Annotated in this window: 39 protein-coding genes and 1 tRNA gene (2 of these 40 cut by a window edge); 9 read left to right on the top strand and 31 right to left on the bottom strand. The window is 45.2% G+C overall.

Features of this window, described 5'->3' with window-relative positions; all coding sequences use genetic code 11:
• Both FYJ57_RS02270 and FYJ57_RS02265 read right to left on the bottom strand, forming a co-directional pair.
• Positions 1 to 1,209: the 5' portion of a DUF5716 family protein gene (locus FYJ57_RS02270; RefSeq protein WP_118617556.1), read on the bottom strand. It extends 54 nt beyond the left edge of the window; 1,209 of the gene's 1,263 nt are visible here — the first part of the coding sequence; the start codon lies at positions 1,207 to 1,209; its stop codon lies off the left edge, out of view.
• 21 nt (positions 1,210 to 1,230) lie between these two features.
• Positions 1,231 to 4,779, bottom strand: coding sequence for a DUF5717 family protein (locus tag FYJ57_RS02265; RefSeq protein ID WP_154431373.1), 3,549 nt, complete (start codon positions 4,777 to 4,779; stop codon positions 1,231 to 1,233).
• Between the two features lie 212 nt (positions 4,780 to 4,991).
• Here FYJ57_RS02265 and FYJ57_RS02260 point away from each other — a divergent pair, with 212 nt between their 5' ends.
• The gene (locus tag FYJ57_RS02260; protein ID WP_154431372.1) at positions 4,992 to 6,089 is read left to right on the top strand and encodes a pyridoxal phosphate-dependent aminotransferase; all 1,098 of its coding nucleotides are present in this window, start codon (positions 4,992 to 4,994) and stop codon (positions 6,087 to 6,089) included.
• Positions 6,090 to 6,139: 50 nt separating this feature from the next.
• Here the strand turns inward: FYJ57_RS02260 and FYJ57_RS02255 are convergent, their stop codons facing one another.
• From FYJ57_RS02255 to malQ, 12 genes are all read right to left on the bottom strand, one after another.
• Positions 6,140 to 6,520, bottom strand: a complete 381-nt coding sequence (locus FYJ57_RS02255) for an IS5 family transposase (RefSeq protein ID WP_277663536.1) — start codon at positions 6,518 to 6,520, stop codon at positions 6,140 to 6,142.
• Positions 6,505 to 7,521, bottom strand: a complete 1,017-nt coding sequence (locus tag FYJ57_RS15270) for a prepilin-type N-terminal cleavage/methylation domain-containing protein (protein ID WP_235904344.1) — start codon at positions 7,519 to 7,521, stop codon at positions 6,505 to 6,507. Before FYJ57_RS15270 ends, FYJ57_RS02255 begins: the two co-directional genes overlap by 16 nt.
• 307 nt (positions 7,522 to 7,828) lie before the next feature.
• Complete coding sequence (locus tag FYJ57_RS02245) at positions 7,829 to 12,490, bottom strand: PolC-type DNA polymerase III (protein WP_235904342.1); 4,662 nt, start codon at positions 12,488 to 12,490, stop codon at positions 7,829 to 7,831.
• 14 nt (positions 12,491 to 12,504) lie between these two features.
• Positions 12,505 to 13,614 (bottom strand): flavodoxin-dependent (E)-4-hydroxy-3-methylbut-2-enyl-diphosphate synthase, encoded by a 1,110-nt coding sequence (gene ispG / locus FYJ57_RS02240; RefSeq protein ID WP_268878793.1) that lies wholly within the window; start codon positions 13,612 to 13,614, stop codon positions 12,505 to 12,507.
• Positions 13,615 to 13,672: 58 nt separating this feature from the next.
• The gene (locus FYJ57_RS02235; protein ID WP_154431371.1) at positions 13,673 to 14,806 is read right to left on the bottom strand and encodes a toxic anion resistance protein; all 1,134 of its coding nucleotides are present in this window, start codon (positions 14,804 to 14,806) and stop codon (positions 13,673 to 13,675) included.
• 13 nt (positions 14,807 to 14,819) lie between these two features.
• The gene (locus FYJ57_RS02230; protein WP_154431370.1) at positions 14,820 to 16,157 is read right to left on the bottom strand and encodes a 5-bromo-4-chloroindolyl phosphate hydrolysis family protein; all 1,338 of its coding nucleotides are present in this window, start codon (positions 16,155 to 16,157) and stop codon (positions 14,820 to 14,822) included.
• Positions 16,158 to 16,241: 84 nt separating this feature from the next.
• Positions 16,242 to 16,730 (bottom strand): dihydrofolate reductase, encoded by a 489-nt coding sequence (locus tag FYJ57_RS02225; protein ID WP_154431369.1) that lies wholly within the window; start codon positions 16,728 to 16,730, stop codon positions 16,242 to 16,244.
• 114 nt (positions 16,731 to 16,844) lie between these two features.
• Entirely contained in the window at positions 16,845 to 17,696 is an 852-nt protein-coding gene (thyA, locus tag FYJ57_RS02220) for a thymidylate synthase (protein ID WP_154431368.1), read from the bottom strand.
• Between the two features lie 155 nt (positions 17,697 to 17,851).
• A complete protein-coding gene (locus FYJ57_RS02215; protein ID WP_154431367.1) occupies positions 17,852 to 18,400 on the bottom strand; it encodes a VanZ family protein in 549 nt (182 codons plus the stop codon).
• Between the two features lie 713 nt (positions 18,401 to 19,113).
• A complete protein-coding gene (locus tag FYJ57_RS02210; protein ID WP_154431366.1) occupies positions 19,114 to 20,853 on the bottom strand; it encodes an ABC transporter ATP-binding protein in 1,740 nt (579 codons plus the stop codon).
• Entirely contained in the window at positions 20,850 to 22,586 is a 1,737-nt protein-coding gene (locus FYJ57_RS02205; RefSeq protein WP_154431365.1) for an ABC transporter ATP-binding protein, read from the bottom strand. Before FYJ57_RS02205 ends, FYJ57_RS02210 begins: the two co-directional genes overlap by 4 nt.
• The gene (malQ, locus tag FYJ57_RS02200) at positions 22,552 to 24,102 is read right to left on the bottom strand and encodes a 4-alpha-glucanotransferase (protein WP_154431364.1); all 1,551 of its coding nucleotides are present in this window, start codon (positions 24,100 to 24,102) and stop codon (positions 22,552 to 22,554) included. Before malQ ends, FYJ57_RS02205 begins: the two co-directional genes overlap by 35 nt.
• Before the next feature lie 196 nt (positions 24,103 to 24,298).
• Here malQ and FYJ57_RS02195 point away from each other — a divergent pair.
• Positions 24,299 to 24,372, top strand: a tRNA-Arg gene (locus FYJ57_RS02195).
• Positions 24,373 to 24,746: 374 nt separating this feature from the next.
• The gene (locus tag FYJ57_RS02190; RefSeq protein WP_154431363.1) at positions 24,747 to 25,124 is read left to right on the top strand and encodes a BlaI/MecI/CopY family transcriptional regulator; all 378 of its coding nucleotides are present in this window, start codon (positions 24,747 to 24,749) and stop codon (positions 25,122 to 25,124) included.
• Positions 25,125 to 25,465: 341 nt separating this feature from the next.
• On the opposite strand, the gene FYJ57_RS02185 is transcribed toward FYJ57_RS02190, so the two are convergent.
• Positions 25,466 to 27,880 (bottom strand): L,D-transpeptidase family protein, encoded by a 2,415-nt coding sequence (locus FYJ57_RS02185; RefSeq protein ID WP_205839892.1) that lies wholly within the window; start codon positions 27,878 to 27,880, stop codon positions 25,466 to 25,468.
• Between the two features lie 329 nt (positions 27,881 to 28,209).
• A complete protein-coding gene (locus FYJ57_RS15760) occupies positions 28,210 to 30,777 on the bottom strand; it encodes a L,D-transpeptidase family protein (RefSeq protein ID WP_154431361.1) in 2,568 nt (855 codons plus the stop codon).
• 237 nt (positions 30,778 to 31,014) lie between these two features.
• Here FYJ57_RS15760 and FYJ57_RS02175 point away from each other — a divergent pair, with 237 nt between their 5' ends.
• Entirely contained in the window at positions 31,015 to 31,791 is a 777-nt protein-coding gene (locus tag FYJ57_RS02175; RefSeq protein ID WP_022171642.1) for an NTP transferase domain-containing protein, read from the top strand.
• 87 nt (positions 31,792 to 31,878) lie between these two features.
• On the opposite strand, the gene FYJ57_RS02170 is transcribed toward FYJ57_RS02175, so the two are convergent.
• Entirely contained in the window at positions 31,879 to 32,553 is a 675-nt protein-coding gene (locus FYJ57_RS02170) for a YkgJ family cysteine cluster protein (protein ID WP_154431360.1), read from the bottom strand.
• Positions 32,554 to 32,658: 105 nt separating this feature from the next.
• Here FYJ57_RS02170 and FYJ57_RS02165 point away from each other — a divergent pair, with 105 nt between their 5' ends.
• Positions 32,659 to 33,177 (top strand): peptidylprolyl isomerase, encoded by a 519-nt coding sequence (locus FYJ57_RS02165; protein ID WP_022171644.1) that lies wholly within the window; start codon positions 32,659 to 32,661, stop codon positions 33,175 to 33,177.
• Positions 33,178 to 33,251: 74 nt separating this feature from the next.
• Here FYJ57_RS02165 and FYJ57_RS02160 read toward each other — a convergent pair whose 3' ends face one another.
• Complete coding sequence (locus FYJ57_RS02160; protein WP_118315841.1) at positions 33,252 to 33,917, bottom strand: YigZ family protein; 666 nt, start codon at positions 33,915 to 33,917, stop codon at positions 33,252 to 33,254.
• A 147-nt stretch (positions 33,918 to 34,064) separates the two neighbouring features.
• Between FYJ57_RS02160 and FYJ57_RS02155 the strand changes: the two genes are divergently transcribed.
• Positions 34,065 to 36,689, top strand: coding sequence for a transglycosylase domain-containing protein (locus tag FYJ57_RS02155; RefSeq protein WP_205839891.1), 2,625 nt, complete (start codon positions 34,065 to 34,067; stop codon positions 36,687 to 36,689).
• A gap of 213 nt (positions 36,690 to 36,902) precedes the next feature.
• Here the strand turns inward: FYJ57_RS02155 and FYJ57_RS02150 are convergent, their stop codons facing one another.
• The 4 genes from FYJ57_RS02150 to ftsH (FYJ57_RS02135) form a co-directional block, all read right to left on the bottom strand.
• A complete protein-coding gene (locus FYJ57_RS02150) occupies positions 36,903 to 37,838 on the bottom strand; it encodes an ROK family glucokinase (protein WP_118315839.1) in 936 nt (311 codons plus the stop codon).
• A 4-nt stretch (positions 37,839 to 37,842) separates the two neighbouring features.
• Positions 37,843 to 38,775 carry an HPr(Ser) kinase/phosphatase gene (gene hprK / locus FYJ57_RS02145; RefSeq protein ID WP_022171648.1) on the bottom strand — a complete coding sequence of 311 codons (933 nt, stop codon included), beginning with the start codon at positions 38,773 to 38,775 and terminating at the stop codon, positions 37,843 to 37,845.
• A gap of 72 nt (positions 38,776 to 38,847) precedes the next feature.
• Positions 38,848 to 40,695, bottom strand: coding sequence for an excinuclease ABC subunit UvrC (gene uvrC, locus FYJ57_RS02140; RefSeq protein ID WP_154431359.1), 1,848 nt, complete (start codon positions 40,693 to 40,695; stop codon positions 38,848 to 38,850).
• A gap of 120 nt (positions 40,696 to 40,815) precedes the next feature.
• Entirely contained in the window at positions 40,816 to 42,915 is a 2,100-nt protein-coding gene (gene ftsH / locus FYJ57_RS02135) for an ATP-dependent zinc metalloprotease FtsH (RefSeq protein WP_154431358.1), read from the bottom strand.
• A gap of 237 nt (positions 42,916 to 43,152) precedes the next feature.
• Here ftsH (FYJ57_RS02135) and FYJ57_RS02130 point away from each other — a divergent pair, with 237 nt between their 5' ends.
• Entirely contained in the window at positions 43,153 to 44,637 is a 1,485-nt protein-coding gene (locus FYJ57_RS02130) for a DUF1846 domain-containing protein (RefSeq protein ID WP_154431357.1), read from the top strand.
• 182 nt (positions 44,638 to 44,819) lie between these two features.
• On the opposite strand, the gene galE is transcribed toward FYJ57_RS02130, so the two are convergent.
• The 4 genes from galE to FYJ57_RS02110 all read right to left on the bottom strand — a co-directional run bounded on the left by galE (position 44,820) and on the right by FYJ57_RS02110 (position 47,668).
• A complete protein-coding gene (galE, locus tag FYJ57_RS02125; protein ID WP_106491098.1) occupies positions 44,820 to 45,842 on the bottom strand; it encodes a UDP-glucose 4-epimerase GalE in 1,023 nt (340 codons plus the stop codon).
• Between the two features lie 187 nt (positions 45,843 to 46,029).
• Positions 46,030 to 46,527: a VanZ family protein gene (locus tag FYJ57_RS02120; protein WP_154431356.1), complete on the bottom strand. Its 498-nt coding sequence runs from the start codon at positions 46,525 to 46,527 to the stop codon at positions 46,030 to 46,032.
• A gap of 225 nt (positions 46,528 to 46,752) precedes the next feature.
• On the bottom strand, positions 46,753 to 47,010 hold the full coding sequence (locus FYJ57_RS02115; RefSeq protein ID WP_022171655.1) for a hypothetical protein: 258 nt from the start codon (positions 47,008 to 47,010) through the stop codon (positions 46,753 to 46,755).
• A 1-nt stretch (position 47,011) separates the two neighbouring features.
• Positions 47,012 to 47,668 carry an HAD family hydrolase gene (locus tag FYJ57_RS02110; RefSeq protein WP_154431355.1) on the bottom strand — a complete coding sequence of 219 codons (657 nt, stop codon included), beginning with the start codon at positions 47,666 to 47,668 and terminating at the stop codon, positions 47,012 to 47,014.
• Positions 47,669 to 47,902: 234 nt separating this feature from the next.
• On the opposite strand from FYJ57_RS02110, the gene FYJ57_RS02105 reads away from it, so the two are divergent.
• Complete coding sequence (locus FYJ57_RS02105; protein ID WP_117525089.1) at positions 47,903 to 48,196, top strand: hypothetical protein; 294 nt, start codon at positions 47,903 to 47,905, stop codon at positions 48,194 to 48,196.
• Positions 48,197 to 48,272: 76 nt separating this feature from the next.
• On the opposite strand, the gene FYJ57_RS02100 is transcribed toward FYJ57_RS02105, so the two are convergent.
• Together FYJ57_RS02100 and ftsH (FYJ57_RS02095) are read right to left on the bottom strand one after the other, a co-directional pair.
• On the bottom strand, positions 48,273 to 49,940 hold the full coding sequence (locus tag FYJ57_RS02100; RefSeq protein WP_022171658.1) for a glutamine--tRNA ligase/YqeY domain fusion protein: 1,668 nt from the start codon (positions 49,938 to 49,940) through the stop codon (positions 48,273 to 48,275).
• Positions 49,941 to 50,091: 151 nt separating this feature from the next.
• A complete protein-coding gene (gene ftsH, locus FYJ57_RS02095; protein WP_154431354.1) occupies positions 50,092 to 51,921 on the bottom strand; it encodes an ATP-dependent zinc metalloprotease FtsH in 1,830 nt (609 codons plus the stop codon).
• Positions 51,922 to 52,167: 246 nt separating this feature from the next.
• Between ftsH (FYJ57_RS02095) and FYJ57_RS02090 the strand changes: the two genes are divergently transcribed.
• Positions 52,168 to 52,674 (top strand): transcription repressor NadR, encoded by a 507-nt coding sequence (locus FYJ57_RS02090; RefSeq protein ID WP_154431353.1) that lies wholly within the window; start codon positions 52,168 to 52,170, stop codon positions 52,672 to 52,674.
• A gap of 50 nt (positions 52,675 to 52,724) precedes the next feature.
• Here the strand turns inward: FYJ57_RS02090 and FYJ57_RS02085 are convergent, their stop codons facing one another.
• The 3 genes from FYJ57_RS02085 to FYJ57_RS02075 form a co-directional block, all read right to left on the bottom strand.
• Complete coding sequence (locus FYJ57_RS02085; protein WP_154431352.1) at positions 52,725 to 54,776, bottom strand: HelD family protein; 2,052 nt, start codon at positions 54,774 to 54,776, stop codon at positions 52,725 to 52,727.
• A gap of 216 nt (positions 54,777 to 54,992) precedes the next feature.
• Positions 54,993 to 56,363, bottom strand: coding sequence for an aminopeptidase (locus FYJ57_RS02080; protein WP_118574840.1), 1,371 nt, complete (start codon positions 56,361 to 56,363; stop codon positions 54,993 to 54,995).
• Between the two features lie 131 nt (positions 56,364 to 56,494).
• A protein-coding gene (locus FYJ57_RS02075; RefSeq protein ID WP_154431351.1) for an AAA family ATPase crosses the window boundary here: on the bottom strand, positions 56,495 to 57,671 show its 3' portion. The gene runs 1,535 nt beyond the window's last position; only the last 1,177 of its 2,712 coding nucleotides appear in the window; its start codon lies off the right edge, out of view; it ends in the stop codon at positions 56,495 to 56,497.

Below are 57,671 nucleotides of genomic sequence, written 5' to 3'. Positions count from 1 at the left end.
CGGATAAAGATCTCCAAATCCCATATCCGTCACATCAATCCTGCACTCGTCTGCCGCAGTAAATTCCAGATGTATATGCAGTCTAGTCGCTTTTGCCGGACGGTCCGGAAGACCGGGCAAAGGCATACTGTAGCGCACTTTACCGGTATTTTCCATATCAGACACAACAAATTCCAGTTCCCTGGTATCATCCAGAATAATTTCACAGTCTCCCATTGCTTCGTACCAGTTGACACCGGATACAATCAGTGGATGATAGGCCGGTGTTCCGAACACAGTCATCTCCATGCCCACATTTTCCCGTACCAGATCATTGCCCACATACAGATACCCCTTCAGATTCCGTTCCTCTGTCTTTTCTTTCGCAGCATAGCAGGCACCCTTGGAAAACAGATTATTTCCGTAAAATACCCGGCGCTGGTGTTTACAAAGCTCAGCCACAGATTTTTCTGCCCAGTCTCGCTCGAACCCTTCCCCCACCAGGTAAATACTTGAATAAACCTCACTTCCCACTGATTCTGTCACAAACTGGCAAAAATCCACATCACGCTGCATATATTCCGTGTGTAGTGTGATATGACCACCCCGTCTGACTCCGACATGTACCGGACGGGTACTGCGGTTCATCTCAAGTTTTGCATAAGAAACTTCATCCTTGTCAAATACAAACAAGCCTACACTTCTGCTCCAGATCTCCGGTTTCTGATATAACGTATGATAATAAAAGCTTTCTTCATAATCCTGCAGAAAACAACGGTTTCTCGGAAATCCCATCTCCCGGCATGCCACCCGAATGTTCTCCACCATCGGGCGTGTCAGTACCGGCGTAGTGATCATCAGTCCGTTGATACTCTTCACCAGATCCGGCACACCAAGGATACGAAGTGCATTACCGATAAATTTTCCGAGAAGTTCTCCAACCTTCCATGTAGCCCCGTCCACTTCCACTGTCTCCTGTTTCAGACACAGTGTATACAGGTTTTCCACAGGAATCTCATCCTGTTGTTCCACAAAGTACTCTACTTCCAGGCCGAAGTGCCATTCCTCTTCTCCCGGTTTCTTGCTGAGCACATTGGGAAAGGTATACTGACCGGTTCCCACCTTCACCGGCAGAGAAACGGGTTCTCCCTCACGCCGGTCATAATAACACAGCTGTGAGACCTTCTCCCCAAAATCAAATCCTACCAATATATTTCTGACTTCGTTCATTTTTCTGCCTCCATCTGTGTATTACGCATGGAGTACCGGAAACATTTTTCTTGCAAAATGTTCTCTCTGTAGGTACTGTTCCATGGCTTTTTCTGTCTGCTCTCTCCGTCCCAGTTTCCGGCCTGCCAACATCTGATTGATCAGCTGATATTTTGTGTTTCCTTCCTGTAAAGACTCTTCCATCGTCAGAAGTTTCTTTTCCGTCTGTCGGGTATCATCCGGCAGTTCCACTGTCAGGTAATACTCCAGTATCTCATCATAAAACAGCAGGAATTCCTTTACAAAAATGCCCTGGTACATATTTTTCATCGGTTCACTTTTAAAGTTTTCACCGGTATCTTTGTCACGGATCAGTCGATAATGAATTGTCACCCGCGCTCCGGCCGGGTACTGAACCTGAATAAACTGTTTGTCATCCATCTGGTATGGTTTTGTGAATCTTGCCGGGAACTTCCGGTAAAATGCAAACCGCAGGCTGTTTTCCGTACATTCTTCGAGAATCTCATCGATCAGTTTTTCCTGCTCTTCTGTATAAGTATCCAGTTCTGCATAATATTTCAGGAGTGCCAGGTGACAGATCCGGTCTACCTCCTGCTTTCTCCTGCAACATTGTTCCAGGCACTGGAAAATATATGGATCTGTTTCTTTTTTGCCCAGAAAATATCCGTATGCCCAGAAAGAAATGTATGCCAGGATCACAGGTTCTTTTCCCTTCTGTGCCACATACTGTTCCAGCATCGCAGCTCCCTGCCTCAGATAGACACGTCCGAACATGGAGAGTAGAAGAATCTCTTCCTCCAGCGCATACGTATCCAGCTGGAATCCGCGCATCCGTTCCCATAAAAGTGCCATCTGTTCCACAGATCCAAGCAGATTATCGCTCAGGTAAATCAGAATCACTTCATTGTAGAGTCCCTGTTCAAATACATACTGCGCCAGATACACCAGTTCTTCCTGTTCCACAAAATCATAATCCAGAATCAGATAGCTGGTCAGTTTCATCAGACTTTCCGTTTTTATGCCTTCATAGCCATAACGGCTGATCATGTCCAATGCCGTGGCATACATCCCTTTTTCAATCAGGATCTCGCAGAGTAATACCTTATCTACTTTTGCAAATGTCACCAGATCCATTTTTTTCAGATAACTATCCAGCGTATCATCGCCTGCGTGTTCTGCATAATATTCCAGAATTTTTCTGCATACCATATGGCGGTATGGCTCCTGGAATTCTGACATTTCCACCACATGCTGGTAACAGCCAAGGGTGGAAAGCCCGATCTGTCTGCGGCTGTCATTGCCACATACGGCAAGTAACAATCCGGGTGTTGCGATATCCAGATTCATGCACGACTGCAGATATGGTTTTTCATCCATCAGTTTCTGTATATTGTAATCTACCGTTGTCGCATAACGCCTCCGTTTCTCATCCTCAAAAAGGATTCTCGCATCCGGTGTATACAGCTGAATATAGGCAGCACCGTCTGTGCACGGATAGCTTTGTTCTTCTTTCAGTTCTCCATGACACACGATGACGCTGCGAATCTTCGGATCATCACAGTACACCCGATAAGAAAACATAACTTTCGCCATCGCTTCTCCAAGAGCCGGCGTTGCAATGTCTTCGATGCATTCCTGATAGATGGTAGCATAATCTTCACTGATTCTTCCCTCCATCAATGCTTCCTGCGCGAATGCTTCCATCGCCTTACGATAGTTCTGATATGTTGTCTTATCTGCCTCTTTATTGCGTATCACATTGGCATACACAGATGCCCGTTTTCTGCTGCTCAGTGTATTGTTATATACAAAATACATACGGATCACCTGCGGCAGTACACTCTGGAAGCCCTGAGGCATAGTTTCAATATAATATTCATATAAGCGGGTGATCCGGATATCTGCCTCCACTGCCAGCTGATACCAACGGAAATACTCGCTCTTCGCCGGCTGTCCCTTCATAATGTATTTGCAGATATGATCCACCAGATCATTGCCAGGATAAGCCTCGTAACATTTTACCAGCAGACGGTAGATCACCGGCTGGAAATTCTTCACATATTCTGAGAGATGCCCGATCCGCATGGTCAGTTCTTCATTCAGTTTTCCATAACGTGCTGCATAGTGAAGAACCTGTACCATAAACGGTGACAGTTTTTTCAGATAGCCTGCTTCTGTTTCCATTTTCTCATAGGCTGCCAGATACAGAAACGGGCTTCTGCATCCCAGATCAAACAGTTCTTCCAACATATACATCTGTCTGCCCGGTGCCTGCTTATATTCTTCCGAAGTTTCCATCAGCACTTTCAGGATTGGATAACTGCCCGGATTCATACGATAAAGATTTTCGATCCTGGCCTGTGCTGTCATCTTCTGTTCTTCAGTAGCCACAGAGGTCTTCACTGCCAGCGCCAGATACCAGGCTTCTTCCTCCATCTGTTCCCTGGTAAATTTCAGTTCCCTGAGAGGCCACAGCACAGACATGGCATTTGCCACATCTCCGGTCTGTTCATAGATGTATGCCTCTGTCAGCTGTTGTTTCGGATAATAACATCCGAGATTCCGGAGATTTTCCAGTTCTTTCAAGGATGCTTCTTTCCATTCCTGCTGTTTTATCTCGCCCAGCAGATATTTTTCATACAGTGTTGCCAGTGCCGCCTGTCCTTTTTTCTCATAAGTTCTTGTGCTCAGTTCATAGGAAGCATTGCCCGAAGCCTTCACCTCATAGATATACGTTCCATATACGGTTTTGATCCGGATCTGTCCGTATTTTCTTCCGCTTCCCAGTTTTTCTTTGCGGATCAGATATTCCAGCCCATAAACACTTCCGATGAAATCCTCACTGGTGATCACTTTCTTTTCCACTTCCAGGAAATCTCCGGTAACCTCCACTTCCATCCGGGTATACCCCCAGGTGCTCTTATACAGATTCAGACAGTCTTTGACTGTAGTATCCAGATGATCCCAGGTCTGTTCTGTCTTTTCCAGACGCAGAGTCACCGGCTCTTTTTTTCCGGTTCCGATCAGAAACTCTTCCATATGCTGATAGGTCACCGGGTTTCTGGACATCCCCCGGTACAGGCTTTCGTATCCCGGATCTTCTCCCTGCAGCACTTTCAGAAAGCTCTCGCTTGTATAAAGACGAAATGCCTCCCGATAATCACTCTCCGCCAGTTTGATAAATGCTTCCAGATTATCCACTGCTCCGCGGGATGTCTGAATCCAGTCGTCTTTGATCTCTGCGTGTACCGGCACCTGGTATTCTCCCAGGTTACTGTTGATCGTAATCACTGCATCTACCGTCTCACCTGCGGACAGTCCCTTCACATCCAGCCCGTAAAGAATACATACGGTTGTTCCCGAAAATTTTTCTTTTGCCAGCAGTACCCGGCGATTGGATGACATGGTCATTCCCTTGATCCTGCGGTTATCTTCTGCCGCCACATATAATTCTCCCCGAACATTCTCCCCTTCATTGGTCGTAAGGTTAATCTGTGTATCGGAAAGAGTCAGCTTTGGTACTTCATATTCAAATCTTCCGTTTAGTAACTGTTCCATTCTTCTTTTCAAAGTATCCACCTGCGCTTCTTCTTTTATCGACCTTGACTATTTTTTTCTTATCATTATAATGAAACTAACATGATTGCTCATTTCATATGGTGTTGGGACAAAAGGCATTTTGCCCACTTTCTTATCATTTTGCAAAGCAATCTGCAAAAATACTCATAATTATTTTTATTATACACTACGCAAAAGTTTGTTGCAAGAAAAGAGGAGACATTATGATTAAACACAAGGATCATTTCCACGGCAGTGACCTGGAAGCTATTGAGAAATGTTATCATATTAAGAAGGAGGATATCATCAGTTTCAGTGCAAATGTCAATCCGCTGGGAATTTCTTATCAGCTACGTTCCACACTGGCCGATAATCTGGATGCGATCACTACGTATCCTGACCGGGAGTATACAGCTCTTCGCACCTGTATTGCCACGTATGCGGGAACGCAGCCGGAAAATGTGATTGTCGGAAATGGTTCCACAGAACTGATTTCTCTGTTTATTCAGACGAAGCACCCGAAAAAAGCACTGGTACTTGGTCCTACGTATTCGGAGTATGAACGGGAAATCGCACTGGGCGGCGGTACAACACTGTATTATCCTTTGAAAGAAGAACATGGGTTTCATATGGATGTGGAAGATTTCTGCAGCCATCTTTCCGATCAGCTGGAGCTTCTGGTACTCTGTAATCCGAATAATCCTACTTCTACCGCAATCACCTGCAGTCAGATGCGCCGGATCCTGGATGCCTGCCTGCAGTATGGAATTTTCGTGATGGTGGATGAAACATATGTGGAATTTGCACCGGAAGAGAAAGATGTGACCAGTATTCCTCTGACAAATTATTATACAAATCTGATCATTCTGCGTGGCACTTCAAAGTTTTTCGCAGCTCCGGGACTGCGGCTTGGCTATGCGGTGACAGGAAATCAGGATCTGATCAAGGCAATCAATACAAGAAAAAATCCCTGGACGATCAATTCGCTGGCAGAGATTGCCGGACGGCTGATGTTTCCGGATGAGGAATATATTCGTCATACGAGAAAACTGATCTGCAGGGAGAGAGACCGTTTGTATAACGAGTTGTCGACCTGGGACTGTGTGACGGTGTATGAAGCTTCGGCGAATTTTATCCTGATGAAGATCCGGAAACCCGGAATTACTTCCCAGGATCTGTTCGATCATTGTATCCGGAAGGGACTGATGATCCGGGATTGTTCCACGTTTCCGTTTTTGGATGATCATTTTGTGAGATTTTGTGTGATGCTGCCGGAGCAGAATGATCGGCTTTTGGAAGCGTTCAGAGAAATTTTACTGTAAAACTTTCCTTTTATACTCCTAGAGCGTGTCTGAAAAACATTTTAAATTGTTTATTTTAACCAAATTAATATTGAGGCGATACAAATAAATCCCAAGTAGGTTGCAGCTAATTTGTCATAACGTGTAGCGATTCGTCGGAATGCTTTTAATTTCAGAAAATACTTTTCTACTAAATGGCGTTCTTTGTATAACCACCAATCACAATGACATTCAAATTTAGGTCCCTTTCGGGATGGAATGTTTGGCTCTCCACCGCGGGCGTACACATAATCAAGTAATTTATTACTGTCATATCCTCGGTCAGCTAACACATTGCTTCCGTTTATTTCAATTTGATCAAGTAAAGGGATTGCATAATTGATATCATTACGCTGTCCCTCACTGATCATTAAATAAACTGGATATCCATAGGCATCTACTGCCGCATGGATTTTGGTGCTGGCTTCTCCACGGCTATACCCGATTTCATTTGAAGGCCCCCTTTTTTTGCACCGGCACTATGCTGGTGCGCCTGGATAATAGAAGCATCAATGGATAATTCTTCCAATTCTGCTTCAAGAAAAGTAACCGGAAAATACCAGGTACCCGCACTTTTTCCCTCCGCATCTTTCAATTCCAACGGAACCATATTTCTGGCTTTTGAACTGTCCGTATCCCATCCTGCGCTTCGAAGCTGTGCCGGTGCTACCACCATGGAAAACAGCAGACTGTCTTCCTTATCTTTTCCATTTTTCTGATAAAACTGGATATCATATTCCACATCCAGACGGTTTCCTACATTACTTGACCAGTTCAAAGAAAGGACTTCACCGTTCAGCAGAGAAATCGTATTCATCTTCAGCCTCGTCGGTTTCAATGCCACAACATTGACTGTATCTTCCACGGAATAATATCCGAGTACCCTGTCTTTGCGGCTCTTGTATTCACGGTCTGCCATAGTCAGATAACCGTTGCCATCCTGACTTGCATAGTTCAGTCCCTTGCATCGGGTTCCATAAAACGCAGAGTAAACCTCTCCCGACTCAATATCCATCTCAATGGCAATCGATGCATCCAGCATGCTTTTGTCATAGGTGTATCCGTCGAGAAGACCCAGAACTGCATTATTTGACGCCGATGCCCCGTCATGTTCTTTGTCCAACGTGATTCCATAGATTTTTCCCTTCCGTTTACTATCTGTAAACGGTGCTTCTTTTCCCTGGCTCATCACTTCTTTTTTGAACTCTTCCCACTGTCCGGAACTGCGATAATAAGTCAGCTTCGACTCTGCAGCCAGATACACCGTCTTCGCATTCTCCTCATTTTTTCGGAATTCTGCCATTTTCATATAGTGCAAAACCGATGGAATTGCGATACCAAGGATAACCGTCATGATCACCAGTACCACCACAAGTTCTACAAGAGTAAATCCTTTTTTCTTTTGTCTGCTCATTTTCTGTCACCTTTTACTGTTTCTTTGTAACTGTTCGGCACCTCGCAGTATATTGTCTACGGAATATTTATTATATGCAGATTTTTCTCATAAAACGATGATACTTTGCACTCTGCATATGCGATAAAAGCACTCCCATACAGCTATATTTCTGTGCCATATAAAAGTGCTTTTCTATTTTATATTATTATAATAATAAAATATTTTTGTAAGTCAATTGATTTTATTAATATTTGTACATATTGTTCCGATTTTTGCTATTCTTCCTTTTATTTCTGAAAGTTATCTTCAACCTGTACAACATTTTTTATTGAAAATCAAACAACGAAATCTGATTCGACTCCGGTATATCCCCGAAGATATGCAGATCATCCATAAAATCAATCACACTCTTGCTGACCTTCGTCCGCTGTCTGAAATCATCTTTTGACAGAAACTGGCCGTCTCTCGCCGCAAGCACCACCGCATCAGCCGCTTTATCTCCCAGTCCTTCGATACTGTCCAGCGCCGGCATCAACTTACCGTCGACAACCTGGAAGCGGTGCGCCTGTGCCTTATAAAGATCCACCTCCGTAAACGAGAACCCTCTCGCATACATCTCCTGTACGATTTTCATATCTTTTACGGTATCCTGCTCTTTTTTCGTCAGCGTATCACTTCGTTTCTTATAATCCGCCATATAATACTCCAGCCGTTCCCGTCCCATACACATCAGTTCATAGGAAAATGCAGAAGCACGGATACTGAAGTAAGCCGCATAGTAAGCCAGGGGATAGAAGATCTTATAATACGCGATCCGGTACGCCATCATAACATAGGCTGCCGCATGAGCCTTCGGAAACATGTACTTGATCTTCTTACATGACCAGATGTACCAGTCCGGCACATCGTGGGCTTTCATCTCCTCTTCCCACTCCGGTTTCAATCCCTTACCTTTACGAACGCTCTCCATGATGGTAAACGAAAGCTCACTCTCCAGTCCCTTATTGATCAGGTAGATCATGATATCATCACGGGTACAGATGGCCGTGGAAATGGTCGCTTTTCCTTCCTCTATTAATGTCTGTGCATTACCCAGCCACACATCGGTACCATGGGACAGACCGGAGATACGGATCAGATCTGAAAAAGATTCCGGTTTGGTATCCAGAAGCATCTGGATAACGAAATCCGTACCAAACTCCGGAATCCCAAGACAGCCCAGTGGACAGCCGCCAATATCATCCGGTGTGATTCCCAGTGCCTCCGTACTCTTGAACAGGGACATGACACTCTGATCATCCAACGGCACCTGCTGAGCATCAAAATGGGTGATATCTTCCAGCATACGGATCATGGTCGGATCATCGTGTCCCAGAATATCCAGCTTCAGCAGGTTCGCATCGATAGAATGGTAATCAAAATGGGTGGTGATAATATCGGTATTCACATCATTTGCCGGATGCTGTACCGGAGTGAAGGAGTTGATATCTTCACCAAAAGGAAGAACGATGATACCGCCCGGATGCTGTCCGGTGGTACGACGGATACCTGTGCATCCCTGCACGATCCGGTCGATCTCGCAGTTTCTCTTGTGCACACCACGCTCTTCGTAATAATTTTTCACATAACCGAACGCTGTCTTATCCGCCAGCGTACCGATCGTTCCGGCACGGAAAGTCTGTCCCGCACCAAAGATTACTTCTGTATATTTATGTGCCTTACTCTGATACTCACCGGAGAAGTTCAGGTCGATATCCGGCTCTTTGTTTCCCTTGAATCCCAGGAAAGTCTCAAACGGAATATCAAACCCCATTTTCTTCAATGGTTTTCCACACCGCGGGCATATCTTATCCGGCATGTCACAACCGGCACGGCCGGAATATGTTTTCACTTCGTCGGAATCAAAATCCACATAATAGCACTCTCCACACAGATAGTGAGGACTTAACGGATTGACTTCCGTGATTCCCGCCATCGTGGCAACAAAGGATGATCCTACGGATCCACGGGAACCTACCAGATACCCGTCCTCGTTGGACTTCCAAACCAGTTTCTGTGCAATGATGTACATTACGGCATATCCATTGGAGATGATGGAGTTCAGTTCCCGCTCCAGCCGTGCCGATACGATCTCCGGAAGATCCGGTCCATAGATCGCATGAGCCTCATTATAGCAGATATCACGAAGCATCTGATCCGAGTTTTCAATAACCGGAGGAAATTTACCGTCACGGATCGGGCAGACCCGGTCACACATATCCGCGATTTTATTCGGGTTTGTGATAACAATCTCTTCCGCTTTCTCCGCACCCAGATATTCAAATTCCTTCAACATCTCTTCTGTGGTCCGCAGATACAGCGGTGCCTGATCATCCGCATCGCTGAATCCCTTTCCGGTCATGATGATTCTCCGGTAGACTTCATCCTCGGGATCAATAAAATGTACATCACAGGTGGCAACCACAGGTTTTTTAAACTGTTCTCCCAGTTTCACGATCCGTCGGTTCAGATCCCGAAGATCTTCCTCGGAGGTTACATTATCCCGGTTTTCATCCCGCACCATAAACATGTTGTTGCCGATTGGCTGGATCTCCAGATAATCATAGAATTCCACCAGACGGGCGATCTCTGATTCCGGTTCATCCCTTAAAATCGCCTGGAAAAGTTCTCCCGCCTCACAGGCAGATCCGATCATCAGTCCTTCGTTATACTGCAGATACACACTCTTTGGGATCCTGGGCCGCCGATTGTAAAACTCCAGGTGTGATTTTGACACCAGACGATACAGATTAACCCGGCCAATCTCGCTGGTGGCCAGAATAATCGCATGATAGGTCGGCAGTTTTTTGATGGTATGCTCGGAGAGTTTTCCGGCCTCATTTAATACATTCAGATCAAAGATGTCTCGTTCCTTACACATTTTAATGAATTTTACAAAAATTTCCGCCGTACAGGCCGCATCGTCCACTGCCCGGTGATGATTCAACAGAGAAATATTCAGTGCTTTCGCCACTGTATCCAGCTTGAACCGGTTCAGTCCCGGCAGAAGCATCCGGGCAAGACCTACCGTATCCACATAAGTAAAATCCTGTTCGATTCCAAGGCGTTTGCAGTTTTCGATGATAAAACTCATGTCAAATCCGGCATTGTGTGCCACCATGACCGCACCCTTGGAAAATTCCAGGAATTTTGGCAGAACTTCTTCTATGGTCTCTGCATCCACAACCATGCTGTCATTGATGCCGGTCAGCTGTTCGATTTTAAATGGAATCGGCACCTGCGGATTGACAAAGACGGAAAAGCGATCCACGATGGAACCCTCTTCCACTCGAACCGCACCAATCTCGATGATCCGGTTAGCCACCGGACTGAAACCGGTGGTTTCGATATCAAACACCACATAAGGATCATCCAGACTCTGTCCCCTGCTTCCGGTAACCATGCCTTTCACATCATCCACCAGATAGGCTTCCACACCATAAATTACCTTAAACGGCGGATACACCTGTTTCATCTCATCCTTTGTCGCTTCCGGGTGATCTTTCTGGTACTGTTTTCGGTAATCGCTGACAATATCGTCATAGGCATGATTGGCTTCCGGGAAGGACTGTACTACTCCATGGTCTGTGATCGCGATGGCCGGATGTCCCCATTTGTAGGCGCGTTTTACCAGAACGCTTGCATCCGTAACCCCATCCATATCACTCATTTTCGTATGACAGTGCAGCTCTACTCGCTTTTCCGGACTGTTATCCATCCGACTGGTGGTAAAATCACTGATTTTCCTGATACCTGCAAGGGAACCGATGGTGATCTCATGATCGAACTTATCGATGGTGGTCACACCTTTTAGCTTCAGGAAGGCACCCTTTTTGATGGCTCCACTGATTTCCGGCACCTGTTCGTTGTGCAGAAACATTTTTACGGTAATCGTATCTGTAAAGTCCGTGATGTTGAACATATAGATAGTCTTCTCGTTTCGGATTTCTCTGGCTTCCACGGAAGTTACCTGTCCGCGGATCGTAATCTCTCCCATCTCTCCGGCAATAGAATCAATGGTGATGGCATCGTCATCAAAATCCCTTCCATAGATCACATCCGGGTTGTCGGATCGTTTCAAAGGACGTGGTCCATCGCCGTAACGACCTTTCTGAAAATTCCCACGGCCACCATTTTTTCCACCGTTTCGATCCCGGAAACCGCCTTTGTTCCCCTCTTTTCCTTTTTCCTGTGCAGCTGCCGGCTGTTTTCCACCGTCTGTGTCCTGATTCTGTTGATTTTTCCCCTGTGGTCTCTGTTCTTTTCCGTCTGCCCCGATCATCCGGTCTTCATCAAATGGTGCTTCCATGCCCTGACCGGACAGGTCTTCCCCTGCTTCACGGTCACTGTTTTTATTCCCGACTTTAGAATGTAACAGAATCTGTCTGGCTTCCTCCAGAATTCTCAGCTCACTGTTCTTTCTTCCTTTACTTTCCACTGGTTTCCGATAAGCCGGATGTACTTTCAGGTTGAAACCACACCGCTCGCAGAAGATTTTTTCCAGCACCCGCACCAGTTCATGTTCCCGGTCTCTCGCGACCACCGAATCAGTCATCACCAGCTCCATCGTCTCCGGATCACTGAACGTAATCTCTGCTGTATAGAACATATTGTACTCCAGTGCGCTGTACTGCTTTAATTCCAGCAGAATGCTCTGACGATATACATCCAGAAAATTTTCCGGTGTATACTGACTGGAAAGCTGGAATTTTTCGATGATTTTCACCCGCAGAGGTGCATTGGCAAAAAACTGTTCTTTAATTGTCTCTTCCAGATGATAAATATGCTTTTTATGAATCCACTGTCTACTCAGAACATAAACCCGCAGACAGTCCTTCTGCGGGTTTATGGATACTTTCATTACTTTTACTTCCCCAAGAAGGCTTTCCAGTTCCGGATTCACCTTCAACTGGGGAAATACATCTAAAAAATCTTTTTCTGTCATCATGTCTTATTCACCACTTACGCATTCCAGTGAAGTAACTCATCCCGGAGTGTCTCTAAGAGCTGATCCTCCGGTACTTTTTTGATAATCTCTCCTTTTTTGATCAGCAGTCCCACACCTTTACCTCCGGCAATTCCGATGTCTGCTTCTTTTGCTTCTCCCGGTCCATTTACCACACAACCCATAACAGCCACTTTGATATCCAGTGGAATATCCTGTACCATATCTTCTACTTTATTGGCAAGACCTATCAGATCTATCTGCGTTCTTCCGCAGGTCGGACAGGATACGACTTCGATGCCGCCGTTTCGAAGTCCCAGTGTTTTCAGGATCCGTTTGGCTGATTTGACTTCTTCTGACGGATCTCCGGTCAGGGATACACGGATTGTATCGCCGATGCCCTGGTAGAGAATGATACCAAGTCCTACTGCAGACTTGATATTTCCGGAAAACAGAGTTCCCGCCTCAGTGATTCCCACATGGAGCGGATAATCCGTTTTTTGAGCAATTAATTCATGGGCTTTTGCACACATCAAAACATCCGAGGATTTGATACTGATCACCAGTTGATCATATCCCATATCCTCGATGATCTTTACTTTATCCAGAGCACTCTCCACCAGACCTTCTGCCGTCACTCCGTGGTACTTTTCCACCAGTTCTTTTTCCAGCGAACCGCTGTTTACACCGACACGGATCGGAATCTGGCGTTCTTTCGCCACATCAACCACAGCCTGGATGCGTTCCCGGCTTCCGATATTTCCCGGATTGATACGTATCTTGTCCGCACCGTTTTCCATCGCTGCGATTGCCAGTTTATAATCAAAATGAATGTCTGCTACCAGAGGAATATGAATTTGCTTTTTGATCTCTCCCAGTGCTCTTGCAGCCTCCATCGTCGGCACAGCACAGCGGATGATCTGACATCCTGCTTTTTCCAATGTCAGAATCTGCGCAACCGTCGCCGCTACATCTTCTGTTTTGGTATTCGTCATCGACTGAATCAGCACCGGATGTCCGCCACCGATCACCTGATTTCCGATTTTAATTGTTTTTGTATGTTCCCGATACATCACTGCACCTTCCTTTTTCTTTTCTCTTCTGCATAAACCATCCTTTTTATGCATCTGATATGATTCCGTCTTTGTCACTGTTTACTTTCTTCTGATTTCCCTTATTTTACAACTATCGAATCTCCAGCAGCTTATTCTTCAGTTCATCTTCCATCTTCCGAAGTTCCACTTCTGCTGCCTGTCGTTTCATTCTGCCGTCTGCCTGGATCTGCATCACTTCGTCCAGGGTAGAGATCAGAGATGCGTTGGTATTCTGCAGGGTTTCCAGATCTACGATACCACGCTCAGACTCTTTCGCTGCTTCCACAGATGCCACTTTCAGCACTTCCGCATTCTTTCTGAGCAAATCGTTGGTCATATCCGTAACCTGACGCTGCGCCTGTGCTGCCTGAGAGGCATGTTCCACGCCAAGAGCCAGTACCATCTGACTCTTCCACAGCGGAATCGTATTCACTACCGTAGTCTGGATCTTTTCCACCATCATGGTATCACTGTTCTGTACCAGACGGATCTGGGGTGCTGTCTGAATCGAGATCATACGTGTCAGCTCCAGATCATGGATCTTCTTTTCAAACCGGTCACACAGCCCTGTCAGATCTTTGACTGCCTGTGCATCTTCCGGTTGTCCGCTTGCCTGTGCTTTTGCCATCAGCTGTGTCAGTTCGGTCGTTTTTACTTCTTCCAGTTTCTTCTTTCCTGCCAGAATATACATGGAAAGTTCTTTAAAATACAGCAGATTCTGCTCATACATCCGATCCAGCATCGCCACATCTTTCATCAGCTGTGTCTGATGATCTTCCAGGGCTGTACAGATTTTTTCCACATTTGTCTCTACTTTGTCATACTTTGTCTTCATACTGGTGATTTTGTCCACCGGCTTCTTCAGAAAAGAGAAAAATCCTTTTTCTTCTTCCTGCGCATCAAAGCTCTTCAGTTCAGTCACCACATTCGTCAACATATCTCCCACAGATCCAAGATCTTTGGTTTTTACATTTTCCAGTGCTTTCTCAGAAAAATCGGCCATTTTTTTCTGGGTTCCCGCACCGTACTGCAGAATGCCGTAGGTGTTATGAAGGTCGATCTGTTTTGCGAAACTCTCCACCATCTGACGTTCTTTATCATTTAACATGCTGTCATCCAGTTTTGCTTTTTCTTCCTGTACCGGAACTACCGGTGCCTTTTCTTCCGGTTCCGGAGCCGGATCAAAGGTCAGCGTTGGCATCTCCATCTCATCCAGTGTACTCATATCGTTCTCCTTCTCATGTTTGGTCTTTATATCCCGTTTTCTGCTCAAATGCCCCCTGAGTCAGTCCCTCCTGCGCAAGCATGGAATGCAGCACGGAAATATCCGAAGAAATATCCATGGCACGTTCCTCAAAGAAACTGTTTAACAGTTTTTCGAATGCCTGATTGATCGTATCCAGGGTATCTTCAATCTCTTTTTTCGTCTTTTCATTTTGTTCTGTCCTGAAGCTGTCCAGTTCAATCTCGCGATAAGCATCCACCAGTTTTCTTGTGGTTGGCAGATAATAATTCATAAATCTGCGCAGATCTGAAGCCAGTTCCGGCTGTTTTTCCACTTCCTGAAAGATACGGGTGATGATAGTTTCAAGACGGCTCAGTTTTCTGGTAATTTCTTCTCCCGGAAGATCGTCATTACACTTATGAATATAAGTAATGTATTCCTGTCCTTCTTCCAGGATCTTTCTGCACTCTTCCGGCATCCGGGAGCGTTGTTCTTTCTGTTGCTGTTGTTGCATCTGTACGATTTTCGCCTGTTTTTCCGTCTCCAGATACTGCTGATACATCGCGTCCGTAACGATCAGACAGGTTTCTTTCTGATCCAGATGCCCCTGCAGAAACATTCTTTTCTCAATCATCAGTTTCAGATCCTTACGAACCTTAGTTTCTGTCTTTCCGGTCTTATCGGCTAGTTCTTTGATATTGCAGTATGCCCGGTCTCCGATCTGCTGTACGTACTGGCGGAATCTCTTCACTCTGCCACGGATCACAGTTCCGGTGATTCCCATTCCGAGACTTGCCGCTGTAATGCCTCCCACGGTGGCGGTTGCAATGATTGACGGTACACCGGGATAAATGGCTGTCACGATTCCTGTCACAATAGTACTAAGTGCAAATACACCGGTCAGAGAGTATCCTGTGATGGCAAGAATCGTTCCTGTGATTTTTCCCGGCGGATTCGGTGCATAGATGGCCGGCAGCTGTTTCCCCTGCTGTGTCCGCTTCCAGGCACCCGACTGATATGCCGGTGTATGATCTTTGCCGTAATTCGTACGGTATGTCACTTCTGTTTTTTTCCAGCCTGTATTTGCTGACTCTCTCCACTCCCGCTGTGCACTGTTCATGCCCTCTTTCAGACCTTCCTGCAGTCCGTTTCCTGCCTGTCGCATCCCCTCCATAATACCATTTTGCAGTTTTCCACCCATATTGTACACTTCCTGTACGGAAGCACTGACTGTCTTTCGCACCTGCTCGTTTAATTGCTGATAGTCCCCGCTGTTGATGGCATCCTGGACAACTTTCATAAAATCGCTTCCATTATTATTTTTCTGATCCTGCCAATCGTTTTTTTCCATGTTGACCCAATGTCCTCCCGGTCTTTCCTGTTGCTTTCTTTTTTTGCAACTTTTCAGTACCCTCACAGTTACCTTTTTTTCTTATTACTTTCTCTCGTATTTTACAAATGTATATTCCAGATCAAAATACGTCTGTTCATCGCTGGTTGCAGTGATTTCCCACTCCGGATCCTCGTCCAGATTCGGAAAATGAGTATCCGCCTCAAAAGCGAAATCAATCTTGGTCACATGCGCCACATCACAGTATGGAAGCAGTTCTTCATAAACTTTTCCTCCACCGATGACGTAGATCTCATCATCATCATATTTCTTCAGTTCTTCTAGAACTTCATCGATGCTGTGTACGATCACTGCATCTTTCACCTGATAATTTTTATCGCTGGTCAGTACCACGTTGGTTCTGTTTTTTAACGGCAGACCGTTAGGAAAGCTTTCAAGAGTCTTTCTTCCCATAACTACTACTTTTCCCATGGTTTCCTGACGGAAAAATTTCATATCGGAAGGGATGCTCACCAGAAGTTTGTTGTCTTTTCCGATGCCCCAGTTTTTATCTGCTGCTACAATAAGATTCATTATTATTCTCCTGTCTGATACGTTTTTATTTTTCTGTTTTCCCGGCTCATTGTCTGCTTGTAACTGCTCACTACCTTCACCGTTGCGAGCCAAAATGCATTAAAAATCATCTTCTTACACAGCAATCGGAATATTTTTAATCTGTGGTCCTGTCACATAATCTTCCACATGAAGATCCTCCACAGTAAATGCATAGAAATCCTTGACTTCCGGATTCAGCCATACCTTTGGTGCCGGATGAGTTTCTCTGCTGATCAGCTCTTTTACCAGTGGGATATGGCGATCGTATATATGAGCATCCGCAATCACATGAAGCAGTTCGCCCGCTTTCATATCGCATACCTGTGCGATCATCATCAGAAGCAGCGCATACTGGCAGACATTCCAGTTATTCGCTGCCAGCACATCATTAGAACGTTGGTTCAACACACCGTTCAGTGTCAGTCTGTCGCTGTCTTTTTCTTTTGTCACGTTAAATGTCATCGAATACGCACAGGGATACAGATTCATCTCGTGCAGATCCTGATGCACGTAGATGTTCGTCATGATTCTTCTGCTGTATGGATTGTTTTTCAGATCATACAGTACACGGTCGACCTGATCCATCATGCCCTCTTTATACTGGTGCTTCACTCCCAGCTGATACCCGTAGGCCTTTCCGATGGATCCGTCTTCATCTGCCCAGCTATCCCAGATATGGCTGTTCAGATCGTGAATATTATTCGATTTTTTCTGCCAGATCCACAGGATCTCATCAAAAGCACTTTTCAGTGCTGTTCTCCGAAGTGTCAGTGCCGGAAATTCTTTTGAAAGATCATAGCGGTTGACCACACCGAACCTCTTGATCGTGTAAGCGCTCTCCCCGGTATCTTCCCACACCGGACGCACTTTTTCTCCCTCCGTACTTAATCCGTTATCTATAATATCCTGACACATGCGGATAAATAAATCATCTGCGTAACTCATTGCTTTCCTCCTTTTTCGAACCGGCTCTTCGCCAGATCAAAATCACTGATTTAATTATAATATAGCGATACACCTAATTCAATCTTATTCTGACACTTCCGCCCATCTGTTTTACTGTTCACTCCGTTCCCAGTAACACGGTTCTTCTTTTCCGATCAGCGTTTCTGCCTTCTTCTTTTCTGCTTTCTTTTGCGTTTCCGCTCTCTTTCCAGTTCTTTCGTGCTCTTTACGGCTGCCCAGCCGACAATCTGTGTTCCTGTGATGCCGATCATGGCTCCAAACGTATCGATGCAGACATCCCGCGCCGACGGCCCACGTCCGGCCACAAACGACTGATGGTATTCATCCGTTGCCGCAAATCCGGCACAGATCAATCCCGCCAGCAGATACAGCCAGATGCCCCGCACACCGTACGCATACAACGGCACACAAAGCGTGATCGCCAATACACAGTATTCGGTCATATGGCCGAGTTTTCTTACATAATGATGGTATTTGTTCGCATACATCTGAATCTCGCTGTCCGTCAGTTTCATATCCAGCACTTCTGATCCGACTTCCACCAGTTTTACACTCACTTTGAAACTCAGATCACCCGACTCCGTACCGTTCTGCGCCGAAAAAGAAAATATCATATACATAACCAGAAGAGCCGGGAGGAAGGATAAGGGTTTCAGAAGGGTGATGATGACTTTATGAAACATGGGTTTGCCCCCTTTTTGATTTTTGGATTCGTTGGTTTTGGGTGAAATAGATTTGGTCTATACTATAGCATTTTTAGGCGGTTATGTCAAAGTTTGTTAGGAGAGTGTATTCAGGAGGGACGCAGAGGGAGAGTAGCACAGGGGCGGGGACGTGGGCAGGGCAACTTTAAGCTAGCCGCTAACTTCGGCTATGGTTCACGAGGGTCAGCTGACCCTCGCGAAAGCCTGCGTAAGCGTCGGATCTCAAAGCTTGCCCTAACCGCCCACAAAGTGTCCCCGCCCCTGTGCTACTCTCCCTCTGCTGACTTTTCCTGTAACTAATCTGGCTTATATTATATACTTTAATCTCTAGACTACACACACAATTTTATCGACCTAAACACCCTATTTTCCCATCTACTAATAATTTTCTGATAGATAGATAACCAATTCACTTGTTCGTATTTTGGGCTATCAGCCACAACCTCCCGCCTGCGACCTTCACACCCTCCCCTTTGCAAACAAACAGCGCCAGATCCCGGATGGAACGTTCAGGCAACACTTTATGGGCGGTTAGGGGAGGCTTTGAAATCCGACGCTTACGTAGACTTTCACGCGGGTCAGCTGACCCGCGTGAATTTAGTCGAAGTTAGCGGCTAGTTCAAAGTTCCCCTGCCCATGTTGCCTGAATGTTCCATCCGGGATCTAGCGCGTCCCTTTTTTGCATATCCTATCTACACGTTACAAAACTGACTCTGATACAGCTGTGCATAGAACCCTTTCTTCTCCAACAGTTCTTCATGCTTGCCGGTCTCCAGAATATGTCCGTCCTTCATAACCAGAATCACATCCGATTCCTTAATGGTAGACAGCCGGTGTGCCACCACAAAACTCGTCCGTCCCTCCATCAGTTTCTGGAATGCTTTCTGGATACGGATCTCTGTCATCGTATCGATGGAAGATGTCGCCTCGTCCAGAATCAGTACCGGCGGTTTTAGTAACATCAGTCTGGCGATACAAAGCAGCTGTTTCTGTCCCTGGGACAGGCTTCCGCCGTCCTCACCCATCACCGTGTCATATCCTTTCGGAAGACGTTTGATAAAACTGTGGGCATGAGCCTGTTTTGCTGCTTCGATCACTTCCTCCCTTGTGGCATCCGGTTTTCCGTAAGAGATATTATCCCGGATCGTACCCGTTTTCAGCCAGGTTTCCTGAAGCACCATTCCGTAACTGGAACGGAGACTTTCCCAGGTCAGATTCTGAATCGGTACACCATCCAGTGTGATCTTTCCTTTATTTATATCATAAAAACGCATCAGCAGATTGATTACTGTCGTCTTACCACATCCGGTCGGACCTACAATTGCCACCCGCTGTCCCGGTTTTACTTCCAGATTCATATGTTCGATCAGTGGCACCTCACTGGTGTACGAAAAGCTTACATCCTCAAATCTCACGCGGCCCTCCACCTGATCCAGCGTCTTAGCATCTGCCGCATTCTCCGGTACCGGTTCTTCGTCCAGAAAATGAAAGATTCTTCCCGCACATGCCAGCGCGTTCTGAAGTTCTGTCACCACACCGGAGATCTCGTTAAACGGCTTGGTATACTGATTGGCATAATTCAGAAAACTACTCAGCTGACCAACGGTAATTCTTCCCTGGATCGCGGAAAATGCACCGAAAATACCAACGCCCGTATACACCAGTCCGTTGACAAAGCGGGTGGAAGGATTAGTAATGGAAGAGAAGAAGGTCGCTTTCAGGCTGCAGGACTGCAGTCTCTGGTTAATATCATCAAACTGTTCCTCCGCCTCTTTTTCATAGGCAAATGCTTTAACCACTTTCTGGTTTCCCACCATTTCTTCTACCAGAGAAGTCATCTCTGCTCTCGTCTCAGACTGCAGACGGAACATGGTAAATGTACGTTTTGCGATAAAGTTTGCCACGAAAAAAGATAACGGCGTGATCAATACCACGATCAGCGTGATTCTTCCATCGATGGATATCATAAATCCCAGTGTTCCGAGAATCGTCATCACACCGGAAAACAGCTGGGTAAATCCCATTAAAAGACCGTCGGAAAACTGATCCACATCTGTGGAAATTCTGCTGATCGCATCACCCGGCTGGTGCGCGTCCATATAACGGAGCGGAAGAATTTCCATATGGGCAAATACCCGTCTGCGGATATCATCTACGATCTTGTATGTCATTTTATTGGTCAGAAGACTCATCACCCACTGAGATATCGCAGAGATTGCAGTCACCACTGCCAGCTGGAGCAGCACCAGTTTCAGATCCGGGAAGCTTACCAGCCCCTTCTCTATCATACAGTCCACACCTTTGCCAATCAGGATGGGCGAATACAGGGTAGCTGCTACTGTGACTGCCGCCAGTACCAGAATACTGACCACCAGATACGTGTACGGGCGAATCAGTTTCAGGACACGGTTTATGGTCTTTTTGTTTTTCATAACTGTGCTACCTCCTGACTGGAAAACTGTGACATACAGATCTCCTTATATACGTTACAATTCTTCAATAATTCCTCATGCGTTCCTTTCCCCACAAGTTTTCCGTCATCCAGCACCAGAATCTGATCTGCATTTTTTACGGTTGCCGCACGCTGGGATACCAGGAATACCGTTGCATTTCCGGTACTTTCTTTAATGGATCTTCGCAGAGCCGCATCTGTTGCAAAGTCCAGTGCGGAAGCACTGTCGTCAAGAATCAGAATCTCCGGTTCCCCGACCAGTGCCCGTGCAATGGTCAGCCGCTGTCTTTGTCCTCCGGAAAAGTTTCTTCCACCGGTCTCTACTTTTTCATCCAGCCCTTTCTGTTTCTTCTTCACCACTTCTTCCACCTGCGCGATCTGCAGGGCTTTCCACAGTTCTCTCTCTTTCGCATCTTTTTTACGCCACTGAAGATTACTTCGGATGGTTCCCAGGAACAGAACTGCTTTCTGGGGAACCACACCAATCTTCTCACGCAGATGCCGGAAAGTATAAGCTTTCACATCCTGACCGTCTACAGTAACCGAACCTTTTGTAGCGTCGTAGAACCGTGGAATCAGATTAACCAGTGTGGACTTTCCGGATCCGGTACCGCCGATGATTCCAACCGTTTCTCCCGGCATTGCCGAAAAACTGATATCTGTCAGAGAAGCTTCCTGCGCCCCACCATAAGTAAAAGTCACATGGTCAAACACGACTCTCGGTTTCCCGCTTTCCTGCGTATTTTTTTCTTCAGCGCCCTCTTTCATGGAACTGTTTACCCGGAAAACTTCATTAATACGTATCGCACAAACCAGTGCTCTTGTTACAGCAACAATCAGGTTCGCCAGTGCAACCAGCGCCAGCAGAATCTGATTCATATAATTGACCAGCGCCACAATCTGTCCCTGGGATACGCTGCCGATCTGTACCTGCCAGCCGCCAAACCACAGGATACACAGGATCGCGATATTGACCATCACATAGGTGATCGGGTTCATCAGTGCAGAAATCTTACCGGCATACAGCTGTGTATTTTTCAGGTTGCCGCTGATTTCATCAAACTGTTCCGTCTCATCTTTTTCCCTGGAAAATGCACGTACCACTCTGGCACCTACATAATTTTCTCTCGTATGAAGCACGATCTGATCCAGAATACTCTGTACTTTTTTATAGATCGGTACAGTGATACGCATGATCAGATAAATTGCCAGTCCGATTAACGGTACTGCAATCAGGAAAATGATCGTCAGTTTTGCGCTGATAGTAAAAGCCATCACAACTGCTCCGATGACGATGAACGGAGAACGCAGGAACAGACGGAGCATCATATTGACACCGGTCTGCGCCTGGTTGATATCACTGGTCATACGGGTGATCAGTGTCGGCGTTCCGATCTGATCCAGTTCGTTATAGCTCAGGCTGTTGATGTGTCCAAACAGTGCCTTTCTCAGTGCCGTTCCAAATCCCATCGCCGCCTTTGCAGCAAAATACTGCGCCGTCAGGGAACACACCAGTCCCAGCACGCCCAGTGCGATCATCAGCGCGCACATTCTCCAGATATACGGCTTGTCGCCATTCTGGATACCGACATCGATGATATTTGCCATAACGATCGGAACCAGCAATTCAAAACTGGCTTCCAGCATTTTAAACAGCGGTGCAATAATCGACTCTTTTTTATACGCTTTCAGATACTGAAGCATCTGTTTCATCTTCGTTTTCCTCCTGCTCTTCTTCGATTTTCGGAGGAACAAGCATTCTCTGGAAAGTATCTGTCAGCCAGCGCAGTCGTCCGATGATATCCTCACGGAACTCGCCCGGAAGCATCCTCCATTTCCAGTTTTCCCCCAGTGTGGATGGATGATTCATTCTTCCTTCGCTGCCACAGCACAACAGATCCCACATCGGAATCACTGCCAGATCGGCAACGCTGGCTTCTGCCGCCCGGATAAAATCCCACGGGATGTCTTCCCACGGGCGGTCATAATTATTCAGATATGCTTTGGAGTACTCTCTCGCCCAGTCGTTCATGCCATAATACCATGCCTTTGTCGTATCGTTGTCGTGAGTTCCTGTATATACGACGCAGTTTTTCTTATAGCGATGCGGCAGATAAAAGTTTGTATTACCGGAATCAAAAGCAAATTGCAGGACTTTCATCCCCGGATATCCTGTCTTGTCCATCAGATCAAAAACTTTCTCATCCAAAGTTCCAAGATCTTCCGCGATCACATCCATATCTCCCAGTGCTTTTTCCATCGCCCGGAACAGATCGATGCCAGGACCTTCCTTCCATTCTCCTTCCAATGCATTTTCTGCGTCCGCCGGAATCGCATAATACTCTGCAAATCCACGAAAATGATCGATGCGCACGGTATCGTATAATACAAGACTTCTCTTCATACGCTGAATCCACCATTTGTATCCGGTTTTTTTCTGTGTTTTCCAGTCATACAACGGATTGCCCCACATCTGGCCGTCCGCTGAAAATGCATCCGGGGGACAGCCTGCAATAGCACTTGGCACACCATTCTCGTCCATCTGGAACATCATCGGATTCGCCCATGCATCCGCACTGTCAATAGCCACATAGATTGGAAGATCTCCGATAATGGTGATTCCCTTCTTATTAGCATATGTTTTCAGTTTGTTCCACTGACAGTCAAATTCATATTCCAGAAACTGGTAGTATTCCATCTCTTTTTTCAGCTCTTTTTTCTTATTCTGCACTTCTTTGGAATCACTTTTTCGCAGTTCTTCCGGCCAGGTTGTCCACAGTGCACCGTTCTGGCTGTCCTTGATAGCACGGAACAGACAGTACGGTTCCAGCCATTCCTGCTCTTTTTTACAGAAAGCATAAAATTTATCATCTGCATCAAAACGCCCGTACGCTTTTCTCAAAATCTCATTTTTTGAAAAGTAGATTCTTTCATAATCTACAAATCTCGGATCCCATCCCCACTGCAGCTGTTCACATTCTTCTTTAAAAAGGAGACCTTCTTCCACCAGCATATCCAGATCGATAAAGTACGGATTACCTGCGAATGTGGAAAACGGCTGATACGGAGAATCTCCATATCCGGTAGGTCCTAATGGAAGGACCTGCCATTTTGACTGGCCTGCACGCTCCAGGCAGTCCACAAATTCATATGCCTCTTTCGAAAAGCAACCGATCCCATATCTGGACGGCAAAGAAGAAACAGGCATCAACACACCACTTGCTCTCATTTGTATACCCTCCCTGTGTATTCTCTTACTAACATTAGCACATCATTTCTTTCTTTTCAAGCAATCCCATAATTTTGCCTGTTTTTCTAACAATTAAAAAAATTTAATTTTTTTCAAAAAAAGTGTTGACATTTGACTAACTCTCCCTTATAATAGGCTTTGTTGTGAGGGACAACCGAACAACACAAACAAAAATGTGCGTTTAGCTCAGCTGGATAGAGCGTTTGGCTACGGACCAAAAGGCCGGGGGTTCGAATCCTCTAACGCACGCTTAACCGTCAGAATTTGATTCTGGCGGTTTTTGTTTTATCATTTCAAAAAAGCAGTTCCTCGGATTATTTATAGGATCCCATGTCAAAAAGTCAATAAATCGTTTGATTTTTTTACAATTCTATTGATTTTTTTCATCCCTTTCTTTATACTAGGATGTGTTGGAGATGGGGTTTTCTGTATGAAACTACGTAACTGTTCAGTACCTTCACAGTTACGACCCAAAATGCATAAAAAATCACCTTCGGTAATGGCATTTTGGCTTGTATGTCTCGGGATTTTGACATATTCATGTCAAAACACCTCGTGGGACAGTGGCTACTGAATAGTTACGAAACTACTATAGAATATGTAATTTTACGGAGGATAGAAATATGTATGGATTGACACCCAGGGAAGAACAGATTATGAATACCATATGGAACATGGATCATCCTTGTCTGATTTCGGAAATTTTAAAAGCATCGCCTGCTTTAAAAAGAAATACGGTAGCTCCCGCACTGGTTGTCCTTGAAAATAAAGGTTATCTGAAAGTTGATTCGATTGGGAAATCTTATACAAGAACCGGTAAAGCATATGTTGCTGCTATTTCAAAAGAAGCATACAAAGAACAGCAGGCATTCTTAAATGCCATTTCTCAAAGCCGTGATACTGAAACAGGAGTTCTTGATTTTCTTGCCGCTTATGTAAAATCAGAAAATATGAGTGCTGAATTTCCACAGCGAATCCGGGAAATTCTTGAACATTACTAATACCCTGTTGTTGTTTCACCGCGTATCAGACCACATGATCTGCTTTTCAAAAATAAAATATGAATTTTCATGTACACCAGGTAATCTCTCGTTACCTGGTGTTTTATGTTTTCCGTAAAATCAAAATTGGTCCACCGGGCCAGTTATTGATATGCAACGTAAGAACAAAGAATGTGCCAAGGCACATTCTCGCGTCTGCGGCGGTCGCTTGCAGCATCTACCTTATACACCGAAGTGCGCATCCTCGCGGAGCGTTTTTTGCTTTACAGGAACACAATTTCCTGTAAAACAAAAAACTGTCCGTAAACATTTCAGTCTACGGACAGTTTTCTATTATATAATTATACGTTTGGGTCTGTTGGATCCCAATCCTGACCTGCCGGAATCTTAATTGTTGCCGGTTTATCAAACAACATTGCTGCTGTGTCAGAAATTGTTACTGTGGTTCCAAGTGCACAATTATCATAGATCCATTTTGCATCTCTTACGCAGAGGCGCACACATCCATGAGATGCCGGCTGACCAAGCATATTATAGTTACCGGCACTCAGATTGTGACTGGTCATGTTAGAACCAGCTACAGAGTGGAATAATACACCACCTACGATTCTTGTACAATACTGACCATAAGATGGTCCCATCAGGGTATGCCAACGATATTTTGCAGGTGTTGTAAACGTACCTGTCGGTGTTGGTGTGCCTGGCAGACCAACAGAACATGTAAATGTTTTTACCGGAATATCGTATTTTCCTGTTTCACTCTTTGCATATACCATTACCTGACATGCTACACGGTTTACAGTGATATAGTAGGAAGACTGACGTCCGATGACGCTGTCAAGATCCTGTACCATTGCTCCGGAAGCATTGAAATAATATTTGTAACCATTGATACGTCTCCAACCGGTTACCATTGCTCCGTTCGATTCAAAATAATACCAGCTGCCTTTGATTCTCAGCCATCTGTTTGCAACTCTGTTTCCATTACTGTCTGCATAATACCAAGTATTTCCTACCTGCTGCCAGCCGGCTCCACCAGTACCTGCTGTCGTCCCAGCACTGCTGCCATATCCAGGAACCCATTTTCCATCAGCACCTACCCAATAAGAACCGATCCATGTATTGGTTGCCATTGCTCCGCTTCCTGTCACATAATAGTTGCCGATCCAGCGATTTGCTGCCATTGCTCCGCTTCCATCCATATAATACCAGTTGTTTCCTACTTTTACCCAACCAGTCTGCATTGTTCCGTCAGAATTACTGTAGTACCAGTTTCCACCAACTACATACCAACCGGTCGCCATTGCTCCACTTCCTGTCAGATAATACCAACCACTGGCTGTTTTAACCCAACCGGTCTGCATCGCTCCGCTTCCATTCATATAATACCAGGTATTTCCTACTTTTGCCCAGCCAGTTACCATAACACCATCAGAGTTACTGTAATACCAGGTTCCTCCAACCATATACCAGCCGGTTGCCATCGCTCCGCTTCCTGTCAAATAATACCAAGTGCCTCCACGGTTCAGCCAACCGGTCTGCATCGCTCCGCTTCCATTCATATAATACCAGGTATTTCCTACTTTTGCCCAACCGGTTGCCATAGAACCATCGGCATTCAGATAATACCAGCCGCTCGGACGATTCAGCCAGCCACTGTAAATAGAACCATTGGAATTCATCCAGTACCACTTACCGCCGATAACATTCCATCCCGGATTGCCTACCATAGCTCCGCTTCCATCGCTGTAGTACAGACCGCCGTTTGCATCACGGAAAAATCCGGTCTTCATAACACCGGTACTAGTTTCCATATAGTACCATTTGCCATTGATTACTCTCCAGCCTTTTACCGGTGCTTCGTTTTCGTACCAGTACCAATTGCCATCAATCTTCTGCCAGCCATTGCCAAGCACCTGTGTTGCAGTTCCATTTGCCGCATCGAACATATACTCTTTTCCATTGACTGCCTGCTTTCCGGACTGTGCAACACCGTCTTTCAGGAAATATACTTTGCCATTGATGTTCTGCATACCGTTCTTTGTTTTGTCGGCAGTACCGTCATCTTTCAGATAAAGCCAGGTTTTATCTGCCACATTCTGCCAGCCGGTTTTAATTGTTCCCACACCTTTTGTGCTGTTGAACCATATATCGCCGACATTTTCCCAACCATTCACAGACTCGTCTACCGTACCGTCTGTTTTCAGAGCATACCAGGTTTTCTGGATATTCTGCCAGCCAGCTTTTTCTGTTGTATCCACTGCCCGACCATTTTCATCCAGATATCTCCACGCAGTATTCTGTTCAGTATTCTGTTTTACCCAGCTGCTCTTCTGGATATTTCCCAGTCCTTTTTCCGGTGTATCTCCATCTTCTGATGCATAGTATGTACCTGCTTCTGTGGTTTTGCCAGATGGATATATCTTTACTTTTCCTGTTGTTTCATTCGCTGATGCATCCACAAATCCAGTACAGATATAACCATCTGCATCTACATAATAGCAATATTCGCCCATTATATAAAAACCATTCTGTCCGGTCACGGCTGTTCCATCCTGCTTCTGCAACTGCCACCGACCATTCTCTGTTTTTCCAGATATTTTATAACTACTGGTTTCTGTTCCTTCTTCATTCTGCTGTACTTCCTGCGTCTGTGGAATACTCTGTGTGTTATCCGTAGCCGCATAGGTTGGAACAGACATCGATAAAGAAACTAAAACTCCCAGTCCAAATAAAAGACTTGCTCTCCTTTTCATTATCATTCTCCTCTCAAATGGGATCTTTTTCCTTATACCTGTCTTATTCTAGTACAATTATCTGGGCTTTTCAAGCATAAAAAGCAGATATTCAGCAAATCGTAAGAAACAGATCACCTGCTTTCTTTATTAAGTCACTTATACTTATAAACTATAAGCAACACGCTACGCGAATTTCACAAGTTATCGCGGCAGTCGCTAAGGACTCGTGCAAGCACGGACTTTGGCTCGTTGCTCGCGTAAGTCAAAATTAATTCACTGGATCAATTATTGATATGTAATATAACAAAAAACAGATCAGAAGACTTCTTCTGATCTGTTCGATGTATTTATCTTTTTGCGTCTGCATCCGTAGGATCCCAGTTCTGACTTGCCGGAATCTTAATAGTCGGTGCTTTGTCAAACGGTGTGTACTCGGTATCCGAAATATCAACTCTTGTGTACAGACCACAATTATCATAGATCCATTTTGCATCTCGTACACAAAGACGTACACATCCATGGGATGCCGGCTGACCTAACATATTATAATTTCCAGCTGCCAGCGCATAAGTTGGATCCGGATTACTGCAGGCTACCGAATGGAACCAGTCACCATAATTATTAATCTGTGTTCCATATTTACCCCAAGACGGTCCCATCAACTCTACTGGATTCTGTTTCTTCAGGGTTGCATAGGTTCCTGCATGTGTTGGTGTTTCTGCTTTACCTACCGAGCAGGTAAACGTTTTTACCGGAATACAATAATTACCGGTTTCATTTGCCGCATATACAGTAACCTGACACTTAACTCTGTTTACTGTAATTCTGTAGCTGGACTGTTTCCCAATCAGCTTGTCTACATCCTGTACCATTTTCCCATCTGTGCCAAAGTAGAATTTATAACCATCTACATATTTCCAGCCGGTTGTCATGGCACCGTCTGCGCCAAAGTAATACCAGCTTCCATTAATTCTCTTCCAGGAATTTGTCAGTTTGCTTCCATCCGGTCTCTGATAGTACCAGGTATTTCCGGATTTCACCCAGTTGGCATTAGCATCCGGGTCATAATTAGGAATCCATTTTCCATCTGCTCCAACCCAGTAAGAACCAACCCAGGTGTTCGTCAGCATCTCACCGTTTCCACCGACATAATAGTTACCGATCCAGCGATTGCTGTACATAGCACCACTTCCGCCAAAGTAATACCATTTGTTGTTGATCAGATGCCAGCCGGCACCCATCATATCACCATTGCCCGGATTCAGGTAATACCAGGTTCCTCCCAGATTGATCCAACCGGTTGCCATCGCTCCGCTTCCCGTCAGATAATACCAGGTTCCTCCACGATTCAGCCAGCCGGTCTGCATCGCTCCGCTTCCATTGGAATAATACCATGCACCATTCACCTGATACCAGCCAATTTTCATATCACCATTGCCCGGGTTCAGGTAATACCAGGTTCCTCCCAGATTGATCCAACCGGTTGCCATCGCTCCGCTTCCCGTCAGATAATACCAGGTTCCTCCACGGTTCAGCCAGCCGGTCTGCATCGCTCCGCTTCCATTGGAATAATACCACACACCTTTCACCTGATACCAGCCGGTTTTCATAGCACCGTTTTCCCCCATGTAGTACCAGGTTCCGCCAACATTGATCCAGCCGGTTGCCAGAGATCCGTTTCCATTTACCCAGTACCAGGTTCCGTTCAGCAGATACCAGCCGGTAGTACTTAACATTGCGCCGCTTCCATCACTGTAGAACAACTGTCCGGTTGCATCCTTATAGAATCCGGTGAGCATTCTTCCGTCTGCCGGATTCAGATAATACCACTTACCATTGATTACTCTCCAGCCGGTTGCCACCCTTCCGTTTTCGATCCAGTACCAGGCACCATTCATCTGCTGCCAATTATTTCCCAGCTGTCTTGCTGTTCCTGCCTGCACATCAAAATAATAGGCAACGCCGTTTACTGTCTGGAATCCGTTCTGTGGTACTCCTTCTGCATTCAGAAAATAGGTTTTTCCATTTATTCCTGTCTGCATACCGGTTTTCGAAGTATCTCTGCTTCCGTCAGCTTTCAGGAAATACCAGCTTCCGTTGATCTGCTGCCAGTTCACTTTAGAAGTGTCTCTGGTTCCATCGTTTTTCAGCATATACCATCTGTTTTCAATCTGATACCAGCCCGCATTCTGAATAGCCGCCACACCTTTGTCGGCTTTCATCCATACATTTTCAATCTGCACCCAGCCTGTTTTAGAAGTATCAATGGTTCCATCCTCTTTCAGATAATACCAGTCTTCTTCCGGCTGCTGCCATCCTGTTTTTTCTCCGGTATTTACCGCTTTTCCATCTAGTCCCAGATAATACCATGCACCGTTTTCATCTGCTTCCTGTGCCCAGCAATCTTTCAACATACTTCCAAAAGTATCTATGGAAGGATCGTTTCCTTCTTTGGAAAAATAGTACAATCCCGGATCGAGTTTAACTGCTGACGGATCTGTTGCTGACGGATCTGTTGCTGAAGCATCCACTTTGACGTATCCGGTCGTCATATCACCGTCTTTATTAATATAGTATGTTTTTCCATCATTGGTATAGAATGTGTCATGTGCATAGCTATTCTCACCCAGTTTTAACCGCCAGGCCTCTCCACCATCAGTTTTATGTTTTTCCCATGTCGGTGCAACTTCTTTTTCTGCCCCGGCAGCATCTGCAGATTTTTCTTCATCCTGTATCTGTGGAATCTGAGCTGCATCTGTCTCATTTTCTTTCGATGCTTCCTGCTCTTGTTCATTCTCGACAGAATCCTGTGTAACAGTAGTACCTGTTACATTTTCTGCTGCTACCGCCGGAACAGCCACCGATAATGACAGTACAATTCCCAAAGCGAATAATATGCCTCTTCTCTTTTTCATCTGTTCCCCTCCTGTATTTTTCCGTACATACAAACGTACACTTTTTATTTTATTGTATTATACTTATATTAATATTCTAATCATATTTCGTTACAGATTTCTTACATTTCCGTCTCTTTATGTGTTTTTTGGTTGCAGCCTTTTCTCCCCCACACCATTTTTCTTGACATTCCCTGAAAACTGCACTACAATCGTAACGTTATTATTGTGTTTTATTCACAGGAGGATTCTTTCGTTATGGTAAAGTCTGAGTTCGATGACTGCTTTCAAAACGGAAATTATGATGCGCTCCGTCCTTATCATGTAGACAATGCCATCATCCTTGCCGCCGGTATGTGTTCCCGGTTCAAACCTCTGTCTGATACGAAGCCTAAAGCTTTTCTGAAAGTCAAGGGAGAGATTCTTATTGAAAGGATGATCCGTCAGCTGATCGAGGCTGAGATTCCGGAAATCTATATCGTGGTTGGTCATCAAAAAGAAGCATTTTCTTATCTGGCAGAAAAATATGGTGTGTATCTGATTGAAAATACAGAGTATGCAGTCCGAAATAATCTTTCATCTATTTATGCCGCACGAAAAGTGCTGAAGAATTCATACATCTGTTGTTCTGATCTGTACTGTATGGAAAATATTTTTGATTCTTATGTATATGAATCTTATTACGCCGGTACTTTTTCTTCAGAAAAAACAGACAAGTTATGTGTTACTACCGGTTTTAACGGAAAAATTTCCCGTATTCGAAAAGGTGGCAGCAATTGCTGGTATATGACCGGTCCCGCTTACTGGGATAATCAGTTTTCTGCCCGTTTCTGTGAACTGATGCAGAAAGAATACGATGACCCTGGCTCAAAAGACCTCAGTTGGGAAGCTTTTTACAGTAATCATCTGGACGAACTTTCCCTGACTCTTCGAAAATATCCAGAAGGTATTGTCCGGGAGTTTAACAGTCTCGATGAACTCTGTCTTTTCGATACTTCCTATATCCCCTACAGGGATTCGCTGAAAGCAACCTGATCGTTCCCTGATCATTTATCGCCTTTTATACGGGCAGGAACTCTCTCCGTATCTGTGTACACCGGAACGAGTATTGTCTGATTTTGTTTATCCTGCAATACCAATCTGCTGTTTTGCTTCCTGAAGTCGTTGCTCAAACTGACGGTAAAAATCCCGTTTTCCATCATAGGGTTTCTGATAAAACAGTGTCAGCAGATACAGATGAAGTTTCTTTACCAGTGCTTCCTGTGAAATCCCCTCCAACACCTTCCGGGCATCTTTCTGAAAATAGTGCCACTGTGCCACAAAGTTCTCATATCTTCCGATCTCTTCCACGCCCAGCCAGTTTTTGATCTTTACTTTGGACTTCGGCTCTTTTTTGCACTCATATATCTGAAGAAAATACTGAAATCCACCTTCACCGTCATAGCATCTTCCCAGTGGAAATAACCGACAGATCCCCGGGCGGATCGCATGGATGTTACAGCGGCCTTTTTCATTTAAAAACGGACACTGTTCTTCTTTTCCGGTCATCTTCATATTCGGCTGGATAAATCCGTCCACCACCTGAAGTTCCACACAGGTACTTAAAAGATCTTCAAACGTACATTCCAATCCTGTTGTCAGCCGGTAAATATCCATTGGATCCAGAAAAATCGAGTTTCCCATCCCCCGACAGCAGTCAGAACACCCCTGACATTCACCGCATCCTGCCTTTACCATATCTTTATTTGTATATAATTTTCCATCAGATATTTTCTTTAAATCAATTTCTCTTTCCATAATTTCCTCATCTATTCTTTTTCTTGCGCCTTTGTTCTTTCCATATTATAATGAGTTCTGACAGCTGTAACAGCTGAAAAATGAAAAGAAAAAGGAGCGTTTATCATGTCAAATCCTGTTATTACGATCACAATGGAAAACGGTGATGTGATGAAGGGCGAACTCTATCCTGAAATCGCACCAAATACCGTCAACAACTTTATCAGCCTGGCAAACAAACATTTCTACGATGGAAAAATCTTTCATCGTGTCATTCCCGGTTTCATGATCCAGGGCGGATGCCCGGAGGGAACCGGTATGGGTGGTCCCGGATACTCCATCAAAGGAGAATTTGCACAGAATGGTTTTGCCAACGATCTGAAGCACACCCCTGGTGTTCTGTCCATGGCACGTGCCATGCATCCGGATTCTGCGGGAAGTCAGTTCTTCATCATGCATGAGACCTCCCCTCATCTGGATGGTGCTTATGCAGCCTTCGGTAAGATCACAGAAGGTCTTGATGTCATTGACAAAATCGCCAAAGTGCCAACTGATTTCCGTGACAGACCACTGGAAGATCAGGTGATTGCAACTATTGTAATCGACACACTGGGCGAGACTTATCCGGAACCGGTGACTGTTTAATCTGGAAATTTCAAAACAATTGATCTGTCAAAACGCAGGGAAAACGTCGGTGTCATTTTCGGCACCGGCGTTTCTCACCCTCTCAGTTCATCCCCCATCAGTATCTTCCCGTTCCACACCGCATAATAGCAGCTATCCACAATCTCCTGACTGGCCCGTGCATTTGTTGCCTCTGTCAGCAATTTTTGAAAGTGTTCTGTCTCACTCATTGGAAGAAGTACCTGAAACCGTACTTTATCCGTATACTCAGACTCAAGCACCGGAATTTTATTTTCTCCGATCAGATACTGGATCTTTCCCACCCCGTTGTAATCCGTTCCGATCTCCAGGATATTTCCATACTGTTTTTCGATCAGATCACTCTGTGCCAGACCTTCCTGTACCGCCTTCGAATACGCACGTACAAGTCCTCCGGTTCCCAGAAGCGTTCCACCAAAGTATCTTGTTACCACAACCGCTGTGTTATACAGCTCTTCTCCGAGTAACACATCCAGCATGGGTTTTCCTGCTGTTCCACTTGGTTCTCCATCATCACTGCATCGCACACATTCTCTCCGCTCTCCGATCACATAGGCAAAACAGTTATGGGTGGCATTCCAGTACTTTTTCTTCATCTCTTCAATAAATGCCAGCGCTTCTTCTTCTGTCTCCACAAGACGTACCGTAGCAATAAAGCGGGATTTCTTTTCAATAATTTCCCCTTCTTTTCCACGATAGACTGTTTTATATCGCTCCAACATGGTAATTCTCCTTATAAGTATCATTCATTGTTTTTTTATTATAGGGGATTTTCCTTTCTGGATGCAAGGAAAATGTGAACTTTTTAATTCAGTCTTTTATTGAATTTTGAAATTTGCTATAATAAGCAGGATAAAGGAGGTACACAAATGAATTTTGGAAAAAATTCCACCCAGAAAAAGCGAAAACAACTGTCTTCCGCCTCCTCGAAAAGAGGAAAACGGGCGGGTGTCACTTTTCTGCGCATTCTGTTTCTGAGTTTTGCTGCAGTATGTGTGATCTTCTGTTGCATGGGGATTGGCGCTTTCCGTGCTATTCTCGATACTGCTCCGGATATCTCTGATGTAAACATCATGCCCAGTGGAAATGCCACCTTCGTGTATGATGCAGATGGTAATCAGCTTCAGAAACTGTCCGCTCCCAATGCCAACCGTATGTCGGTATCGATCAGCAAGATTCCGCTGAATATGCAGCATGCAATCGTTGCCATCGAGGATGAACGTTTTTACGAACATAATGGAATTGATATCCAGGGAATTTTACGTGCTTTTGTAAACGGTGTCTCCCATGGATTTCATTTTAATGAGGGCGCCAGTACTCTGACACAGCAGCTTCTGAAAAATAATGTATTTACCAACTGGACCAACGAAGGTAAGATCGAACGTTTCAAGCGTAAGATCCAGGAACAGTATCTGGCACTCCAGCTGGAAGCTTCCCTGACTGCCGAAGGAATGGATACCAAAAGTGTAATTCTGGAAAATTATCTGAATACCATCAATCTGTCTGCGGGAACTTATGGTGTTCAGGCCGCGGCTCAGCGCTATTTTGGGAAAAACAGCGAAGATCTGACACTTTCCGAATGTGCCGTACTTGCTGCAATCCCCCAGAATCCTTATGCATATAATCCGATTCGTTTTCCGGAAGAAAATGCAAAACGTCGCAAAAAGGTACTGACCAATATGCGGAATCAGGGATATATTTCCGAAGCAGAATATCAGGAAGCGCTTGCTGACAACGTCTATGAACGGATCCAGGAAACAGATTCTTCCCAGGAAACCGCTACCCCGTACTCTTATTTCATTGATGAACTGACCTCGCAGATCATTACCGATCTGCAGGAACAGAAAGGCTATACAAAAGTACAGGCACAAAATGCACTTTACAGTGGTGGTCTTCGGATCTATACCACACAGGATCCGGCAATTCAGTCTATCCTGGATGAAGAATATCAAAATGAAGAAAACTTCCCGGCTCATATACAGCTCGGTATCGACTGGGCCCTGACAGTGCAGAAAGCAGACGGAACCATCCAGAACTATAGTAAAGAAATGATGAAACTATATTTCAAAGATCATGGAGAAGATAATTTTGATCTTTTATTTGACTCCGAAGAAGAAGCACAACACTATGTGGATGAATATAAAGCAGCCGTCGTTGGTGAAGGTGAAACTATTCTTGCCGAACGAATCAGCTTTGCTCCTCAGCCACAATCTTCTATGGTTATCATTGACCAGCACACCGGATATGTCAAAGCTCTGGTCGGAGGACGTGGTGAAAAGACTGCCAGTCTTACTCTGAACCGGGCAACCGATACCTACCGCCAGCCTGGTTCTACTTTCAAACCGCTGGCTGTTTACGGACCTGCTATCAATGATCTTGGACTTACTCTGGCAGACACTTATGTGGATCAGGCCATCACTTATGAGAATACAAACCGCCCGGTTAAAAATGCCTACAGCGGTTATCGCGGTACCATGACGATCCGTGATGCTCTCAAGTATTCCTGTAATACCATTGCCGTACAGTGCTTCCGTGATGTGACCCCACGACTTGGATATACGTATCTGAAAGATCTAGGGTTCGAAAAAGTTACCGATCACGAAGTAATCAACGGTCAGGTTTTCGATGACGCCAGAGAACCTACTGCCCTGGGCGGTATCACCAACGGTGTTTCCACATTGGAACTGACTGCTGCCTACGCTGCAATCGCTAACGGTGGTACTTACACCAAACCGGTATTTTATACCAAGATTCTGGATCAGAACGGGGATGTGGTACTGGAAAACAAACCAAAAACAACCGAAGTCTTCCGTGAAAGCACCGCTTATCTGCTCACAAGTGCTCTCGAAAGTGTTGTCAACGATGAGGGTGGTACCGGTAACGGTCTGAAACTGGATAATATGCCGGTAGCAGGTAAGACAGGTACAACTTCTGCAACTCGTGACGTGTGGTTTGCAGGTTTTACACCATATTACACCTGTGCCGTATGGGCAGGTTATGACACCAACGAATTTCTGGAAGATGACTGCAAATCTTTCCATAAAAACTTGTGGAAAAAGGTTATGGGCCGGATTCATGCGGATCTTCCTTATGTGGATTTCGAGATTCCTTCCACTGTAAAGCAGGCTACGATCTGTACCTCCAGCGGACTGCTGGCAGGTTCCGGATGCCCAACCCGTACAGAATATTTTGAAACTTCTACAATTCCTACTGTGCGGTGTACCCGCCATTATGTGGCTCCTACACCACCTCCATTGCCCTCACCGGAAGCAAGTCCTTCCGACTCTGAGATCAATACAGATGGTGATACCACTACCGGAGAAACCACAGATTCTGCGACCGGAGATGGCACAACAACGGATGCCGGTGCTGGCGCAACACCGTCGGATACCGGTGGCACCGATGCTGCACCACCGGATGCTTCTGCTCCGGCTGCAGGCGGTGATCCTGCCACTCCGGATACCGGCGGACAGGATGCAGCTCCGGCCGCCTGACAGATCCACATAACAGATGGAATCATAATTAGTCCACCGGACCGGTTATCGCGATACAATGCAACAAAAAGAACGGATACAATACCATGTTTTTCATGGATTTGTATCCGTTCTTTTTGTTATTCAGACGTAACTGTTCAGTACCTTCACAGTGACTACTGAATAGTTACATTCAGACAACGATTTCATCTCATTGTTTGTTCTTATTTTCATCTAAGCGACTACCAGTTTTGCAGCTCCGTAGATTCCGGCATCGTTGTCCAGTTTTGCCAGAACGATCGGAGTGTCTTTACAGCTGATGAAAGCGTGTTCTTTGTAGTAGCCTGCCACTGCATCTATCAGAGGCTGACCTGCTTTGGATACACCACCACCAATAACAATTACTTCCGGGTCTACCACGCAGGTAAAAACAGCCAGTGCCGTTCCCAGATACTCGGCAAATTTATCTACGATCTGTTTTGCTACACTGTCGCCTTCTTTATATGCGTCAAAGATGGTTTTTGCGCTGAAATTATCCAGATGCAGTTTTGTCTCAGCAGTATTTTCTGCCATGATTTTTTTACCGATTCTTACGATACCGGTAGCAGAAGCCAGCTGTTCCAGACAACCTTTATTTCCACAGTTACAGCTTTCGGTTTCTTCCGGTTCCACAAAGGCATGTCCGATTTCTCCACCTGCTCCATGTGCTCCGGTGACAATCTTACCGTCCACAATAATACCGCCGCCGACACCGGTTCCCAGTGTAGCCATGATCAGGTTCTTTGTACCTTCTCCACCGCCTTTCCACATCTCACCAAGAGCTGCAACGTTGGCATCATTTCCTACTTTTACCGGAATCTGATCCAGCAGTTTTTCCAGATCATCTGCCAGCATGGTATATCCCCAGTGCAGATTAACTGCCACCTGTACTTCTCTTTCTTTTACAACAGGTCCCGGAACACCTACACCCACACCGGTAACTTCTGTTTTTTCAATTCCTTTTTCTTCCATTTTTTTCAGGATCGTTTCTGCTACATCCGGAAGGATTGCTTTTCCATTTTCTTCTGTACGGGTTTTGATCTCCCATTTTTCCAGAAGTACACCTTCTGTTGTAAATAATCCGCATTTTACGGTTGTTCCTCCGATATCAATTCCAAAACAATAACTCATCTTTTTAGTCCTCCTTCTTTTTTGCCAGGTTCGCCTGTACACGGTTATACAGTTCCTGTGCCGCATTATATCCCATCTTTTTCTGACGGTGGTTGACTGCCGCAGATTCCACGATAACAGCCAGATTTCGACCCGGACGGATCGGCAGAGAATGGCACACCACTTTATTGCCAAGGATCTCTGTATATTCTTCTTTCAGTCCCAGACGGTCGTATTCTTTATCCCGGCTCCATTCTTCCAGTTTGATGACCAGATCGATGGACTGGGTATTTTTTACACTTTCCACACCAAACAGCGTCTTCACATCAATGATACCGATACCACGCAGTTCAATAAAATGCCGGGTGATATCCGGTGCAGTTCCCACCAGTTCCACATCACTGACTTTGCTGATCTCCACCACATCATCACTTACCAGACGATGACCGCGTTTGATCAGCTCCAGAGCTGCTTCACTCTTACCGATACCGCTCTCACCCATGATAAGAACACCTTCGCCATATACATCCACCAGTACACCATGAATGGAGATACACGGTGCCAGCTGTACATTCAGCCAGCGGATAATCTCTGCCATGAAATTGGATGTGGTTTTTTCGGTTACAAGAATCGGCACATTGTACTTTCTTCCCATATCCAGCATATCTTCATCCGGTTCCGTCATCGTCGTAAAGATCACACAGGGAATCTGTTTGGATACAAAATTCTCAAAACTGCGTTTTCGCTCTTCCGGATTCAGGTGCATCAAATAAGTATACTCTACATAACCGATAATCTGTACACGTTCAGAGGCAAAATGTTCAAAATATCCTGTCAGCTGAAGGGCCGGTCTGTTAATATCCGGAAGAGTGATGCGTACATGCTCCATGTCCACTTCCGGCGTAAGATTCTTCAGGTTCATTTCTTGAACCAGTTTGGTCAGTTTTACAGCCTTCATATCTCGCTCTCCTTTTTCAAAACTTTATAAATATCTTATCACATGAAACCTCAAACTGCAAGAAATCAACCATCAAGAATGAAAAAATTGGTACACTTTTTGTGCAGACTGCCGATTCATCGACGGAACATTGCCAAGTTCCTCTTCACTTGCCACCCGGATCTCCTCGATGGATTTGAAATATTTCATCAGTGCCTTTCTCCGTGTCGGCCCGATACCCTCAATATCATCCAGAATCGAATGGATCTGTCCCTTGCTTCGAAGCAGACGATGATATTCAATAGCGAACCGATGCACTTCATCCTGGATTCTCGTAATCAGCTTAAACCCCTCACTGGTGTGACTGATAGGAATCTCATGCTCCTGATAGTACAGCCCCCTTGTCCGGTGATTGTCATCTTTGACCATACCGCATACCGGAATCGTAAGCCCGAGTTCCGCCAGTACCTGTTCTGCCACATGCACCTGTCCCTTTCCACCATCCATCAGGATCAGGTCCGGGAACTGACTGAAACCACTGAATTCCTCTTCTTCTTTGTCTTTTTGTTCCTCAATTCCTCTCCGGAACCGCCTTGTCAGCACTTCTTCCATGCTGGCGTAATCGTCCGGTCCCTGTACAGATTTGATCTTAAACTTGCGATAATCGTTTCTTTTCGGTTTTCCTTTTTCATAAACCACCATGGAACCTACCGACTCAAATCCGCTGATGTTGGAGATATCATAGGACTCTACCCGCTGCAGACTGTCCAGTTCCAGAAGATCGCAGATTTCTTTCATAGCTCCGATTGTTCTTCCCTCTTCCCGTTTCAGTTTCTCCTTATCCTGGGTCAGTACCATTCGTGCATTCCTTGCTGCCAGTTCCACCAGTTTCTCTTTCGTTCCCTTTTTCGGCACCCTGATATGCACTTTCTGTCCCCGTTTTTTACTGAGCCACTCCTCCAGCACTTCAATCTCATCAATATCTCTTTGCAGCATCAGCTCTTTCGGGATAAACGGTGTCCCTGCATAGAACTGTTTCACAAAATTCAGAAGAATCTGCGATGGTGTGGCATCTGCTGCGATCCGCAAATAGAAATGATCTCTTCCGATCATTTTACCTTCCCGGATAAAAAACACCTGTACCACTGCATCTTCTTCATCCATCGCCATCGCGATCACATCCTTATCCTCTCCCTGACTTCCGGTGATCTTCTGACGCTCACCGATCTTCTGTACACTCTGCATCAGATCCCGATATTCCCCGGCCTCCTCAAAACGCAGTTCTTCTGATGCCGCAAGCATCTTCTCTTCGAGTTCTTTTAACAGTTTTTTATAATCCCCGTTCAAGAAATCCAGCACCCCCTCAATCTGCTTCTGATACTCCTCTTTGGAAATATACCCCTGACACGGTGCCTTACACTGTTTGATGTGATAATACAGGCAGGGGCGCTCCTTGCCGATATCCCGTGGCAGATTCCGGTTGCAGGTACGGACATGGTAGAGCTTGCGGATCAGCTCCATCGAATCCTTGACCGCATTGGAACTGGTGTACGGTCCGAAATATTTTGCTTTGTCCTTTTTCATCTGCCGCACAAACAGTACCCGTGGATATTCCTCATTAACCGTCACTTTCAGATACGGATAAGTTTTGTCGTCCTTGAGCATCGTGTTGTACTTCGGCCGGTATTCCTTGATCAGGTTACACTCCAGCACCAGAGCCTCCAGCTCGGAATCTGTGATGATGTACTCAAACCGGGCGATCTGCTGCACCATCTGTTCTTTCTTGATTCCAAGATTTCTGCTGCTTTGAAAATACTGCCGGACCCTGTTTTTCAGACTGATGGCTTTTCCCACATAGATGATCGTATCTTTCGCATCGTGCATAATGTAAACTCCCGGTTTTCCCGGCAGTTTTTTCAGTTCTTCCTGTATATCAAACATAACCCCTGTTTTCCCTTCTTTCCTATGTTTCTCAGATCTCTGTTTTTGAAAAAAGGAAAATGGCGCAGTCTCCTGTTCCATTTTCCTTTCTCTTTGCCTGCCTTCCGGCAGATATTTCTTTTATTCCTGTATCGGAGATTCCTGTGAGTCTTCCTTCACCGGCTCCTGTACTTTCTTTTCTTCTGGTGTATCGCTGACAGGATCCGCAGTTACTTCTTCCTCCTGCAATGCGGTTTCTGTCATCGGTTCCGCATCCGGTGTTTCCTGTGTTGCTTCCACTGCTGTTTCTGCGGGTTCCGGTTCCTTTCCCTCTGTACCTTCTGCTTCATGGAAAATCTCCATGAATTCTTTTCCGGTGATCGTCTCGCGCTCGATCAGGAATGCGGCTATCTTGTCCAGTGTTTTCCTGTGTTCGCAAAGCATCTGTTTTGCCTGCTCGTAAGACTCTTTCAGCATCTTCATCACTTCGTGATCAATCTCAGTTGCTGTTGCATCGCCACAGTTCAGAGTTGCACGGCCGTTCAGATACTCATGCTCCACACTCGCCAGTCCCATCAGTCCGAACTTTTCAGACATGCCGTACTGGGTGATCATCGCTTTCGCAATCTGCGTAGCTTTTTCAATATCATTAGATGCTCCGGTTGTTACATTCCCGAATACCACTTCTTCTGCAGCACGACCACCAAGAAGACCTACCAGCATCGCTTCCAGCTCCGCTTTGGTATTCAGATATTTTTCTTCTTCCGGTACCTGCATGACATATCCGAGTGCTCCCATGGTCCGCGGTACAATCGTAATCTTCTGCACAGGCTCCGCATCCTTCTGCAGTGCACTTACCAGTGCATGACCCACCTCATGGTAAGAAACGATCCGGCGTTCTTCCTGACTGAGAATACGATCCTTCTTTTCTTTACCGACCAGGACAACTTCCACTGCTTCATAGAGATCTTTCTGAGAAACGGCTTTTCTTCCGTTCTTTACAGCAAGAATGGCTGCCTCATTGATCATATTGGCAAGATCAGATCCTACTGCTCCGGAAGTTGCCAGTGCAATCGCATCCAGATCCACGGTTTCATCCAGTGACACATCTTTTGCATGCACTTTCAGGATATTGACACGTCCTTTCAGATCCGGACGTTCCACAATAACCCGACGGTCAAAACGACCCGGACGAAGCAGTGCCGGGTCCAGAATCTCCGGACGATTGGTCGCCGCCAGGATCAGAATACCCTTGGATGAATCAAAACCATCCATCTCCGCAAGCAGCTGGTTCAGTGTCTGTTCCCGTTCATCGTTACCGCCACCATACCGGCTGTCACGGCTTTTACCAATTGCATCAATCTCATCAATAAAAATGATACACGGTGCGTTCTTCTTAGCTTCTTCGAACAAATCACGGACACGGGAAGCACCCACACCGACAAACATCTCCACAAAATCAGACCCTGACAAAGAAAAGAATGGTACATGCGCCTCTCCGGCAACTGCTTTGGCCAACAGAGTTTTTCCTGTTCCCGGAGGTCCTACAAGAAGGGCTCCTTTTGGCAGTTTTGCACCGATTGTCGTGTATTTTCCCGGATTATGCAGGAAATCCACCACTTCCTGCAAGGATTCTTTCGCTTCATCCTCACCGGCTACGTCTTTGAACGTAACACCGGTTTCTTGCTGTACATAGGCTTTGGCTTTGCTTTTTCCAACCCCCATCATTCCGCCGCCTTTGTTCATCTTTCTCATCAACCAGTTCATCAGGATAATCAGGAATACAAAGGGTACCAGCAGACTTAAAATAGTATAGATGATCGATCCGGTTGGGTCTGGCTGGATCTCATTAAAAGTGATCTTATTTCCGGTTTTCTGTTCTGCCTCCAGAAGTCTCGCTGTCAATGTTGTGCTGTCTTCCATCGCAGTGGTAGAATATTCAAATTCCACACCCTCCACTTTCTGTTCCCTTGGAACAATGGTCAGCACACCACTTTGCAGTTCTACTGATTTGACTTCTCCTTTATCCAGCATCTCCAGAAATTTATCATAAGTGATTTCTTTCGATGTGGAACTTTGTAAAATATTGCTGAACACTGTCCAGATCAGCAGGGTTGCCAGTACACAGATCAGCAGCACCAACAGAGATGATTTATTCTTTGGGCCTCCGGGTCCGCCATTTCCATTCGGTCCCTGTCCGTTCGGCCCCTGATCGTTATAATTATTCGGTCTTTGGTCCATAATTTCCTCCTTTTAATACCTACATTATTATAAAGATTTCTTCCCGATAAATCAACTCTTTTCCCCCTTTCGTCATCGAATTTTCAAATTACTGTTTTTTTTCATTTCTGTATAGCATTTCTCGTCTCTTTTGTAGTATACTAGAGAATGTATTTTTTAACTGTCCGATAGGCGGTGTTTATAAAAGACACAGAACAGTTACGTTATTTTATTTTTTATACAGGAGGACAAGGTTAGATGAAAATCGGATTTGATAATCAAAAATATTTATCCATGCAGTCTGAACACATCCGGGAACGTATCAATCAGTTTGACAACAAACTCTACCTGGAGTTTGGAGGAAAACTTTTTGATGATTATCACGCATCCCGTGTGCTGCCCGGTTTTGCTCCGGACAGCAAACTACAGATGCTGATGCAGCTTTCTGACCAGGCAGAAATCGTTGTTGTTATAAGTGCCGGAGATATCGAAAAAAACAAAGTTCGTGGAGATCTCGGTATCACCTATGATCTGGATGTACTGCGATTGATCGAAGCATTTCGCGGAAAAGGTCTGTATGTGGGAAGCGTTGCGATCACCCAGTACACCGGTCAGAAAAGCGCAGATGCCTTCAAAAAGAAACTGGAGACCTTAGATATCCCGGTATACATTCTTTATTCCATTGACGGATATCCAAATAATGTTTCTCATATTGTCAGTGACGAAGGCTATGGAAAGAATGATTACATCAAAACCACTCGTCCTCTGGTTGTTATCACAGCTCCGGGTCCGGGAAGCGGAAAGATGGCTACCTGCCTGTCTCAGCTGTACCATGAGCAGAAACGTGGTGTTCGTGCCGGTTATGCGAAGTTTGAGACATTCCCGATCTGGAATATCCCGTTGAAGCATCCGGTTAATCTGGCATACGAAGCTGCCACTGCTGATCTGAACGATGTCAATATGATCGACCCTTTCCATCTGGAAGCTTACGGAGAAACTACAGTCAATTACAATCGTGATGTGGAAATCTTCCCGGTACTGGAAGCCATGTTTGAACGGATTTTCGGTGAATGCCCTTACAAATCTCCGACAGACATGGGGGTCAATATGGCTGGAAATTGTATCATCGATGATGAGGTATGCCAGGAGGCTTCCCGTCAGGAGATCATCCGCCGGTATTATCAGGCAAAGGCCGGACTGGTAGATGGTTCCAAAAAAGAAGACGAAGTCTTCAAGCTGGAACTGCTGATGAAGCAGGCACATATCACACCACAGGATCGTAAGGTTGTCAGTGCTGCCCTGAATCGCGCAGAACAGACCGGTGCACCGGCTGCTGCCATGGAATTGCCCGACGGTAAAATCATCACCGGAAAGACCTCTGATCTGCTGGGATCCTCTGCCGCTCTTCTTTTGAACGCACTGAAAGAGCTGGCTGGCATCTCCCATGAAACACATATTCTTTCCCCTGCTGCCATCGAACCGATCCAGATTTTGAAAACTTCTTATCTGGGAAGCCGCAACCCGAGACTGCACACCGATGAGATCCTGATCGCGCTCTCCAGCAGTACTGCTCTGAACCCGGCTGCTCAGAAAGCACTGGAACAGATCCCGAACCTGAAAGGCTGTCAGGTACACACAAGTGTGATGTTGTCTCAGGTTGATATCCAGACCTTCAAACGTCTCGGTATCCAGCTGACCTGCGAACCGATTTACGAACACAAATCAATTCTTCATAATGCATAATTGATTTACAACGCAACGAGATAAAATACGCTTTGCGAATTTGGCTCGTTGCTCGCGTAAATTTAAAAATAGCCCCGGATTTCACGCTGTATGAAATCCGGGGCTATATGTTTTTTATTTATACTTCATTTCCCGTAACTTTCCAGTATCTTCCCGGTTACGGGATACCTGCCGAGCAGCTATTATTTTTCGGTTGCATATCCATCCGGGTTCTGGCTCTGCCATCTCCAGGAATCCTGACACATCTCTTCGATGCCGTACTGAGCTTCCCATCCCAGCTCTTCTTTTGCTTTGGTAGGATCGCAGTAGCACATGGCAATGTCACCTGCACGTCTCGGTTTGATCTGGTATTTTACTTCATGACCGCATGCCTTTTCAAATGCATGAACGACATCCAGTACACTGTAACCATGTCCTGTTCCCAGGTTGTATACACGAACTTCCGGTTTTTCTTCCAGTTTTTTCAATGCTTTTACATGACCTACAGCCAGGTCTACTACATGGATGTAATCACGTACACCGGTTCCGTCCGGAGTATCATAATCATCACCGAAGACTCCCAGACATTCCAGTTTACCGATGGCAACCTGTGCAACATATGGAAGCAGATTGTTCGGGATTCCTTTCGGATCTTCACCGATCATGCCGCTCTTATGAGCACCGATTGGGTTAAAGTAACGAAGCAGGATAACATTCCATTCCGGATCTGAGGTATGCAGGTCAGTGAGGATCTGTTCCAGCATCCATTTTGTCCATCCGTAAGGGTTGGTACAGGTTCCTTTCGGGCATTCTTCAGTGATCGGGATAAATGCCGGATCTCCGTATACAGTTGCAGAAGAACTGAAGATAATATTTTTAACTCCGTGATTTCTCATGGCGTCACACAGATTCAGAGTTCCTGCAATATTATTTTCATAATACTCGATTGGTTTTACTACAGATTCTCCTACCGCTTTCAGTCCGGCAAAATGAATAACTGCGTCTACCTTCTCTTTGTCGAAGATATCGTTCATGGCTTCTTTATCACGAATATCCGCATTATAAAATACTACTTTTTTTCCTGTGATTTCTTCTACTCTCTCCAGAGCTTTCTCACTGGCATTGTACAGATTGTCCACAACAACAACGTCATAACCTGCATTCAGCAGTTCTACGCATGTATGGCTTCCGATATAACCAGCACCACCTGTAACTAAGATTCTCATTTGCTTTTCCCTCCTTAAGGAACTCATTCGAAACTGTTCATTGTCTCAACAGTTCCGTTGATTCTTATGTCTTTCTTAGTTTAGCATTATCCGTTTGAGAATTCAATGTCTTTTACAAATATTTAAAGCCCAAAAGCACATTTATATATGTATTGTCTATTATTGTTACATATCACATTTTCTTTTTCTATGCATTCGTGATACAAATCAGTACACCCACTCCCAACATACCAACAGTTCCCACAGTTGCAAGAATCTGAACGATCAGCCAGCTTTTTTCTCCCGCAATTTTACGAAATGCCTTCCACAAAAGAACCCCTATAACTGCTCCCAGAGTATTATTGATTACATCAGTAATGTCACTTGCTCCCATAGCAAGCAAATACTGCAGTGTTTCTAAAAACAGACTGAATCCTGCCCCGGCGAGGATCACTGTTCCCCCTGCTCTTTCTGGCGCCAACATACCTCCATATATTCCAAATGGTACAAAGATCAATATATTTTCCGCCAGTTCCCTGATGTTCAGATTTCCATTTACCATCAGGCAATCTCCATAAGGAATCAGATTGATATTTCGCAAATGAGGAAGTGCATCTGGTGATGTGCTGAACTTCAATAGTATAGCCCATATCACAAACGCCAGATAAATAAAAAATAATCCACCTGTCCAGTCTTTCCTCTTCATAAAAACCTCCTGTATCTTTCTAAAATATTTTGTAACTGTTTTACAATTTCTCTGTTACGAGTTTTCCCTGGTTTACAAGGAACTATAGTAACAGCCAAATTTTTAGAAAGACACAGGAGGTTTCTTAATTTTCTCTTATTCCATATAATTTTCGTAACTATTCATTCCATTTATAATAGTGGCTGAATAGTTACAAGATTTCTAGAATAGCTTTTTGTAGCGTTGTCATCCTTCCACGATCAAATAGGTTCCGTCCGGCAAAGAGAAGATTTCACTGGCTTCCAGAAGTTCTTCTTTACTCATGCCCTCAACATCCATGCCGCTTTCATCCAGATATTCTTTTACTTCTTTGATGTTTTTTACTACAACAGCCATACATTCTTCAAGAAATTCTTCTGCTTCCTCATAAGTCTCTGCCACAGGTTCATCAAAAAGCTGTCCCTGCTGTTTTAAAAAGGTTTCTACGCACTCCTTGCTGTACATTTTATTTTTCCTCCTGAATCTTCAGTAATTTTTCCGGTCGGTCGATAATTTCATCCGCATGATTCTCTTCCAGTTCTTTTCGCTCCCGAAATCCCCACAGCACTCCAATGGTGTACATCCCTGCCGCTTTTCCGGTCTTCATGTCAGTATTCGTGTCTCCCACATACATGCACTCCGACGGCTCCACCTGTAGTTTTTTCGCAATTTTCCATGCTCCGGATGGGTCCGGCTTTTTCTTCATCCCCACTTCCAGCCCCTGGATGACTTCAAACGTATCGCTGCCAAACAGTCCGGTCACAGCCAGATATGTCGCTTCATGTGGCTTGTTGGACAATACCGCCAGCTTAACGCCTCTTCGCTTCAGTTCTTTCAGAGTCTCCTTCATCCCGTTAAATACGGTAACTTTATATAATGGATCTCTGGCAAAAATCTCACGGTATAGTCTCTGACCTTCTTCCAGGCGGCTCATATCTGCTCCCGCAGCTTTCATACACCGTTCCATCAGTACATTTCCGCCATCGCCTGCATGATATTTATAGTCCTCTACCGGCTGTGCCGGCGCTCCAAAACGCTCCAGAATCTGATTTGCAACATTTGCAATGGATTCTACCGTATCTGCCAGTGTTCCATCCAGATCAAAAATACAAGCTTTATACATTTCTGTCCTCTTCCTTTCAACCCAATCTGTCATTGCTTTGTTTTATCCGTTTTTTTCAGACAACATTCTCAGATTTCTTACATTATACTTCCTGTCACCGCCTGATGCAAGCGGAAACGCATTACTGTTCACCCTCCACCGTCTGTTCTCTTAAAAATAATCCTTTTCTTTTAACGCAAAATGGATTAGAATAGATATTATGATATGAGAGTACAAAAAAGGAGACTGACGCAAATGAATAAAAAACTTTTAAAAACTCTGACTGGACTGGCCATCGTTGGTACTGCTTTAGGTGCTGCCTTTGCCTATATAAAAAAATGTAAAGAAGTCAATGACCTCGGTGAGGAGGACTTCGATGATCTGTGGGATGGTGAAGAAGAAAACCCGGAAGTCAGCAGCTGCACCCCGTGCCGCAGCTACACCACGATTCCTTCAGATTCGCCTGTTCCTGAAGACGAAAAACATATAGAAGAATCTGAGGAAGACGCTTCTGAAAAAGAAACTCCTTCTGACAATTCAGAAGACTGATTGTTCATGTAAGTTAAAAAGCGGAACGACTGCTCCTGTTTCACAGGTCTGCAGCTGTTCCGCTTTTCTTATCTTTTTATTTATTTGGGAGTTTGAAAGAACTCTTAAGAGAAACGATCCGGTTAAATACCAGCGCTCCCTCTTTGGAATCTTTTGCATCCACACAGAAAAATCCGTTTCTTACGAACTGGAAGCTGTCATATGCTTTCGCATCTTTCAGGCTCTTTTCTACATAACAGTTTTTCAGAACCGTCAGAGAGTTCGGGTTCAGGTTCAGGGAACCGTCTTCGTTATAAACACCCTTCTCTTCATCAATGATATTTTCATACAGACGAACCTCTGCCTGCACATTATCCTGTGCGCTTACCCAGTGAATAGTTCCTTTTACTTTTCTTCCGTCCGGCGAATTGCCTCCTTTGGAAGCAGGATCGTACGTACAGTGAACGGCTGTCACGTTGCCATCTTCGTCGGTATCATAACCCACACAGGTTACAAAATAGGCATTCATCAGACGTACTTCGTTGCCCGGGTAAAGACGTTTGTATTTTTTGGGAGGTTCTACCATGAAATCTTCTCTCTCAATGTATAGTTCTTTGCCAAACGGTACTTTTCTGGTTCCCAGAGTTTCATTTTCCATGTTGTTCGGAGCTTCCAGCTCTTCGATCTGACCTTCCGGATAATTGTCAATGATCAGTTTTACCGGATCCAGGATCGCCATCACACGGGAACGTTTCAGTTTCAGATCTTCACGGATGCAATACTCCAGCATAGCATAGTCCACAGAGCTGTTCGCCTTGGACACACCACACAGTTCCACAAACATCTTGATGGATTCCGGTGTAAATCCTCTTCTTCTCAGAGCGGCGATGGATACCAGACGCGGATCATCCCAGCCGTCTACGATACCCTCTTCTACCAAACGTTTGATATAACGTTTTCCGGTTACCACATTGGTCAGGTACAGTTTTGCAAATTCAATCTGCTTTGGCGGATACTGATATTCCAGTTCTCTTACCACCCAGTCATATAACGGACGGTGATCTTCAAATTCCAGCGTACAGATAGAATGAGTAACTCCCTCAATTGCATCCTCGATCGGATGTGCGAAATCGTACATTGGGTAGATGCACCATTTGTCTCCGGTGTTGTGGTGTGTCATATGTGCCACACGGTAGATAACCGGATCTCTCATATTGATGTTCGGAGATGCCATATCGATCTTGGCACGCAGAACTTTTGTTCCATCCTCAAACTCTCCGTTTTTCATCCGTTCAAACAGATCCAGGTTTTCTTCCACGCTTCTGTCACGGTACGGGCTGTTCTTTCCAGGCTCTGTCAGGGTTCCGCGATATTCACGGATCTGCTCTGCTGTCAGATCACATACAAATGCTTTTCCCTTTTTAATCAGTTTAATGGCTGCTTCGTACATCTGGTCAAAATAGTTGGATGCAAAGAACAGACGGTCTTCCCAGTCAGCTCCCAGCCATTTTACATCTGCCTGGATGGACTCCACAAATTCGATCTTTTCTTTGGTCGGGTTGGTATCATCAAACCGCAGGTTGAATTTTCCGTTATATTCCTGAGAAAGACCATAGTTTAACAGAATGGATTTTGCATGTCCGATATGCAGATATCCGTTCGGTTCCGGGGGAAAACGGGTGCAGATTGTCTCGTATTTCCCTTCTGCCAGGTCCTTTTCTATAATCTGTTCAATAAAATTCTTGGAAACTACTTCTTTTTCCATTACACTCCTCCTCAATTCAAAATAATCAATCATTGGTCCATTGAACTAATGATTAATATGTAATGCAACCACGAGAGCGTGTCTGAAACCAGACACGCTCTGATATAGTCTTCATATTACCACATTTTTTTTAAGAATTAAAGGGCTTTTTCTATTGTCTTTCCAGAATCTGCATGAATTCTTCGCCGGTGATGGTTTCATTTTCATACAGGTATTTTGCCAGTTCATGCAGTTTCATAATATTGTCCTGCAGAATCTGCAGTGCTTTCTCGTGCTGCTGTTTTACCAGCTCTACCACTTTCTTGTCGATCAGTGTCTGTGTCTCGAAGGAGCAACTCAGGGAGGAATCACCGCCCAGATACTGGTTGCTGACATTTTCCATCGCCACCATGTCGAACTCATCGCTCATACCGTAACGGGTGATCATACCCCTTGCCAGTTTGGTTGCCTGTTCTATGTCGTTGGAAGCACCGGTTGTGACAGAATGGAAGATCAGTTCCTCCGCGGCGCGTCCACCGGTGAATGTAGCAATCTTATTCTCCAGTTCTTCCTTATTCATCAGATAATGTTCGCCGTCTTCCACCTGCATCGTGTAGCCGAGGGCACCGGAAGTTCTGGGAATGATGGTGATCTTGTGTACCGGTGCAGAATTCGTCTGTTTTGCCGCTACCAGTGCATGGCCAATTTCATGATAGGATACGATCAGTTTCTCTTTCTCAGAAAGTACACGGTTCTTCTTCTGATAACCGGCGATAACCACTTCGATACTCTCTTCCATATCTGCCTGTGTGGCAAATCGTCTGCCATCTCTGACCGCACGGAGTGCTGCCTCATTGACAATATTGGCAAGTTCGGCACCGGAAGCACCGGCTGCAGCTTTCGCAATAGCACTGAAGTCTACGTTATCTGCAATCTTGATCTTCTTTGCATGAACCTTCAGGATCTCTTCCCTTCCCTGCAGATCCGGCAGTTCCACCGGGATTCTCCGGTCGAAACGTCCCGGACGAAGCAGTGCAGGATCCAGGGAATCCGGACGGTTGGTTGCTGCCAGAATGACAACACCTTTGGATCCATCAAATCCGTCCATCTCAGTCAGCAGCTGGTTCAGAGTCTGTTCTCTCTCATCATTACCGCCGATATTGCCGTCACGCTTTTTACCAATGGTATCGATCTCGTCGATAAAAACGATACACGGTGCTTTTTCGTTCGCCTGTTTGAACAGGTCACGCACCTTTGCAGCACCCATACCTACGAACATCTCCACAAACTCTGATCCTGAGATGGAAAAAAAAGGTACTTCCGCCTCACCGGCTACCGCTTTGGCCAGTAATGTTTTACCGGTTCCAGGAGGGCCTACAAGCAGGGCTCCTTTCGGCATCTGTGCACCGATATCCTGATAACGTTCCGGATGATGCAGATAATCTACAATCTCTGTCAGCAGTTCCTTTGCCTCATCCTCACCTGCCACATCAGAAAACTTGATACCGGTAGATGATTTTACATAAATCTTTGCATTACTCTTTCCGAACATCATACTGCCCGGACCGCCACCCATGCTCTTTGCCATTTTCTTGGAAAGCCAGTTTCCGATTAACACAAAAATCACAATCGGGATCACCCAGCTGAAAATCAGGGTACCCAACATGGACTGTTTCTGCGGAATCACAGAACCAAACTTTACATTCGCCTGATTCAGCCGATCTACCAGATCAGGGTCATTCATAGTTCCTGTCTTGCAGACCTCTTCCCTGCCGTTTACATTTACTTTATAGTAAATTACAGCATTCTGTTCCTGTACCTCTACTTCAGTTACATTACCGGCACTGACCTGGCTTAAGAACTCGTTATATCCGGTCTCTTTTACACTTCGCTCACTCATCCAAGGCACCAGCAGAAAGTTCAGAGCCAACAGAACGACCAGTGCGATTGCATAATAGAAAATCACAGGCCGTTTCGGCGAATTGTTTTTGACTTCATTCATATCCTTTTTTCTCCTTTCTCATATACTTTATTGTATACCCTGGAAAATGCTTCCTGCAAGAAAACTATCAGAAAATTTTTATAAATTTCTCATAAAATATAACTGGAAATTATCCTCTTTCTGGCATATACTCTTTTATATATTAAGATGTCGGGATCAAAAGGTATTCTGACCTCTTTGATACCGAATTGTTCCGTACTCTGTACGCTTATAATTCTCATATCATATCACAACAGGAGGAATCTCATGACAGGCAGCGAACGCCGACAGGAACTATTACAACTTTTATCCGGGACACAGACACCAATTTCCGGTGCCTCACTGGCAAAGCATTTTACCGTCAGCCGCCAGGTGATTGTTCAGGATATGGCACTGCTTCGTGCTCAGGGACATGAAGTGCTTTCCACCAATCGCGGGTATCTGATCCAGGCCCCTCTCCGTGTCTCCCGTATTTTCAAAGTTTTTCACACCAGCGAACAGATTGTCGATGAGTTATGCACCATTGTGGATCTCGGCGGCACCGTTGAAGATGTCTTTGTTCATCATAAAATCTACGGCCAGCTTCAGGCACCCTTGCATATTTCATCACGCAGAGACGTACAGATCTTTCTGGAAGAGTTAAAAAGTGGCAAATCCACGCCACTGAAAGATGTCACTTCCGATTACCATTATCATACCGTCTCCGCGGACTCCGGCGAAACTCTGGATCTGATCGGACAGGAATTAGGAAAGAAAGGATATCTCTGCCAGTAACTTTCTGGCTATGATATCCTTTTTTGTCCGTTTTCTATTTTCCCGGTATCTTATTCTCTATTGTCTCTGCTTTTCTCTGTCACAACCTGATACATATACAGTTCGTGCAGTGCTCTCGTTGCACAGATATATTTTGCCTGCCGGATCAGATCGTCCTCCGGCTGTCTTCCCCAGACAGTAAATACCTGATCGAATTCCAGACCCTTCGCAAGATAGAACGTTGTCACCGTAATACCTTTTTTGAACCGGGAACTGTCCTTGTTCATATAGGTAACCTGTTCATCTCCCAGCTCTTTTTTCAGGATTGCTGCCATCTTCCACGCTTCCTGATCGGTTATGGTAAGAACTGCTGCTGTCTCATAACCGTCCGGCTGTACCCGCAGTTCCTTCAGAATCTGTGCGGTAACTTCTTCCTCTGTGATTTTTTTCTCACACACCGGTTTTCCATGGCGTTCAAAAAGTTTAAGATCAGTAATTCCGGCAAGTTCAGCCGCATAAGCAGCGATTTCCACCGTATTCCGATAGCTTTTATCCATCACGATTTTTCGAAGTTTTTTCCCGAGAATACCCGGTAAAAATGTCAGCACATCCTGCTGTTTTTCATCCATAGTCTGTGCCCGGTCTCCAAGAATCGTCATCTTGCACGGAAAAAGCTGTGACAAAATCTGGTACTGCATCGGCGTATAATCCTGCATCTCATCGATTACCAGATGTTTGACTCCTGCGCGTTTTGCGGGCTGTAACAGACGATATTTCAGATACAGCACCGGATAGACATCCTCATAACGCAGCATACGCTTCTCATACCATACCGATGGGAGCGGACGCATCCCGACAGACTCCAGAAAACGGCTGTACAGCACATAGATATCTCTCGTCTCATACATCGCCATGAACTGTTCGTAAAAATACTGCTGTTCTTCCTCGTTCAGATCCCGTCCGGCAAGAGTTTCATAATCATCAACCACATATTCCCGCACTGCATCCATCCGGGACAGTAACGGAATCTCCAGAAACCGGGTATAAAATAGAAGCAGGATCCGGGATGCTTTGATCTCGTAATTTCGATACGTAAAATCCCGGATATCCATCAGACTGTCCTCTAGTTCCATCAGATAACCTTCCATCTGGTTCAGAAAATCCGGAGACTGCTTTTCCCAGTATCTTCCCCGCTCCTTCGGCTGTACCAGGTTCCTTTCAATCATATCATACCGGTCTTCACAGTCCGGCACCACATCTTTGAGTTCCCGGTAAGCAAAGAGATCAAAACTCATTTCCTGAATATTTTCTTCTCCCAGTTCCGGTAAAATATGGGAAATATAATCTGAAAATACACCATTTGGCGATAAGATCAGAATATTCGAGGATTTCAGGTTTTTCCGGTCATGATATAAAAGATACGCAATCCTGTGAAGTGCCACCGAAGTCTTTCCGCTTCCAGCCACTCCCTGGATCACCAGAATCCGATCACTGGTATTTCGGATAATCGCATTTTGCTCTTTCTGGATCGTCCGCACAATATTTTTCAGCTGGACATCTCCATTGGCTCCAAGCTCCGCTTTCAGGATATCATCATCGATCTTCACATCACTCTCAAAGGCATAGATCATTTTCCCGTTTTTGATCTTATACTGCCACTTGGAGACAATTTCTCCATCCATCCGTCCTCCCGGTGCTTCATACCAGGCTTCTCCTTTATCGAAATCATAAAAGAGACCGCTCACCGGGGCACGCCAGTCATATACCAGAGGTGTCTGTCCGGTTCTTTCAGCAAAATTGCCGATACCAATATAAAAACTTTCCGCCGCATCTTCTCCGTCATAACAGAAATCCACTCTGCCAAAGAAAGGGGAATCAAGCATTTTCTGAAACCGGTGTTTCAGATGCATCTGCTGCTGATTTGTATTCAGCTGATTCAACAGAGCCTGCTGATTATCATAATCCTCATATCCGTACTGATCCATCTCCGTATAGTTTTCCCAGTAGTATTCATGCATGTCTTCTACTTCTTTTGCCCCTTCTTCAAGGGACAGATTCAGCTTTGCGATTCGTTCTTTCAGTTTTTCTAGTACCAGGTTTAAGTAAGCAGTTTGGTCTGTCATCGTCCTCTTCCTTTATACAAGAGGCTGTTGTACGGTCTTACCGGCACGCACCACAGCCCCTGTTATTTACATTTCATAACTGTTCAGTACCTTCACAGTTACGAGCCAAAATGCATAAAAAATCACCTTCGGTGATGGCATTTTGGCTTGTATGTCTCGGGATTTTGACATATTCATGTCAAAACACCTCGCGGGACAGTGGCTACTGAATAGTTACTACATTTCATAAAATGCTTTGTAGCATTTGGTTGTCTCGTATACATCTGCCTTGGAACTTACTTCATACGGTGCATGCATATTCAGGATCGGTACACCGATATCGATCACATCCATACCGTAAGCTGCCGGAATATAAGCGATAGTTCCACCGCCGCCTGCATCGATTCGTCCCAGTTCTGCTGTCTGGTATTCCACTTTTGCATCATCAAACGCTTTACGTAAGATACCCAGATATTCTGCATTGGCATCATTAGAACCGCTCTTTCCTCTTGCTCCGGTATATTTGCTTATCGCCGCTCCTTTTCCAACGTACGCGGAATTATTCTTTTCAAATACTTCAGCATACAGCGGATCATATCCGGCATTGACATCTGCAGACAGCATTTTTGAGTTTTTCAGAGCGCGGCGCAGTTTCAGTTCAGAGTATTCCCCCTGACTGTTGATCACTTCTGCAACAGTATTTTCCAGAAAATGAGCATGCATACCGGTTGCTCCCACGCTTCCGATCTCTTCTTTATCCACAAACAGGCATACTTTTGTCTTTGCAGACGGTTTGCTGTGTAAGAATCCCATCAGAGAAGTAAAGGCACAGATTCTGTCATCCTGTCCGTAAGCCATGATCATGCTGCTGTCCAGACCGAAATCCCTTGCTGCTCCTGCCGGCACAACCTCAAGCTCGGCAGATACAAAATCTTTTTCTTCAATGCCATACTGTTCTTTTAACAGCTGTAACACATAAGCTTTGACCGGATTTTCTTCCTTTTCATCTTCTTTTTTATCCATCGGCTGACTGCCCACCAGAAGATCCAGTGCTTCTCCTTCAACGACAACGCTTCCTTTTTTCTCCATCTGTTTTGCGGACAGATGCACCAGAATGTCGGTCACTCCCACAACCGGATCTTCCGGTTTCTCACCTATGTTTATCTGCACGGTTGTTCCGTCTGTTTTTACGATCACACCGTGGATCGCCATCGGAGAAGCTACCCACTGGTATTTTTTGATTCCACCATAATAATGGGTGTCCAGATAAGCCATACCTCCGTTTTCATATAACGGGTTCTGTTTGATGTCCAGACGCGGAGAATCGATGTGGGAACCTATCAGGAGCATACCGTTTTCGATATCATCTGTTCCGATTTCCATCATGATTACGGATTTTTTCATATTTTCCGCATAGATTTTATCTCCGGCTTTCAGCTGCTTTCCTTCACGGATCACATCCTCCAGATTTTCAAAACCCTGTTCTTTTGCGATTCTGCAGATATTGCTGCTGCATTCCCGCTCTGTCTTTCCTGCATCCAGAAATTCCCGGTACATCTTTGCCAGTTTCTGGATCTCTTTTTTTTCTGTCTCATGATACTGTCTCATGATTCTTACCCCTTTCTGCTTTGTAACTACTTTGTAACTGTTCAACATCTTCACAGTTACACTACTTTTTGTCCTTGCAGACCATATTAAAAACAGTACCACAAATTTTGCGGTCTGCATAGGTCTTTTTCTTATTTCCACTCGACTTTGCTTCCGGATTTTCCTTTTGTCACCACCAGCTTCTGCTCAATCTGTTCTTTCAGTTCCGTTACATGGGAAATGATTCCCACCAGCCGGCTGCCTCCGGAGAGTCCCTGGAGGATACGGATTGCCTGTTCCCTGGCGTTTTCATCCAGTGAACCAAATCCTTCATCAATAAATAAGGTATCGATATGAACTGCTCCCACAGCCTGTGTGATCACATCCGTCATACCAAGTGCCAGTGCCAGTGCTGCCATGAAGGATTCTCCACCGGAAAGGGTCTTGACATCCCGCACCTTTCCGGTGATCAGACTGTAGACATCCAGATCAAGACCGGTATTCCCCTGAGTGGAAAGGTTTTCCATACTTCTGCATTTTAGCAGAAACTGTCCGGCAGCCATCCGTTCCAGATGACGATTGGCACATCGGATCATATGCTGAAAATACTGACGCTGCATATACGATTCCAGATCGATCTTTGCCGTGCCGGTAAGGCTCCCGTTGGCAGTGCGACTCAGAGTATTCAGTACCTGATACCGTTTTCGCAGTTCTTCTCTCTCCTTCGTCAGCTGCTGCAGTCTTCGGTTTGCCTGCTGATTCGTCTCTCGTCGGCTGTAAAGCTTTCGGAGTTCTCTCTCCTTCAGCCTCTGCTGTTCTTTTTGTTCTTTCAACTCCTTTTCCGTCTGTTCAAGATCCGGGGCTTCTTTTTCTTTCAGCTGGCTTCTCAGCCATTCCACTTCCTGACAGCTCCGGCGCAACTCCTCTTCGTAGGCATCTATTGCTTTCTGCCTCCGCTCAAGCTCCGCAGGTTTCATGCATGCTTTCTTAAAATCCTCTTCTTTTTCAAAAAGCTGTTCCCTCCGCACCTGTTCATAAGCGTTCTGTTTTTCCTGTTCCTGTTGTTTTAAAGTTTTACACTGTCGCTGTACCTCTTCCAGCTGACCTTTTTTCCTGTTTTCTTCCTGCAGGAATTTTTGCAGGCTCCCGGAGATACGATCCAGCTCTTTTTTGGATATCTGAAGCTTTTCTTCTCCGTCTATCAATCGTTTCCGGGCTTTTTCTTCCCAGTCTTCCCAGCGGTTTTTCATCACTTCCAGACTTTCTTCCTCTGTCTGTTCTCTATGTAACAGATGCGTTTGCTGCTCCCGGATGACCGCTATTTCCTGC

Source organism: Oliverpabstia intestinalis (assembly GCF_009696065.1).
In the GTDB taxonomy this organism is placed as follows: Bacteria; Bacillota; Clostridia; order Lachnospirales; family Lachnospiraceae; genus Oliverpabstia; species Oliverpabstia intestinalis.
This window is presented reverse-complemented; position numbering and strand designations above follow the sequence as displayed.

Coding starts and splice junctions, on each gene's coding strand:
- FYJ57_RS02130 (WP_154431357.1), top strand. CDS start 43,153: ATGAAAATCGGATTTGATAATCAAAAATATTTATCCATGCAGTCTGAA.
- FYJ57_RS02080 (WP_118574840.1), bottom strand. CDS start 56,363: ATGAGACAGTATCATGAGACAGAAAAAAAAGAGATCCAGAAACTGGCA.
- malQ (WP_154431364.1), bottom strand. CDS start 24,102: ATGAGAGCAAGTGGTGTGTTGATGCCTGTTTCTTCTTTGCCGTCCAGA.
- hprK (WP_022171648.1), bottom strand. CDS start 38,775: ATGAAGGCTGTAAAACTGACCAAACTGGTTCAAGAAATGAACCTGAAG.
- FYJ57_RS02160 (WP_118315841.1), bottom strand. CDS start 33,917: ATGTTGGAGCGATATAAAACAGTCTATCGTGGAAAAGAAGGGGAAATT.
- FYJ57_RS02165 (WP_022171644.1), top strand. CDS start 32,659: ATGTCAAATCCTGTTATTACGATCACAATGGAAAACGGTGATGTGATG.
- thyA (WP_154431368.1), bottom strand. CDS start 17,696: ATGAGTTACGCAGATGATTTATTTATCCGCATGTGTCAGGATATTATA.
- FYJ57_RS02155 (WP_205839891.1), top strand. CDS start 34,065: ATGAATTTTGGAAAAAATTCCACCCAGAAAAAGCGAAAACAACTGTCT.
- FYJ57_RS02150 (WP_118315839.1), bottom strand. CDS start 37,838: ATGAGTTATTGTTTTGGAATTGATATCGGAGGAACAACCGTAAAATGC.
- FYJ57_RS02085 (WP_154431352.1), bottom strand. CDS start 54,776: ATGACAGACCAAACTGCTTACTTAAACCTGGTACTAGAAAAACTGAAA.
- FYJ57_RS02205 (WP_154431365.1), bottom strand. CDS start 22,586: ATGAAACAGATGCTTCAGTATCTGAAAGCGTATAAAAAAGAGTCGATT.
- FYJ57_RS02210 (WP_154431366.1), bottom strand. CDS start 20,853: ATGAAAAACAAAAAGACCATAAACCGTGTCCTGAAACTGATTCGCCCG.
- FYJ57_RS02090 (WP_154431353.1), top strand. CDS start 52,168: ATGACAGGCAGCGAACGCCGACAGGAACTATTACAACTTTTATCCGGG.
- FYJ57_RS02190 (WP_154431363.1), top strand. CDS start 24,747: ATGTATGGATTGACACCCAGGGAAGAACAGATTATGAATACCATATGG.
- FYJ57_RS15760 (WP_154431361.1), bottom strand. CDS start 30,777: ATGAAAAAGAGAAGAGGCATATTATTCGCTTTGGGAATTGTACTGTCA.
- FYJ57_RS02185 (WP_205839892.1), bottom strand. CDS start 27,880: ATGAAAAGGAGAGCAAGTCTTTTATTTGGACTGGGAGTTTTAGTTTCT.
- ftsH (WP_154431354.1), bottom strand. CDS start 51,921: ATGAATGAAGTCAAAAACAATTCGCCGAAACGGCCTGTGATTTTCTAT.
- FYJ57_RS02175 (WP_022171642.1), top strand. CDS start 31,015: ATGGTAAAGTCTGAGTTCGATGACTGCTTTCAAAACGGAAATTATGAT.
- FYJ57_RS02235 (WP_154431371.1), bottom strand. CDS start 14,806: ATGAGTACACTGGATGAGATGGAGATGCCAACGCTGACCTTTGATCCG.
- FYJ57_RS02100 (WP_022171658.1), bottom strand. CDS start 49,940: ATGGAAAAAGAAGTAGTTTCCAAGAATTTTATTGAACAGATTATAGAA.
- FYJ57_RS02110 (WP_154431355.1), bottom strand. CDS start 47,668: ATGTATAAAGCTTGTATTTTTGATCTGGATGGAACACTGGCAGATACG.
- uvrC (WP_154431359.1), bottom strand. CDS start 40,695: ATGTTTGATATACAGGAAGAACTGAAAAAACTGCCGGGAAAACCGGGA.
- FYJ57_RS02215 (WP_154431367.1), bottom strand. CDS start 18,400: ATGTTTCATAAAGTCATCATCACCCTTCTGAAACCCTTATCCTTCCTC.
- FYJ57_RS02115 (WP_022171655.1), bottom strand. CDS start 47,010: ATGTACAGCAAGGAGTGCGTAGAAACCTTTTTAAAACAGCAGGGACAG.
- FYJ57_RS15270 (WP_235904344.1), bottom strand. CDS start 7,521: ATGAGCAGACAAAAGAAAAAAGGATTTACTCTTGTAGAACTTGTGGTG.
- FYJ57_RS02170 (WP_154431360.1), bottom strand. CDS start 32,553: ATGGAAAGAGAAATTGATTTAAAGAAAATATCTGATGGAAAATTATAT.
- FYJ57_RS02225 (WP_154431369.1), bottom strand. CDS start 16,730: ATGAATCTTATTGTAGCAGCAGATAAAAACTGGGGCATCGGAAAAGAC.
- ftsH (WP_154431358.1), bottom strand. CDS start 42,915: ATGGACCAAAGACCGAATAATTATAACGATCAGGGGCCGAACGGACAG.
- FYJ57_RS02230 (WP_154431370.1), bottom strand. CDS start 16,157: ATGGAAAAAAACGATTGGCAGGATCAGAAAAATAATAATGGAAGCGAT.
- FYJ57_RS02120 (WP_154431356.1), bottom strand. CDS start 46,527: ATGAAGAGGAAAGACTGGACAGGTGGATTATTTTTTATTTATCTGGCG.
- FYJ57_RS02260 (WP_154431372.1), top strand. CDS start 4,992: ATGATTAAACACAAGGATCATTTCCACGGCAGTGACCTGGAAGCTATT.
- FYJ57_RS02245 (WP_235904342.1), bottom strand. CDS start 12,490: ATGATGACAGAAAAAGATTTTTTAGATGTATTTCCCCAGTTGAAGGTG.
- FYJ57_RS02105 (WP_117525089.1), top strand. CDS start 47,903: ATGAATAAAAAACTTTTAAAAACTCTGACTGGACTGGCCATCGTTGGT.
- ispG (WP_268878793.1), bottom strand. CDS start 13,614: ATGCATAAAAAGGATGGTTTATGCAGAAGAGAAAAGAAAAAGGAAGGT.
- galE (WP_106491098.1), bottom strand. CDS start 45,842: ATGAGAATCTTAGTTACAGGTGGTGCTGGTTATATCGGAAGCCATACA.